Origin of the sequence: Butyrivibrio sp. LB2008 (assembly GCF_000621565.1) — a bacterium.
GTDB lineage: Bacteria > Bacillota > Clostridia > Lachnospirales > Lachnospiraceae > Butyrivibrio.
Window position 1 is genome coordinate 115,343 of record NZ_JHXZ01000014.1, and the last position, 57,671, is coordinate 173,013.

Annotated in this window: 51 protein-coding genes, 2 tRNA genes and 1 riboswitch (2 of these 54 running past the window's edge); of the genes, 41 read left to right on the top strand and 12 right to left on the bottom strand. The window is 41.1% G+C overall.

Translation table 11 applies throughout. From position 1 onward, the window contains the following. From T356_RS0104380 to T356_RS0104435, 12 genes are all read left to right on the top strand, one after another. Positions 1-470 carry the 3' end of an undecaprenyldiphospho-muramoylpentapeptide beta-N-acetylglucosaminyltransferase gene (locus T356_RS0104380; RefSeq protein ID WP_026513446.1) on the top strand. It extends 616 nt beyond the left edge of the window, so the window shows 470 of its 1,086 coding nt (coding positions 617-1,086); its start codon lies beyond the left edge, outside the window; it ends in the stop codon at positions 468-470. Positions 471-626: 156 nt separating this feature from the next. Beyond that, the gene (locus T356_RS0104385; RefSeq protein ID WP_197020872.1) at positions 627-2,489 is read left to right on the top strand and encodes an EAL domain-containing protein; all 1,863 of its coding nucleotides are present in this window, start codon (positions 627-629) and stop codon (positions 2,487-2,489) included. 77 nt (positions 2,490-2,566) lie between these two features. Beyond that, positions 2,567-3,433, top strand: coding sequence for a MurR/RpiR family transcriptional regulator (locus tag T356_RS0104390; protein WP_026513448.1), 867 nt, complete (start codon positions 2,567-2,569; stop codon positions 3,431-3,433). Positions 3,434-3,444: 11 nt separating this feature from the next. Beyond that, entirely contained in the window at positions 3,445-3,924 is a 480-nt protein-coding gene (locus tag T356_RS0104395) for an S-ribosylhomocysteine lyase (protein WP_026513449.1), read from the top strand. A 24-nt stretch (positions 3,925-3,948) separates the two neighbouring features. Beyond that, on the top strand, positions 3,949-4,644 hold the full coding sequence (locus T356_RS0104400) for a 5'-methylthioadenosine/adenosylhomocysteine nucleosidase (protein WP_026513450.1): 696 nt from the start codon (positions 3,949-3,951) through the stop codon (positions 4,642-4,644). A gap of 190 nt (positions 4,645-4,834) precedes the next feature. Then, complete coding sequence (locus T356_RS0104405; protein WP_026513451.1) at positions 4,835-6,415, top strand: glucose-6-phosphate isomerase; 1,581 nt, start codon at positions 4,835-4,837, stop codon at positions 6,413-6,415. 45 nt (positions 6,416-6,460) lie between these two features. Continuing rightward, positions 6,461-6,574: riboswitch (FMN riboswitch) on the top strand. Between the two features lie 104 nt (positions 6,575-6,678). Continuing rightward, entirely contained in the window at positions 6,679-7,782 is a 1,104-nt protein-coding gene (gene ribD, locus T356_RS0104410; RefSeq protein ID WP_026513452.1) for a bifunctional diaminohydroxyphosphoribosylaminopyrimidine deaminase/5-amino-6-(5-phosphoribosylamino)uracil reductase RibD, read from the top strand. Beyond that, entirely contained in the window at positions 7,767-8,405 is a 639-nt protein-coding gene (gene ribE / locus T356_RS0104415; RefSeq protein ID WP_026513453.1) for a riboflavin synthase, read from the top strand. Before ribD ends, ribE begins: the two co-directional genes overlap by 16 nt. A gap of 15 nt (positions 8,406-8,420) precedes the next feature. Next, positions 8,421-9,617: a bifunctional 3,4-dihydroxy-2-butanone-4-phosphate synthase/GTP cyclohydrolase II gene (locus T356_RS0104420; protein WP_026513454.1), complete on the top strand. Its 1,197-nt coding sequence runs from the start codon at positions 8,421-8,423 to the stop codon at positions 9,615-9,617. Between the two features lie 148 nt (positions 9,618-9,765). Further along, positions 9,766-10,230 (top strand): 6,7-dimethyl-8-ribityllumazine synthase, encoded by a 465-nt coding sequence (ribH, locus tag T356_RS0104425; protein ID WP_026513455.1) that lies wholly within the window; start codon positions 9,766-9,768, stop codon positions 10,228-10,230. Positions 10,231-10,396: 166 nt separating this feature from the next. Further along, positions 10,397-10,960, top strand: a complete 564-nt coding sequence (locus T356_RS18350) for a helix-turn-helix domain-containing protein (RefSeq protein ID WP_051563141.1) — start codon at positions 10,397-10,399, stop codon at positions 10,958-10,960. Beyond that, the gene (locus tag T356_RS0104435) at positions 10,953-11,669 is read left to right on the top strand and encodes a DUF6036 family nucleotidyltransferase (protein ID WP_026513456.1); all 717 of its coding nucleotides are present in this window, start codon (positions 10,953-10,955) and stop codon (positions 11,667-11,669) included. Before T356_RS18350 ends, T356_RS0104435 begins: the two co-directional genes overlap by 8 nt. Positions 11,670-11,680: 11 nt before the next feature. On the opposite strand, the gene T356_RS0104440 is transcribed toward T356_RS0104435, so the two are convergent. The 4 genes from T356_RS0104440 to T356_RS0104460 all read right to left on the bottom strand — a co-directional run bounded on the left by T356_RS0104440 (position 11,681) and on the right by T356_RS0104460 (position 14,656). Continuing rightward, on the bottom strand, positions 11,681-12,340 hold the full coding sequence (locus T356_RS0104440; protein WP_026513457.1) for a hypothetical protein: 660 nt from the start codon (positions 12,338-12,340) through the stop codon (positions 11,681-11,683). A gap of 270 nt (positions 12,341-12,610) precedes the next feature. Then, on the bottom strand, positions 12,611-13,141 hold the full coding sequence (locus T356_RS0104450; RefSeq protein WP_051563142.1) for a DUF3267 domain-containing protein: 531 nt from the start codon (positions 13,139-13,141) through the stop codon (positions 12,611-12,613). A 37-nt stretch (positions 13,142-13,178) separates the two neighbouring features. Next, positions 13,179-13,592 carry a GNAT family N-acetyltransferase gene (locus T356_RS0104455; RefSeq protein WP_034468655.1) on the bottom strand — a complete coding sequence of 138 codons (414 nt, stop codon included), beginning with the start codon at positions 13,590-13,592 and terminating at the stop codon, positions 13,179-13,181. A 20-nt stretch (positions 13,593-13,612) separates the two neighbouring features. Then, positions 13,613-14,656, bottom strand: coding sequence for a hypothetical protein (locus T356_RS0104460; protein ID WP_026513460.1), 1,044 nt, complete (start codon positions 14,654-14,656; stop codon positions 13,613-13,615). A gap of 177 nt (positions 14,657-14,833) precedes the next feature. On the opposite strand from T356_RS0104460, the gene T356_RS20165 reads away from it, so the two are divergent. Then, positions 14,834-16,027, top strand: coding sequence for an exonuclease domain-containing protein (locus T356_RS20165; RefSeq protein WP_051563143.1), 1,194 nt, complete (start codon positions 14,834-14,836; stop codon positions 16,025-16,027). Between the two features lie 76 nt (positions 16,028-16,103). On the opposite strand, the gene T356_RS0104470 is transcribed toward T356_RS20165, so the two are convergent. Continuing rightward, the gene (locus T356_RS0104470) at positions 16,104-16,886 is read right to left on the bottom strand and encodes a methyltransferase (RefSeq protein WP_026513461.1); all 783 of its coding nucleotides are present in this window, start codon (positions 16,884-16,886) and stop codon (positions 16,104-16,106) included. A gap of 461 nt (positions 16,887-17,347) precedes the next feature. Here T356_RS0104470 and T356_RS0104475 point away from each other — a divergent pair, with 461 nt between their 5' ends. The 6 genes from T356_RS0104475 to T356_RS0104500 all read left to right on the top strand — a co-directional run bounded on the left by T356_RS0104475 (position 17,348) and on the right by T356_RS0104500 (position 23,509). Then, the gene (locus tag T356_RS0104475; RefSeq protein ID WP_035780394.1) at positions 17,348-18,220 is read left to right on the top strand and encodes an amino acid ABC transporter substrate-binding protein; all 873 of its coding nucleotides are present in this window, start codon (positions 17,348-17,350) and stop codon (positions 18,218-18,220) included. A gap of 24 nt (positions 18,221-18,244) precedes the next feature. Then, positions 18,245-18,925, top strand: coding sequence for an amino acid ABC transporter permease (locus tag T356_RS0104480; RefSeq protein WP_026513463.1), 681 nt, complete (start codon positions 18,245-18,247; stop codon positions 18,923-18,925). A gap of 12 nt (positions 18,926-18,937) precedes the next feature. After that, positions 18,938-19,693: an amino acid ABC transporter ATP-binding protein gene (locus T356_RS18360; protein WP_035780396.1), complete on the top strand. Its 756-nt coding sequence runs from the start codon at positions 18,938-18,940 to the stop codon at positions 19,691-19,693. A gap of 129 nt (positions 19,694-19,822) precedes the next feature. After that, entirely contained in the window at positions 19,823-21,343 is a 1,521-nt protein-coding gene (locus T356_RS18365) for a sensor histidine kinase (RefSeq protein WP_035780399.1), read from the top strand. An 18-nt stretch (positions 21,344-21,361) separates the two neighbouring features. Continuing rightward, a complete protein-coding gene (locus T356_RS0104495; RefSeq protein WP_026513464.1) occupies positions 21,362-22,051 on the top strand; it encodes a response regulator transcription factor in 690 nt (229 codons plus the stop codon). 30 nt (positions 22,052-22,081) lie between these two features. Continuing rightward, on the top strand, positions 22,082-23,509 hold the full coding sequence (locus tag T356_RS0104500) for an O-antigen ligase family protein (RefSeq protein WP_197020873.1): 1,428 nt from the start codon (positions 22,082-22,084) through the stop codon (positions 23,507-23,509). Here T356_RS0104500 and T356_RS0104505 read toward each other — a convergent pair. Then, a complete protein-coding gene (locus T356_RS0104505; protein WP_026513466.1) occupies positions 23,504-23,986 on the bottom strand; it encodes a hypothetical protein in 483 nt (160 codons plus the stop codon). The two genes, T356_RS0104500 and T356_RS0104505, sit on opposite strands and share 6 nt — an antisense overlap. Positions 23,987-24,150: 164 nt before the next feature. Between T356_RS0104505 and T356_RS18370 the strand changes: the two genes are divergently transcribed. Both T356_RS18370 and T356_RS0104515 read left to right on the top strand, forming a co-directional pair. Beyond that, positions 24,151-24,927, top strand: a complete 777-nt coding sequence (locus T356_RS18370) for a polyphosphate polymerase domain-containing protein (RefSeq protein WP_081777741.1) — start codon at positions 24,151-24,153, stop codon at positions 24,925-24,927. 38 nt (positions 24,928-24,965) lie between these two features. Then, positions 24,966-25,655, top strand: coding sequence for a DUF4956 domain-containing protein (locus tag T356_RS0104515; protein WP_035780401.1), 690 nt, complete (start codon positions 24,966-24,968; stop codon positions 25,653-25,655). On the opposite strand, the gene T356_RS0104520 is transcribed toward T356_RS0104515, so the two are convergent. From T356_RS0104520 to T356_RS0104530, 3 genes are read right to left on the bottom strand one after another with little or no spacing between them, the layout of a single operon-like run. Next, the gene (locus T356_RS0104520) at positions 25,627-26,385 is read right to left on the bottom strand and encodes an RluA family pseudouridine synthase (protein WP_026513468.1); all 759 of its coding nucleotides are present in this window, start codon (positions 26,383-26,385) and stop codon (positions 25,627-25,629) included. The two genes, T356_RS0104515 and T356_RS0104520, sit on opposite strands and share 29 nt — an antisense overlap. A gap of 5 nt (positions 26,386-26,390) precedes the next feature. Beyond that, entirely contained in the window at positions 26,391-27,686 is a 1,296-nt protein-coding gene (locus T356_RS18375; protein ID WP_051563144.1) for a sensor histidine kinase, read from the bottom strand. Between the two features lie 4 nt (positions 27,687-27,690). Then, a complete protein-coding gene (locus T356_RS0104530) occupies positions 27,691-28,377 on the bottom strand; it encodes a response regulator transcription factor (protein WP_026513469.1) in 687 nt (228 codons plus the stop codon). A gap of 178 nt (positions 28,378-28,555) precedes the next feature. On the opposite strand from T356_RS0104530, the gene T356_RS18380 reads away from it, so the two are divergent. The 3 genes from T356_RS18380 to T356_RS0104545 all read left to right on the top strand — a co-directional run bounded on the left by T356_RS18380 (position 28,556) and on the right by T356_RS0104545 (position 30,868). Further along, positions 28,556-29,743 (top strand): DUF3810 domain-containing protein, encoded by a 1,188-nt coding sequence (locus T356_RS18380; protein WP_051563145.1) that lies wholly within the window; start codon positions 28,556-28,558, stop codon positions 29,741-29,743. Further along, the gene (locus T356_RS0104540) at positions 29,740-30,429 is read left to right on the top strand and encodes a hypothetical protein (RefSeq protein ID WP_026513470.1); all 690 of its coding nucleotides are present in this window, start codon (positions 29,740-29,742) and stop codon (positions 30,427-30,429) included. The genes T356_RS18380 and T356_RS0104540 overlap by 4 nt, the downstream gene beginning before the upstream one ends. Positions 30,430-30,592: 163 nt before the next feature. Beyond that, positions 30,593-30,868 (top strand): hypothetical protein, encoded by a 276-nt coding sequence (locus tag T356_RS0104545; protein WP_026513471.1) that lies wholly within the window; start codon positions 30,593-30,595, stop codon positions 30,866-30,868. Between the two features lie 150 nt (positions 30,869-31,018). On the opposite strand, the gene T356_RS0104550 is transcribed toward T356_RS0104545, so the two are convergent. Together T356_RS0104550 and T356_RS0104555 are read right to left on the bottom strand one after the other, a co-directional pair. Next, entirely contained in the window at positions 31,019-31,915 is an 897-nt protein-coding gene (locus tag T356_RS0104550; protein ID WP_026513472.1) for a putative manganese transporter, read from the bottom strand. Between the two features lie 52 nt (positions 31,916-31,967). After that, positions 31,968-32,038: transfer RNA gene (locus tag T356_RS0104555), tRNA-Gly, on the bottom strand. Between the two features lie 156 nt (positions 32,039-32,194). Here T356_RS0104555 and sufC point away from each other — a divergent pair. Genes sufC through sufU form a run of 5 tightly spaced genes read left to right on the top strand, consistent with a single transcriptional unit; the run spans position 32,195 to position 37,257 of the window. Further along, the gene (gene sufC / locus T356_RS0104560) at positions 32,195-32,953 is read left to right on the top strand and encodes a Fe-S cluster assembly ATPase SufC (protein ID WP_026513473.1); all 759 of its coding nucleotides are present in this window, start codon (positions 32,195-32,197) and stop codon (positions 32,951-32,953) included. Between the two features lie 26 nt (positions 32,954-32,979). Continuing rightward, complete coding sequence (gene sufB, locus T356_RS0104565; RefSeq protein WP_026513474.1) at positions 32,980-34,389, top strand: Fe-S cluster assembly protein SufB; 1,410 nt, start codon at positions 32,980-32,982, stop codon at positions 34,387-34,389. A gap of 13 nt (positions 34,390-34,402) precedes the next feature. Continuing rightward, on the top strand, positions 34,403-35,572 hold the full coding sequence (locus T356_RS0104570) for a SufB/SufD family protein (RefSeq protein ID WP_026513475.1): 1,170 nt from the start codon (positions 34,403-34,405) through the stop codon (positions 35,570-35,572). Positions 35,573-35,591: 19 nt separating this feature from the next. Next, on the top strand, positions 35,592-36,812 hold the full coding sequence (locus T356_RS0104575) for an aminotransferase class V-fold PLP-dependent enzyme (RefSeq protein WP_026513476.1): 1,221 nt from the start codon (positions 35,592-35,594) through the stop codon (positions 36,810-36,812). Next, entirely contained in the window at positions 36,802-37,257 is a 456-nt protein-coding gene (sufU, locus tag T356_RS0104580; protein WP_026513477.1) for a Fe-S cluster assembly sulfur transfer protein SufU, read from the top strand. The genes T356_RS0104575 and sufU overlap by 11 nt, the downstream gene beginning before the upstream one ends. 374 nt (positions 37,258-37,631) lie before the next feature. Here sufU and T356_RS0104585 read toward each other — a convergent pair. Beyond that, positions 37,632-37,704: transfer RNA gene (locus tag T356_RS0104585), tRNA-Lys, on the bottom strand. Positions 37,705-37,908: 204 nt separating this feature from the next. On the opposite strand from T356_RS0104585, the gene T356_RS0104590 reads away from it, so the two are divergent. The 12 genes from T356_RS0104590 to T356_RS0104645 all read left to right on the top strand — a co-directional run. Continuing rightward, positions 37,909-38,685, top strand: coding sequence for a TatD family hydrolase (locus T356_RS0104590; RefSeq protein ID WP_026513478.1), 777 nt, complete (start codon positions 37,909-37,911; stop codon positions 38,683-38,685). Continuing rightward, on the top strand, positions 38,686-39,546 hold the full coding sequence (rsmA, locus tag T356_RS0104595) for a 16S rRNA (adenine(1518)-N(6)/adenine(1519)-N(6))-dimethyltransferase RsmA (protein ID WP_026513479.1): 861 nt from the start codon (positions 38,686-38,688) through the stop codon (positions 39,544-39,546). A 55-nt stretch (positions 39,547-39,601) separates the two neighbouring features. Continuing rightward, positions 39,602-42,781, top strand: coding sequence for a tetratricopeptide repeat protein (locus T356_RS0104600; protein ID WP_026513480.1), 3,180 nt, complete (start codon positions 39,602-39,604; stop codon positions 42,779-42,781). A 19-nt stretch (positions 42,782-42,800) separates the two neighbouring features. Continuing rightward, complete coding sequence (gene glgB / locus T356_RS18385) at positions 42,801-44,756, top strand: 1,4-alpha-glucan branching protein GlgB (protein ID WP_051563146.1); 1,956 nt, start codon at positions 42,801-42,803, stop codon at positions 44,754-44,756. A gap of 129 nt (positions 44,757-44,885) precedes the next feature. Continuing rightward, positions 44,886-48,026, top strand: a complete 3,141-nt coding sequence (locus T356_RS0104610; protein ID WP_026513481.1) for a DUF6240 domain-containing protein — start codon at positions 44,886-44,888, stop codon at positions 48,024-48,026. A 28-nt stretch (positions 48,027-48,054) separates the two neighbouring features. Continuing rightward, positions 48,055-49,230, top strand: a complete 1,176-nt coding sequence (locus T356_RS0104615) for a flagellin N-terminal helical domain-containing protein (protein ID WP_026513482.1) — start codon at positions 48,055-48,057, stop codon at positions 49,228-49,230. Between the two features lie 15 nt (positions 49,231-49,245). Next, entirely contained in the window at positions 49,246-49,722 is a 477-nt protein-coding gene (locus T356_RS0104620) for a flagellar export chaperone FliS (protein WP_026513483.1), read from the top strand. 30 nt (positions 49,723-49,752) lie between these two features. Beyond that, positions 49,753-50,457: a LytR/AlgR family response regulator transcription factor gene (locus T356_RS0104625; RefSeq protein WP_026513484.1), complete on the top strand. Its 705-nt coding sequence runs from the start codon at positions 49,753-49,755 to the stop codon at positions 50,455-50,457. Positions 50,458-50,470: 13 nt separating this feature from the next. Next, positions 50,471-51,829 carry a sensor histidine kinase gene (locus tag T356_RS0104630; RefSeq protein WP_026513485.1) on the top strand — a complete coding sequence of 453 codons (1,359 nt, stop codon included), beginning with the start codon at positions 50,471-50,473 and terminating at the stop codon, positions 51,827-51,829. Positions 51,830-52,002: 173 nt separating this feature from the next. Next, positions 52,003-54,354, top strand: a complete 2,352-nt coding sequence (locus T356_RS0104635) for a glycoside hydrolase family 3 C-terminal domain-containing protein (protein WP_026513486.1) — start codon at positions 52,003-52,005, stop codon at positions 54,352-54,354. A gap of 14 nt (positions 54,355-54,368) precedes the next feature. Next, on the top strand, positions 54,369-54,920 hold the full coding sequence (locus tag T356_RS0104640) for a GtrA family protein (protein WP_026513487.1): 552 nt from the start codon (positions 54,369-54,371) through the stop codon (positions 54,918-54,920). A 76-nt stretch (positions 54,921-54,996) separates the two neighbouring features. Continuing rightward, positions 54,997-57,671, top strand: the 5' portion of a protein-coding gene (locus T356_RS0104645; protein WP_026513488.1) for a glycoside hydrolase family 3 protein. The gene runs 259 nt beyond the window's last position; only the first 2,675 of its 2,934 coding nucleotides appear in the window; it begins with the start codon at positions 54,997-54,999; its stop codon lies off the right edge, out of view.

Sequence of the window (57,671 nt, forward strand, 5' to 3'; positions counted from 1 at the left end):
ATGAGACTGTGAGATATGCTCTTCCCAGATTATTGCCCAACTTTAACATTGTTCATATCTGCGGAAAAGAGAAGATGGATAACTTAAAGCTCACTCTTCCCGGATACAAGCAGTTTGAATATGTAAAAAATGAACTTAAAGATATTTTTGCAATGGCAGATATTGTTGTTTCAAGAGCAGGTGCAAACTCAATCTGTGAGCTGCTTGCACTTAAAAAGCCCAATATTCTGATTCCTCTTTCAACAAAATCAAGCAGAGGAGATCAGATGCTCAATGCAAGATCTTTTGAACAGCAGGGATTCTCACTCGTTATCGACAATGACGATCTTGATGAAGACATTCTTGTTGAAACAATAGAAGATCTCTATGAGAATCGTGCAAAATTCATAGAGAACATGAGCAACAGTAATCTTCACAGTGCGACAGATACAATAGTCGGACTTATTGATAATGAATTAAAAATTCAGTGAATGAAATAATTTATCAAATATTAATACGCTTTTTATATGTATTTTTTCCATAAGGGGTATCATAAGATGGTAAGGATAGTTTTCGGTTGAGGTACGAAAATGATCGATATAACATCTTATGTTAATGGATATAGCTCTAGCGGAGATATTATTGTCATGGTGATTGTAATTGTCATGGCAATACTTATCCGTGTAACATATATAATACAAAGTAAAGAGTTTAAGGTATTTAAAGTGATACTGTTGTGTATATTAATAGCAGCAGTATCAAATATTTTATTTAATCAAAGCCTCAAAAATATTGATGAACATTCTGAAATAATTGTCTATTTACTTAAATATATAAATCATTTTTCTGTTTCTTTAGTGCTTGCACTATATCTTTTTTACATAAAAAGTCAAATGAAGCTCAGTGAGTCTGTTGGGCGGAAAATTGACTATCTTGCTGTTGGTTTTTTTTCCATTTTTGTATGTGTAGATCTGCTTGGAATGATATTTGGGTTCGGCTTTAATGTTATCAATCATGAGAATATACAGACAGGCCGGCTTATTACGTTAAGCGGGTATTTGTCTTTGGCTTCCATGATAGTGTATGTCCTTATTCGTTATGGTAAGCACATGTACAGACCTGTAGTGAAAGCTTTTTATGCCATTTTGCTAATATCTTTGGTAGTTACATTTAATCAGGTCAGATATTTTCAAAGATCGTTTACCATGGCAACACTGATTTTCCCTGCAATAGCGATAATGTATCTGGTACATTCCAACCCGTACGACCTGGAAACAGGCTCACTTCATGCGGACTCCTTCAATGAAAATATTGAAAGTGCAATAAAGAAAAAAGAAAAGCTCCTTGTCTTTTTCCTTCATCTGATAAATCTGGAAAATAAGCAGTATAAATATCCAAAGGAAATCAGGGATAAGATCAGAGAACATTGTACCTATACGTTTAAAGGTGCAAAACTGTTTCTTTTAGGAGAAGGAAAAATGGCGCTATCGGTACGTATTGATCTAAATCCCGACTATGAAGCAAAAGCCAACAAGCTTCTTGATGTCTTCCAAAAAGAGTATGAGACATACAGATATGATTACAAAATAGTGATATTAAAAGACTTTGAAGGTATCGACAAATACGAGGATTATATAAGACTTACCGAATATGTAGAAAACAGAATGTCCCATAATGAAATGCATTACATCAATGCAGATGATATTGAAAAATACAGTAGTCACAGATATATAGTCAAGCAACTTGAGGACATTAACAAAAGAAAAGACCTTCATGATCCCAGAGTACTGGTATATTGTCAGCCCATACTTAATTTGGAGACGGGGAAATATGATACAGCAGAAGCACTTATGAGATTAAGGCTTGATAAAGTTGGAATGGTATTTCCGGACAGATTCATCCCCATTGCTGAAAAACATAATTATATACATATGCTGAGTCTTATTATCTTTTCAAAGACTTGTAATGAGATAAGGAGACTTATGGATGACGGATATATATTCAAGCGAATATCAGTCAATTTCTCTATGCTGGACATAAAAGAAGAGAATTTCTGCGAGAGTATAACCAAGATAATACGCAATGAGCGGATTCCGTTTGATAAAGTGGCAATAGAGATAACGGAAAGTCAGAATGAAAAAGACTTTATAACTCTTAAAGAGAAATTGTTTGAGCTAAGGGAAAGCGGAATAACATTCTACCTTGACGATTTTGGAACAGGTTACTCAAATATGGAAAGGATAATGGAGCTTCCGTTTGACATAATCAAATTTGACCGTTCGCTTGTGATTGCCAGCGGTACAGACGATAAGTCAAAGACGATGGTTACTTACATGGCGCACATGTTTAAAGATATGAATTATGACATTTTGTATGAAGGCGTAGAAGATGATACGGATCAGATAAGATGCGAAGGCATGTATGCAAAATATCTGCAAGGTTATAAATATTCAAAACCCATTCCGATAGACCAGCTTTCAGAGTTTCTGGAAAAAGGAAAAAACGATTGAGTTTGTGAAAAATTATTTCAATATAACCTCAATTACGTTATACTTATAAAGTGCAATTAAAAATGGAGGCATTCTATATGAATATTGTCAGCGAGAGAATAAAAAGTTGTTACAATGCGCTACCTTCATCAGAAAAGAAAGTTGCGGATTATATTCTCGAGAGGAAGGATGATCTATTCCAGTATCCTATCAAAGATCTGGCGCGTTTGTCGGGTACTACGCAGGCTGCGTGGACACGCTTTGCACAGGCTATAGGTTATGATGGTCTGAAAGACCTCAAAAATGCATATTATACAGAGGCGAATTCGTCACTTACCGTAGCCGATAAAGGGCCTAAGATTTCATTTAAGGATGTCAATGAGTATACATCACTTCAGTCTATTGCAGATAACATCTGTGCTACAAGCGTACAGGCTGTGCAGACAACGTACAGATTGTTCGATGCAGGCACTTTTAATGATGCTGTAGATAAGATAATCAATGCCAAGCAGATACAGATATTTGGCGTAGGTACGGCAGGACTTGCTGCTTATGACCTTTATTGCAAGTTGCTCAGAATCCATTATAATGTTGTATTTAACCAGGATCAGCACCTTAGCCTGATGACCGTTTCACAGATAGGACCGGCGGATGTTGCTATATTTTTTAGTGACAATGCCAGAAATAAGCAGATCATGCAGCTTTTCACAGCCGCTAAGGACGCGGGTGCGACAACTGTTGCGATAACAAAGCTTGGCAACAATGCACTCACAACCAGATGCGACTATGTTCTTTTTGCAACTTCACCTGAGATTGATAAAAAGAGTGGAATAACAAGCTCGAGATTTGCTCAGCTTTTCCTTGTAGATACTTTATATACCGCGATTGCAAATCGTGATTATGATAATATAGAGAAGTATCTTGCATTGTCGTACGAGATATTTTCAGAACCACAGTGGGAGTGAGGAGAGAAAGAATGGAAAAAATAGCTAGTTTTACAGTCAATCACCTTGATCTTGAGCCGGGTATATACGTTTCAAGAAAAGACAAGGTTGGGCAGGAGACATTAACAACATTTGATCTTAGAATGACGGCCCCAAATAAAGAGCCTGTTATGAACACAGCAGAGATTCATACAATGGAGCATCTGGGAGCAACATTTTTAAGAAACGATCCGGAGTACAAAGATAAGACAATATACTTTGGACCTATGGGATGCAGAACAGGTTTTTATATTATTCTCGCAGGAGATCTGGAGTCCAAAGATATCGTTCCGCTCATCACAAAAATGTATGAGTTTATCCGTGACTTCAAGGGAGAAGTTCCGGGAGCAAGCCCGAGAGATTGCGGAAATTATCTTGATATGAATCTTGGAATGGCAAACTTCCTTGCAAAGAGATATCTTGATAACACACTTTATAACATCACGGATAAGCACCTTGTTTATCCCGAATAATTAAGACAGAAAGAGAACAAATATATGAAAATAGGAATTATAGGTGCCATGGAGGTTGAAGTTGCAACCTTAAAGAGCAACATGACGGTAAAGAACACCGTAAAGAAAGCTTCCATGGAGTTTTATGAAGGAACAATAGGAAACACAGAAGTTGTTGTAGTAAGAAGCGGAATCGGTAAAGTAAACGCAGGAATCTGTGTGCAGATCCTTATCGATCTGTTCAATGTAACACACGTGATCAACACAGGAATCGCAGGATCTCTTAATGCAGATATAAATATCGGAGATATAGTTCTTTCAACAGATGCTTGTTATCACGACGTTGATGTCACAGTATTCGGCTACAAGAAGGGTGAGATTCCCCAGATCGGCGCAGCTACATTCGAAGCAGACAAAGCGCTCAGAGAAAAGGCAAAGGCATCGATCAAAAAGGCAGCTCCCGATATCGGAGTTTTCGAAGGAAGAGTTTGCAGTGGTGATCAGTTTATCAGCAGCGCCGAAGTTAAGGATGCCATAATCAAAGAGCATGGCGGACTTTGCACAGAGATGGAAGGCGCAGCAATCGCACAGGCAAGCTACCTTAACAACACTCCTTTCCTTATCATCAGAGCAATTTCCGATAAGGCTGACGGAGGCGCAGAAGTTGATTATCCCACATTTGAAGCAAAGGCAGCAAAAGACTGCGCAGCTATCGTAATGGAGATAATCGCAGAGCTCTAAGAAATTGCAGATTTAATCAGCTTTTTTGACAGCTTATAGATTAAAACATAAAATGACTTGGATTTATGAGAAAATCGCTCATGATCCAAGTCATTTTTTTTTGTAATCGCTTGATTAGAAAAAATATCTTTGATAAACTTTAGACGAATGGCGAAACCCAATTTCACGCGCCAAACAGGAGGATTTTATAATGGTTAGTTGGAACAATCTTGATACAATTAAATCCTATAACGATCTTGAAGGTATCAAACACGTTAATTTAGTTGAAGCTATGTCAGGGGAAAGCGGAGCTAAGAGAGTAAAAGAGTATTCAGTGCCTATGGCAGCCGGCCTTGCATACAACTACGCAGCCAAGGAAGTTGATGATGATATTATCAATGCTCTTGATGCGCTTGCAAAAGAGACACAGCTTATCGAGAAGTTTGAGGCGCTTTATAACGGTGAAGTTATTAACACCGGGGAAAAGAGAATGGTTCTCCACCAGCTTACAAGGGGACAGCTTGGAAACAAGGTAGAAGCTGACGGAGTTGATAAAAGAGAATTCTATGTAAAAGAACAGAAGAGAATCGCAGATTTTGCAAATAAAGTTCACTCAGGTGAGATTGCAAACGCAAAGGGCGAGAAGTTCACAACTGTTGTACAGATTGGTATCGGCGGAAGTGATCTTGGTCCTCGCGCTATGTATCTTGCACTTGAGAACTGGGCACACAGAACAGGCAACTTCAAGATGGAAGCAAAATTCATCAGTAACGTTGATCCTGATGATGCATCTGCAGTACTTAACAGCATTGATGTTGCTCATTCAATCTTTATCCTGGTTTCAAAATCAGGAACAACACTTGAAACACTTACAAACGAGTCATTCGTTACAGATGCGCTAGGGAAGGCAGGACTTGATCCATCCAAGCACATGATCGCAGTTACATCAGAGACATCTCCTCTTGCAAAGAGTGAGAACTACCTTGAAGCATTCTTCATGGATGACTTCATCGGCGGACGTTACTCTTCAACATCAGGCGTTGGCGGAGCAGTTCTTTCACTTGCTTTCGGACCTGACGTATTCGCACAGTTCCTTGACGGTGCTGCAGAAGAAGACAAGCTTTCAGCAAATGCAGACCTTAAGAAAAACCCTGCAATGCTCGATGCACTTATCGGAGTTTATGAGCGCAACGTACTTGGTTACTCAAGCACAGCGGTTCTTCCTTACTCACAGGGACTTAGCCGTTTCCCCGCTCATCTTCAGCAGCTTGACATGGAGTCAAACGGAAAGAGCGTAAACCGTTTCGGTGAGCCTATTAACTATGTAACAGGCCCTATCATCTTCGGTGAACCCGGAACAAACGGACAGCATTCATTCTACCAGCTCCTTCACCAGGGAACAGATATCATTCCTCTTCAGTTCATCGGCTTCAAGAACAGCCAGCTTCAGAATGATGTTGATATCCAGGGAAGCTCAAGCCAGCAGAAACTCTGCGCTAACGTAGCAGCTCAGATCGTTGCATTTGCATGTGGCAAAAAAGATGAGAACCTTAACAAGAACTTCAAGGGCGGACGTCCTTCAAGTATCATCATCGGTGATGAGCTAAATCCTAAGTCACTCGGTGCACTCCTTGCTCACTTTGAGAACAAGGTTATGTTCCAGGGATTTGTATGGAACATCAACAGCTTCGATCAGGAAGGTGTTCAGCTTGGTAAGGTACTTGCAAAGAGAGTTCTTGCACACGAGACAGAAGGCGCTCTTACTGAGTATGCAAAGCTTTTGAACATTTGATCATTGACATGATGAATTAATCTGCTTACAATAGCAGTAACTTAATAAGATCTTCAGGGCAGGGTGTAAGTCCCTACCGGTGGTATAGCCCACGAGCCGCAAGGCAGAATCGGTGTGATTCCGATGCCGACAGTATAGTCTGGATGGAAGAAGATGAGCAGAGCACTTAGCGAGGTATTGATAAGCTTAGTGCGAGTCATGGGGATGTACTTAATGAGTTTTTTTTGAATTTAGTACATATCACATACAGCAGAGGACCACAAATGAACGACGAATTATACATGCAAAGAGCCATAGAGCTTGCAAAAAAGGGCACCGGTTTTGTTAATCCCAACCCACTTGTAGGTGCCGTAATAGTAAAAGATGACATCATCATCGGCGAAGGTTATCACGAAAAATACGGAGAACTTCACGCAGAGCGAAATGCGCTTAAGAACTGTAGCGAGTCTCCCGAAGGTGCGACTATATATGTGACACTTGAGCCATGTTGCCATCACGGAAAGACACCGCCTTGCACCGAGGCAATCATAGAAAAAGGCATAAAGAGAGTTGTTGTAGGAGCACTTGATGTGAATCCTCTTGTTGCCGGAAAAGGAGTACAGATACTTCGTAATCACGGAATAGAAGTTGTAACGGGAGTTCTTGCAGACGAGTGCACAGCATTAAACAAAGTCTTTAATAAATATATTTTGAAAAAGCGCCCTTACGTGATCATGAAATACGCCATGACAGCGGATGGAAAGATTGCGACGGACACAGGCAAATCAAAGTGGATAACCTGCGAAGAATCAAGGAAAGAAGTACATGTCTTGAGAAACAGACTTATGGGAATAATGGTCGGAGTATCTACCGTTATTGCCGACGATCCGATGCTAAACTGCCGTCTTGATACGCCGCACAGAGATCCCGTCAGGATAATTTGCGACACGAACCTTCGGACACCGCTTGATTCAAAGGTTGTCCGGACAGCAGATACAAATAAGACAATAATAGCTACCGCTTCAGAAGATAAAGAGAAACTTTCCCAATATGAACAAAAAGGCTGCAAGATAGTAAATGTTCCGAGAAACTCTGAGGGAATAGATTTAAAAATCCTGATGGAAAAGCTTGGAGAACTCGGAATTGACGGAATACTTCTTGAAGGCGGCGGAACACTTAATAACAGTGCGCTTAGAGCACACATAGTTGATGAAGTGCATACATATATGGCGCCAAAGATATTTGGAGGAATGGGAAAAAGCCCTGTAACAGGCATTTTAATAGATGAGCCGGATGAAGCTATAGAACTTAATGTCACCGATATCTCCCGAATCGGAGATGATCTGCTTATAGAAAGCGAGGTTAAGTATAAATGTTCACAGGAATAGTTGAGGAAATGGGAACAGTCAAGAGCATCTCAAAAGGCGCCAAGGAAAGCACCTTGTGCATATCCTGCAAAAAAGTCTTAGAGGATGTAAAGATAGGCGATAGCATTGCAGTAAACGGCATCTGTCTTACAGTTGTGACTTTTTCAGACAGCTTTTTTACCTGCGATGTAATGAATGAAACATTCTCAAGATCGAGCCTTATGAATCTAGGAAACAAAATCCCTGTTAATCTCGAGAGAGCCATGAGTGCTCAAGGGAGATTTGGCGGACACATGGTTTCAGGACACATAGACGGAACGGGTAAGATAGCTTCGATAAAAAATGACGGAAATGCTGTTTGGTTCGAGATAAAGGCATCTGCCGGCATTATTGACGGAATTGTTGAAAAAGGCTCGATAGCAATAGACGGCATAAGCCTCACGGTTGCAAAGCTTAGCACTTCATCTTTCAGCGTTTCCATAATTCCGCACACATTAAAAGAAACAGTCCTTGGTGTGAGGAAAGTAGGAGATGAAGTAAATCTTGAAACTGACATCATAGGTAAGTACGTAAAAAAATATTGCGAAAAGAACGATCGCGAAAGTATCACAAAGGAATTTCTAATGCAGAAGGGGTTCTGTTAAGGAGGATAATAGGAAATGGATAAGCAACTTTTAGAAAAAGCTCTTTCAGATCTGAGAGAAGGAAAGCTCATCGTAGTTGCAGATGATGAGAAAAGAGAGAATGAAGGGGATCTTATATGTGCATCTGAGAACGTGACCGGAGAAGTCGTAAACTTTATGGCTAAGTACGGACGCGGCCTCATCTGCATGCCGATCAGCGAAGAAATTGCAAACAGGCTCTGCCTTAATCCCATGGTCAATCACAACACAGATAACCATGAGACGGCATTTACTGTTTCAATCGATCACAAGGACACAACTACGGGAATATCTGCCGATGAAAGAGCGATGACAGCAAGGATGTGTGCGTCGGATGAGTGTAATCCGTATGACTTAAGAAGGCCGGGACATCTTTTTCCCCTTGTTGCCAAGAGCGGCGGTGTTATAGAGAGACAGGGGCATACAGAAGCAACTGTAGATCTTCTTAAACTTGCGGGGCTCAAAGAGTGCGGCCTTTGCTGTGAGATCATGAAAGAAGACGGCTCAATGATGCGTGAGGAGGACCTTAAGAATTTTGCAAAAGAGCATGACCTTACGTACATAACGGTCGCTGATATCGCTGAGTACAGAAAAATCTACGACAACCTTGTAGAGTGTGTTTCAATCGCAAATATGCCGACTAAATACGGTAAGTTCAAGGCGCATTGCTATATCAACAAGATAAACGGTGAGCATCATGTTGCACTTGTTATGGGAGATATCTCAGACGGAGAAGATGTTCTTTGCAGAGTGCATTCCGAGTGCCTCACAGGAGATGTGTTCGGTTCAATGCGCTGCGACTGTGGACAGCAGCTTGATAAGGCGATGAAGATGATCGCTGAAGAGGGACGTGGAGTTCTTTTGTACATGCGTCAGGAAGGACGTGGTATAGGACTTGTGAACAAGCTCAAAGCCTATAAATTGCAGGACGAAGGAGCAGATACCCTTGATGCAAACCTTGCTCTGGGCTTCCCCGGAGATATGCGCGAATACTACACAGGAGCGCAGATACTTAGAGACCTTGGAATTAAGTCGCTGGATCTTTTGACCAATAATCCCGATAAGGTTTATCAGCTTGAGGACTACGGTATGAAGATAGCAAAGCGCGTTTCGATAGAGATAGAGGCGAATCCGTTCGATAAGTTCTATCTTCAGACCAAGAAGATCCGCATGGGACATATCCTGAAGGTATGACGATTGCGAAAATATCAATCAAATAGGGATTTTATTAGATGGGACCACAATGAACTCAGGGACTAACATGGTTTTGGCAATTGATAGAGTTTAGTCCCTGATATCATTTAAATACAAGAACATAAATAATGTTAAGGAGAAAAAATATATGAGAGTTTTTGAAGGAAATCTGGTATCGGAAAAGATTAAAGTAGGAATTGTAGTTGCAAGATTCAATGAGTTCATCACATCCAAGCTCCTCGGCGGTGCCGTAGATGCGCTCAAAAGAGAGAACGTAAACGATGATGATATCGATGTTGCCTGGGTTCCCGGTGCATTCGAGATTCCTCTTATCGCTGACAAGATGGCAAAGAGCGGCAAGTACGACGCAGTTATCTGTCTCGGCGCCGTTATCAGAGGATCGACATCTCACTATGACTACGTTTGCGCCGAAGTATCAAAGGGTGTTGCTCAGGTCAGCTTAAACAGCGGCATTCCTGTCATGTTCGGTGTCCTCACAACAGACAATATTGAACAGGCAATCGAGAGAGCCGGCACAAAAGCAGGAAACAAAGGCTTTGAATGTGCACAGGGCGCTATTGAGATGGCTAATCTTATCAGAAATTTGGGGTAAAAAGATATACGCGAGAAAATCCGGGATGTAAAAGTCTCGGATTTTTTTGTTTTATCATATATACGTTGACGTATATAATTAATGTTGACTGCTATATACGTTAGCGTATATAATTTGGACAAGAGATATATACGACAACGTATATAATGAGTGCGAGGTAGAAGATATGCTTATAGACGAGTATATAAAAAATAAGAAAATTTCTTTATACAAGTTGGCAGAATTATCCGGAGTATCATATCCGACAGTATATAATTTGGTGAATGGCAAATCTGATATAAATAATTGTGCCTTGGGTAAAGTTTTGCCAATAGCAAAAGCGTTGGATCTGTCAGTGGAAGATTTGGTCTTTTTATGCAATCAGAAATATACATTCACATTATTTAAGAGTGAACAATGCCATTTGGTGAATCGTATGGGCCAGGTCGAGTATGTTATTGAGGTTCTGGAAGATAAGAAGATAGATCGCTTTTGGAGATTATGTTGCTACGCTGAGGCAATGTATATGGTTGCCATGGTTGATTATCTCAGCAGATTAAATGATATCCCAAAGTGTACAAACTACAACTACATCAGAAGTCAAAAATTAAAAGAAAAGATTTATCCTATTGATGCGGTTATAGAAAAAAAGTTGACCAATAAAAATTCGCTTCTGAAAAAAATGGAAAAAGATGCTATTCCTGAGTTTTTAGCATTCAACATTGTCGAGGGAGATGTGATACATGGCTGATAATGATATCTTTTATTCAAAAGAAAATTTGGATAATTATCTTAAACAAGTAGGTAAAGTGTTTAGAAAGCTTAATGGAAAATATACTGATGCGGAAATTATATTGATAGGCGGAGCAGCAATTGTATCAAGATTTGGTTTCCGTAATTCAACTACAGATATAGATGCATTTATAAGAGCATCTTCCGTTATGAAAGATGCCATAAATATTGTTGGTGATGAAAATGGATTAAAAAGCGGTTGGCTCAATGATGATTTTAAAAAGACTCGTTCATATTCTGATAAGATACCGCAATATTCAATTCCATATAAAACCTTTTCAAATATTCTTCATGTCAGAACTATGCCCGGACCATATATTATTGCAATGAAATTAGCTTCACTGCGTCCTTATAAATATGACAGATCTGATATTATAGGGGTTATTTCAGAAGAAAAAATAAGTAAAGAGGAAATCATTACCGCAGTGGAAAATCTTTACGGAAGTGTAGATTCTTTACAACATTCTAAAGAGGCAGTGGCTTTTTTAGATGAAATCTATGGTGCCATAGATTTAAAAAATCTCTATGATGAGGAACGAAGTAGCGAGAGGAAAAACTTTCAGCTCCTCAAAAACGCAGAAGCATATGGAGAACAATTATCTGCTGATAATTTATCAGATGTACTGGAAAGGGCAAAGAAGATAGCATCTGAGAGAAAGCAAAAATAATAATACTCGTATTACGTTCTGTTTTTTCTCATATCAATATCATCCATAACTATCTTGAATAGAGCAGGGTACAGATATCCCCAAGACAGGTCAATCTCGATAAGTGCTTTGCTCTTACTCTCAACTCTGTAGCCTATTATGTTTCCTTCTTCTCCGGCAATAATGAGATAATCTCCTTGACCACTGAGAATGAGTTTTGTAGATTCCTCATGGGCTATTTCACTTCCATAAAAGCCACCTACATATCTCATTTTCATGGATTTATCTTTATAAAAAAGATATGCGTGGAAGATATCTAATTTATCAAAGAACTGAAGCATTTCGCTAAGATCTGAATTAAGATTGGAACTGCTTACGTTTAAAAGATTTCCTGTGACTTTTTTTACTCCGGGATGAACATAATTATCAAGGTATTTCTTGTACTTCTTTTCTCTGGTCTTGGTAACCTTATGCCAATATCTCTGATTCCAATATGGATGATTTTCATTCTTTTCAAGTAATTTACAATTTTTCTGCAAGCATTGATGCTTCTTTAGCATATCTTTGGATAGTGCTCCAAGATGTCTGATATTATGACAATATGCTACGGTATTCTTGGGACTTGGCTGTCCCTTCATATAATCTTTATTTCTTCGTGTGGCAGGTGCTATATCACCCCAATTCGTTGGCATATGCTTCACTTCCTTCTCAATATTACGGTTGCAATAAACATGTATTTCTTGAACATCATTTCTTCCGAGAAGAAAGAAGCAAAATGATAAATATTATTATCAAAAAAGCATAAAACCCATATTGAAGTAGCATCATTACAGTTGCTACCAAAAGACAAGATATTCCAACCCAAAATAATCCCATATCATTACTCCAATAACTTAAACTTTCATTTAATCGTTTTGATGATAGAATTATCTCACTTGAGTTGTCCCATAATCCTCCCAGAATTATGCCAGGGTCTTAAAATATCCTCGATAAAAAAATGAATTTCGCGGCATCATCATAATAAGTGTTGAATTTATAATATCAGAGCCGGCAATTATCGAATTGATCCATGCAATATACTTAAGATATATGCCAACGTGTTCAGAAACCAGATAAGAGCTAAAACCCACAAGGCAAGTAAGCGCAAGAAACGGTAAAGTCATGAAAATCCAGAATTCTCGCTTGGATAAAATAAAATCCGGCGTTAACCACAAATATATACCGGAGCGATTTAAGTAAATATCGCCTTTTCGAAAAACAGTCGCAATATGTAGCAATTCATGTACCATATATGTTATTGCAAAAAGAACTAATCTGATCATGAAGTGTCCTGCACGTAGCCTTCCCAGAGATAAAGCCGTTATAAAAAGTAATATCATCAATCCATATGCAAACCACATATAATTTCTGCGGAACCATTCATGCCGGATAAAAGGTTTATACTCATTTTCATCAATATCCATTTGGGGTAATTCTTTGCCAATATAAAGCATGTTTATTTGCTCCTACTTATTGTAAGTCATATTGCATCTATATTTTCTTTATCATGATCATTTCCATAGGTTGCTCATATCCCGGAATATCTACGATAAATCCGCCACAATCCTTGTAACCAAGCTTGCGATAAAAATGTTGAGCATCCTCATCGACCTGCGTAGATGTCATGATCATTCCGTAGCCTTGTGATTTCATATCCTGTTCCCAGTATTCAATCATCTGCTTTCCGTAGCCTTTACTGCGATAAGTAGAATCAATAAAGAGCATTGTACAAAACGGCGTATTGTCCCAGAAAAGGTTATATCTAAGCACACCGATAACCTTTTCATCTTCAACATAAACATACCCCTGCTTGCATGCTACCTTTTCATCAAATACCGCTTCAGGTAGATGCTTATCGAGGGAGTACCATGATTCTTTATCTTTGAGTTCAACGAGTCTTATCATAGTTATCCTCCGGAAAAAAATTATCTCAATTCATTTTTTACGAACACATCAAATCTGGGCAAATTAAGTTTAATGATTCCTCTGCCGGAAACATCGATAAGTCCTTTGTCTCTAAGTCTTTCTCTGTACTGTGAAAACTCGTTTTTCTTTTGCTTAGTAAGTTCAAGCAGTTCGGAAACCGGCATGACATCCTTTTTTACTATGAAGGACATGAACCATTTATCTTTTTCAGACAGTTCGGACCACATCTTCTTATAAACGTAGTAGCTGAGCGCTTCATCAAATTTTATAAGAACAGATTCGGTTAATTCATGATTTTTTTCTTCCCAGATGTATTTACCCAAGGCCTGATAAGCAAAGGGATAGCCCTTTGTAATAAGCGCCATATCCATTGCTTTTTCTCTATCGATTCCGAATACCTTTGAATACTTCGCAGCAATTAAAGTAAGGTTGAGCGGCTCCATCTCATATTGCGGTGTTCTGTATAAAAAAGTGAGATTCTTTGCATTTTTTAAATTGCTGATGTTTTCATAGAGGCCTGCCATCAGCAGGAATATAGGTAATTCTTCCCTTATAAGAATCTGGAAACTGCTCACAAATTCTTTCATAAAAGCGGTATTGGATACTTCATCAACAGTTACGAGAACTTTTTTCTTTTTCTTTCGAACTTCTTTAAGCATTATTTCAAGCGCAGATTCAATATCAGCGACAGGAGACTTGGTCTTGATATTAAGGCCAATTCCGAACTTTGAAAGATTAAGATTTGCATCAACAAATTTTGTCACGAATTCTCTGCTGTCATATAGCTTGCCTACTAAGCTTTCGAGCATATTTCTCTCAGCGTTCAGCCTTATTACAATCCAGTCCTCTGACATGGAAATCTTTTTCTCAATTGCAGTCATGGTTACAGTCTTACCGCTTCCTCTGGTTCCCGTAAGCATGAAGCAAGTATTCTGCGAATCTTCGTCAGTCATCTCCTGAACAATCTCATCGATTATCAGCTCTCTGCTTATATATTGACTTGGTACTTTTCCGAAATTTATTACAAAAGGATTTCGTTCCATATGCGGCTCCTCCTATATACATTTATATACTTTGTGAATACTTATATACTTCTATATACTTTTGGTATCATTATATACTTTTATATACTTTGCATCAATTGACATATATTAGAAAAAAATATTATTATCTTGTAAAAGTATTTAACGATAATTCGTAATCGGTTAGAAAGGAAAATAATGAATTTTTTTGATGAATTACTTAAAAGTATTGGTGTAGCATCACGAATAGATGCTTTAAAGAAGGATATTGGGAAACAATCGAATAATATTTATATTTTTTTTGATATTGAAACAACAGGTACAAGTATCTATTATTCTGAACCGGTTCAAATCAGCGCGATAAAAGTATGTGATGGAAAGATAGTCGATAAGTTTGATACATTGGTAAAACCACATAGACCAAATCCAGATGAAGCAATAGCGGTAAATCACATTACAAATGATATGTTGAATTCAGCTCCAAGTTTTAGAGAAGTATATTATAAGTTCAAGCAGTATGTTGGAAATTTTATTTTAGTAGGATACAACATAAGAGGATTTGACTTACCATTATTAAACACAAGAGTAAATCTTTTAAATGGTGAAAAAATAAGTGTTCATTATATTGATTTATATCAACATGTAAGAGGCATATTTCCAGGACTTAAGGATTACAAGTTGACTACTGTTGCACAACAACTTGGTATTGATACTTCTGGAGCACATAATGCGTTAAGTGATTGTTTTATTACATACAATGTTTTTACCAAAATAAGAGAAAGTGGAAAAATACTTGAACCTAAGATATATCAAGGAACAGAGTTTGCTTATAAAACAAAGCTAAGCGAAGAAAGTCTTGCTATAAATATTTTAAGAAAAATCATGAATAAAATTGTTGAGGATAAAGAGATTAGCAATGCTGAATTTTATGAATTGCAAACGTGGATAAAAGAAAATTCTAATTTAAAGGGGAACTATCCTTTTAATGAGATTTCTAATGAATTAGAAAAGATATTATCTGATGGAGTAATTGAAGAATTAGAATTAAAAAGTTTGGAAGTACTAATTAATGAGTGGCTTGATCCGGTAAAGAATAGTAAGCATATTCCAATTACAACTATTTTAAATAAGCATTTTGTAATTACCGGTGACTTTGAGATGGGAGATAAAGAAGTAGTAATAAAGTTTATAGAAAGTAAAGGAGGAATAGTAGACGATAGAGTAGTTAAGAAAACGGAATATGTTATTGTAGGTGCATTAGGAAGTAGATTGTGGGTAGCAGGTAATTATGGAACCAAGATAAAGAAAGCACTTGAATATAAGGGAAAAGGCATAGATATTCAGATTGTAAGAGAAAAAGATTTCATAAAAGAAGCAAATGCTATTCAGTAGGAATGCAAAAATATTTACAGGAAAGGGGCTGTCGCATTTGCTTAGTGCGACAGCCCTCCGCAAACTTTGAGAATAATCATATGCAAAGGGAGTCTTTCTTCGCAACAATAAGATATCTATGAATTGTCCCCTCCACGAATCCGCGCTTATCAATCTCTTCCTGCATTTCCAGAAGTTTATCAAAACATTTATCCACCGAGAACCCCGGGAATTCCCAATCGATGATATGCGCGAACCAGACAAATGCGCCGACATCATAAAATCTTATAGGCCTAAAGGACTCGTCAGCTCTGACAATCTCAAATCCGGACTCTTCAAACCTTCTTTTTTGAATAGATAACTTAAGCTCAGGAAATGGCGCAGGTACATCAGGAAGCACCATCTTTACAAGATCCCTGTCATTCTCGCTGCCGACCTGCTCTGTAATAAATATTCCGTTCGGCCGAAGTAGCCTGAAGTTTTCCACAGGATCAAAATCACCATGTCTGTTTATTATCATGTCAAAAGAACTATTATCAAAAGGAATAAATGAAGCATCGTCACATTCTTTAAAATCAATTCCAAGCGGCAACAATTCTTTTTTGCACAACTCAACGTTCGGTGAATATCCTTCTGTAGCTGCGGTATTAGCATATGGGTGTCCAAGGGATAAAAGAAATTCTCCGCCGCCTGTATCAAAGTCAAGTAACTTCATGCTATCAACACGGCTTTCATCGATAACCTGCCTGTAATCCCAAGGAAGGTCATCTTCCTCTTCATATCTTCCATGAATATGAGAGAAATCCCATCCGTGAATATGCGCAATTTCTTCCTCTGCCATCCATTCTTTTTTCAATCTATCTATTCTATCTGTATTCATAACTGCTCCTTTTCAAATATTTACCCAATATAACTACCTATTGATCCAATTTGTCCGGTGCAGTATGTGACAGCATCTTACATCAATTAACCTCGGTACAACCTGCTGTCAGCATTAAAACTGCACCGAGTAATTGTCTCGTGTTCTCATGAGTACCTCCAAACAGAATTCGTTCAATAGAGTATACATTCTTGAACATAAAGTTCAAGAATGCATCAACCAAGCCAATTTGAATCGACTTTGTCGATGAGGCTTGGTTGACTCTTGAATCACTTTCTCACGAAATCCGCAGCTAGTGCGGATTTCTGTAATTTCATTTAAGATATCATACCATATCCCGCGATAATGAATCCTTATTGCCAGACATAAAATCAATTGAATTTTCAACAGACGCCTCCGATGATACTATGATTCCATCCCAAGGGGACAGAGAATTACAGAAGTATAGGAGAAAAGATATTATGAAAAAGTTAGCAGCAGCACTATTAACAGTCGGTGTTTTTGGAACAATACTTACAGGATGCGGAAGTGAGGAAGCATCGTCAACAGAAACAAATACAGCAGGAGAAGCATCAGCGGAGGCAGGAAGCGAAGCAGGACAGGCCAAAGAGGAATCCGGAGCAAAGACAACCTACGAGACAGCAAAAGAAAACGGATATATCACTTTTGCAACAGAAGGAACTTATGCACCGTATTCATTCCATGATGACAGCGACAAGCTCACAGGTTTTGATGTTGAAGTTGCACAGGCGATTGCAGACAAGCTCGGACTTGAAGCTAAGTTCACAGAGACACAGTGGGACGGAATCATCGCAGGACTTGATGCAGGAAAGTATGATGCCATCGCAAATCAGGTTTCCATCACAGATGAGAGAAAAGAGAAATATCTTTTCTCAGATCCATATACATACGTGTACGGCGTAGTCATAGTAAACGGTGACAACACAGATATAAACAGCTTTGAAGAACTCAAGGGAAAAGACGTTGCGCTCACAGTTACAAGTAACTGGGCAGAACTTGCAGAGAGCTACGGCGGCAAGATCGTTTCAACAAACGGATTTTCAGAGTCAATCCAGCTTGTTATTCAGGGACGTGCGGATGCGACAGTAAATGACAACGTTACTTTCCTTGATTACAAGGCAAACCAGCCTGACGCAAATGCAAAGGTTGTAGCTACTTCCGATGAAGCAACAGAGTCTGCAATCCTTATAAGAAAAGATGACAGCGATCTTCAGGAAGCAGTTAACTCAGTACTTAAGGAGCTTCGCGATGACGGAACACTTAAGAGCATTTCAGAGAAGTACTTCGGAGAGGATATAACAGTTGCACACTGACAGTGCAAAAAGACGGTGAATACTATGAGCGCAAGATTACTAAAAATAATAGCGGACGCACTTCCAAAAATTTTGCTAAGCGGGATTACAGTTACAGTTCCGCTGACACTTATTTCTTTTGCAATCGGAATGATACTGGCAATTGTGGTAGCGGTGGTCAGAGTGCTGAAAATAAAAGTACTCTCTGAATTCTTTAGATTTTATGTGTGGGTATTCAGAGGAACACCGCTTCTTGTACAGCTGTTTATCATCTTCTACGGCTTACCGGGCGTGGGGCTCAACATCCCCGCATTCCCGTCAGCGATCATAGCTTTTTCACTTAATGTCGGAGCGTATGCGTCGGAGACCATAAGAGGTGCGATAGTTTCGGTTCCCAAGAGCCAGACAGAAGGCGCGATTGCATGCGGGCTCACCTCATGGCAGGCGATATATTTCATAGTCCTTCCGCAAGCGATAAAGGCTTGCATACCGGCGCTTTTTAACACTTTTATTTCTCTGATAAAAGACACATCACTTGCAGCGAACATTACGATAACCGAGATGTTCATGAAGACACAGAGAATAGTTGCCACAACCTATGAGCCGCTTGCACTCTACATAGAGGTTGCGCTCATATACCTTCTGTTTAGTACAGGTCTGACTTATCTTCAAAAATACGCAGAGAAAAAACTTAGCTATAACTCGCGCAAAGTGCAGACCGCATAAGGAGAAACCAAGATGATAAAACTACAGGGCTTGCACAAGTCATACGGAGCAAAAGAAATACTAAGCGGAATAGACATTGAAGTTAATAAGGGAGAGACCGTAGCAATAATCGGACCTTCCGGCGCAGGCAAATCCACAGCCTTAAGGTGCATCAACCTACTTGAAACTCCCGATAAAGGGACACTTACAATCGCGGGAAAGAGCTATGACCTTGCCAAACTTACAAGCAAAGAGATTCTTGAGATCAGACAGTCTACAGCAATGGTCTTTCAGAACTTCAGTCTCTTCGAGAATAAGACTGCGCTTCAGAATATAACGCTTCCGCTTATCAAGGCAAAAAAGATAAATAAGGAAGAAGCAGAGAAAATCGCTATTGAGAATCTTACTCAGGTTGGCCTCCTTGACTGGAAAGACCACACCCCGTCTCAGCTTTCCGGCGGACAACAGCAAAGAGTCGGAATCGCACGCGCTCTTGCACTTAAGCCCGATGTCATTCTTTTTGACGAACCGACAAGTGCGCTTGATCCCGAGAAAGTACAGGACGTTCTCGAGATAATAAAAAGAATTTCAAAAGAACAGCATATAACTTCCGTGATCGTTACACACGAACTTGAATTTGCTCTTGATGTTGCGGACAAGATTGTATTCCTTGCAGACGGAAAAGTAGTTGAGGAGGGAACAGCGAAAGAAGTTCTTAAGAATCCAAAGGACGAGAGAACAATCAAATTCCTAGGACATTTTGCGGATAAACTTGAATATGTGATATAAGAATAATATAGATGCCCCAAAAGACTGGAAAATAGTTTTTTGGCCGGCATCTTATTTTTTTCACAATTATCTCCCATATATCCACATATTAACAAAATATGGTATACTAAAAAAGAGTAGGGGGTTATTATGCGATTCCGTACGAAACTCATTATTACTTCATTGGTAATTGTCATATTTCCGTTAGCCCTTGCATTTGGTACATTCCTTTTGTTTGGAAGGTATATTGCGCATGAGCAAAAAATGCAGGAACACTCAGGCTCTGTAGACTACAATATGGTTTCCGATCCGTATGAAACATTTGCGAAGGTAACAGACGAACTAATATTGGAATTTGATACAGAGCGATTCATTAATCCGGTTGTTCTTGAGGATTTTGAAGTTCTCCACGAATTAGATGAGAAACTTGCAACTATATATTCATATGTAGTTGTAATACAAGGCGATAAAATTTATTACGTTGATGCCGCAAATTTAGAAAGAGCTCAAAACGTAAGAGGCGATCTTTATAGGTACGGAACCGGTATTAACAGTGTTTATTTCACTAAGACAAGACATTTTTTTGTAAGACAGTACGACTTCATTTTTTCAACGGGTGAGCCCGGAAGTCTTTATATTATATCTGAAGGCAGCGCAACTTTTACCAAATCACTAATAATATTTATGACCGTTGCAATAGTATTTATTCTTTTGGTAACAAGTATTTTGCTGACTACATGGATGGGAAGAAGTTTCTTCAAACCTATTGATGAACTTAATGTTGCCATGCAGCACATTAAGGACGGTAACTTTGATTATATGCTTCCGACGGACATCAAGGAAAAGGGCGAGATTGGCGCTATTTACAGAAATTACGAAGACATGCGCCTAAGGCTCAAAGAATCTGCGGAAGAGAAGATAGAACGAGAACGGCAGAACAGAGAGCTTATCAGTAATATTTCTCACGATCTTAAGACCCCCATAACTGCCATAAGAGGATACTCTCAGGGACTTATGGAAGGCGTAGCCGCCAATCCCGAGATGCAGCGCAAGTATGTTAAGATTATTTACAACAAGGCAAATGACATGAATAATCTTATCAATGAGCTCACGCTATACTCGAGTATCGACAACAACAGAATTCCGTATAACTTTGTAAAACTTAATGTTGCGGAATATTTCGGTGATTGTATCGAGGAAATCGGTGCAGATCTTGAAAGTAAGTCAATAAAACTTAATTACTCGAATCTGACGGGGCCTGATACACAGATAGTTGCAGATCCCGAGCAGCTTAAGCGAGTGGTGAACAATATAGTCAGTAACAGTGTCAAATATCTCGACAGAGAAGACGGCACGGGGCAGATAGACATAAGGATATTGGATGAGGTCGATTCTATCCGCGTAGAACTTGAAGATAACGGAAAAGGTATCGCACAAAAAGACATTCCGAATATTTTCGACAGATTCTACAGAACGGATGCTTCCAGAAATTCCAAACAGGGCGGAAGCGGAATTGGTTTATCCATCGTAAAGAAGATCATAGAGGATCATGGCGGATATATATGGGCAACAAGCCATGAGGGAGAGGGAACGTGTATGCATTTTGTGCTCAGGAAATTCGTTGAGTATGCAAACAGTTCTGAAACAGTTACAGTTGACCATAATACTTAAAGAAAGGCAGAAGAGTGTATGAGCAGAATTCTTATTGTTGAGGATGAAGAGGCAATTGCTGACCTTGAGAAAGACTATTTAGAGCTTAGTGACTTCGAGGTAGCTATCGAGAACACGGGAGACGCAGGGCTGCGCACCGCACTTGCCGAAGAATTTGATCTTATCATCCTGGATCTTATGCTTCCGGGAATGGATGGATTTGAAGTATGTAAGCACATCAGAGAAAAAAAAGATGTGCCGATTCTCATGGTTTCCGCCAAGAAGGATGATATCGACAAAATACGAGGACTGGGACTTGGTGCAGATGATTACATCACTAAGCCTTTCAGCCCGTCAGAGCTTGTGGCCAGGGTTAAAGCGCACATGGCAAGATATTCAAGACTTGTGGGCTCAGGACACGAGACAAATGATTTTGTTGAGATAAGAGGCCTTAAGATAGACAAGACTGCAAGAAGAGTATATGTGGATGATGAGGAAAAGAGCTTTACAACAAAAGAGTTCGACCTGCTCACATTCCTTGCTGAGAACCCCAACCACGTATTTACCAAGGAAGAATTGTTCAGAAAGATCTGGAACATGGATTCCATCGGTGACATCGCAACGGTAACGGTTCATATTAAAAAAATTCGTGAGAAAATTGAATACGATACATCAAACCCTCAGTACATCGAGACAATCTGGGGCGTAGGATATCGATTCAAAGTTTGATTTTGTAATATGCAGTACAGAAGAATTCTTTTGACATTTTATATGATATTGCTCTCCGCTTTCCTTCCTGTATATATGAGAGACGGATACTATATGCTCGGGGAAGAAAAGGGAGTCATGTATATGATAATAAGCGCTGTTACGGCAGCTCTTATTATTTTGGCATACCTTCCCGACATTTTCGGAGAAAGAGAGAAAAAATCTGATACTGCAAGTATCGTTAAGGCATTTGTCTGCATTAACCTGATAAATCTTGTTTTTTCCCTGGATAAAAAAGTTAGTTTTTTCGGGCTTGAAGGATGGAGAACAGGTTTTGCGACAATGTTTCTTATGCTGTTTTTTTGCGCTGCTTTTTCAGAGGGCGCGATTTTAAACAGATATACTTTAGCCGCTGTCTTCGCGGTGCCTTTTATCATAGCAATTCTTGTAATAACGGAGAGATTTGGAATTAATCTTCTCAGAGTTTCAGGTACGGAACCCTCTTTTGTGGCATGTGTCGGTAATATTAACTGGTATGCGGGGTATCTGTCTGTTTTTGTCCCAATCGGAGTAGGATTTGCCGCAACGCGCGAGGTCTATGGAAAGCAGTTCTATCTGTGGAGTGTCTACAGCGTTGTAATGATAATGTCTCTTTTTGTACAGGGGAGCGAGAGCGCGATTTTGATCCTTGCCGGAACGTACGGACTTCTTATCTGGTATGCCCTTTATGAAAAAGAGAGATTACTGGCGCTGATCATCCAGTTCTTTTTACTCGGAATGGCAATGTTCGAGGTTAAGATTCTATTGGGGATATTTCCGGGAAAATATACATACACGGACAATATTCTTATCCATATCTGCGACATGAATGTTGGGATAGTTCTCATGGCAGCATCACTTTTTGTATACAGAATAGTAGCGCTCTTTAAAGAGAGCCCTGAGAAAAGCTGGAATGGTGAGAAATATAGGAAAAGATATATTGTTATTTCCGCTATCCTTGCGATTTCTGCGATTGCTTTCGTGGCCTACAGATTTGATGAGCTTGCGCAAAATGGCAGAGGAATAATCTGGCGCATGACTATAGATATGTATAACGGTCTTTCTCCTTTCCGAAAAGTTGTCGGGATAGGAAGAGACTGCTTTGGTTCTTATGTTTATTCGGATCCGAATAGGGCAGAGCTTTTAAAGGAAACGTTTGGAGCAGGGAACAGACTTACCAATGCTCACAGCATTATTCTTACGGAACTTATAGAAGGCGGTCTGTCCGGCGTTATGTGCATGATCTTTATTGCTTTTTATGTGCTTAACAGCCTTAGAAAATGTGATACAGAAAAGGAGCCCACAGCAATTATCTGCGCGCTCCCTATAGTTTCTTATTATCTTAACGGAATGATTTCTTTTTCCCAGATTCTTTCAACGCCGTATATGTTTATCTGCCTGGGACTTGGATTATATGTGGCAAACGGCGAACAATCATAGATCCGGAACAGGAATCGTTTCATCAAGTTCATGGAAAAATGTTCTTGTTTTTATTATTCCGCGAACTGCGTCATTATATTCATAAAGGAAATGTTCGTTGATATTTTCCTTTCCATACATCATTACACGGCCGGAATAAGCTTGAAGAATCGAGATATACCGCTTATCCTGATCGAACATGTTCAGAATTTCATCTTTTCTGCGGCGGGGATGTTTTGCTGCAAATTTTCTGATATCTATCTGCAGATCAACAGGAAGATCTTTTTCATTTTCATGAACTGCGTGGAGAATCTGGTCGTACTTCTTTTCATCGATCTTTTCAAATCTGTCGACAAATTCCATACAACAACCGTTGTCAGGTAAAAGTAGCCGTACTCTGTCATCTGCTATGACATCTTCTACGACTGCGACAACATTGGGAACAACGGGCTTTCCGCTGTAATCGAGAATAATGACTTTATCACCCTTTTTATACATAGCCACCTCATTTTTTCTGTGAAAATTGACAGCCGATGTTACACCTCCATTATAACATAATAATTAACATGATTGCGAACTATTTTTGTCATTTTTAAGTTATTTTTAGGTTGAGCTAATAAAATTTTTAAGGAGGTGAAAAACTCAGTCGGAAAGGAGAAGGAATGGCAGGGTTCAAAGATGTTTTTCAAAGAATTGAAGTTAAATATCTGCTTGATGATGAGCAATATACACAGCTCATGAAAAAGCTTGAAAATATGGCCAAAGTAGACAGCTACGGAAAAACTTCCATCCAAAACATTTATTTTGATACACCTGACTTTAAACTGGTCGAAAGATCTCTGGAGAAACCCGTTTATAAGGAAAAGCTTCGACTAAGAAGTTATGGAACGGCAAAAGATGACACAACATCTTTTATTGAGATCAAGAAAAAGTTTGAGGGAGTCGTCTACAAAAGAAGAATTTCCATGCCATATTCAGAAGCTGTTGACTACCTTATGAATCATAAGGAGCCAAAGGAAAAGTCGCAGATCTCAAATGAGATAGACTATTTCCTCAAGTATTACAAGGGGCTTGCCCCGGCAATGGTTATTTCGTATGACCGAATTGCAATGGTAGGAATAAACGATCCAGAACTTAGGATCACATTTGATACAAATATCAGATGGAGAACAGATAAACTTAGTCTCAAGGAAGGAAATGCGGGAAAGGAAATTTTGCTTCCGGGACAACACCTCATGGAACTCAAGATCGCGGGCGCTATGTCTCCTGAACTGGCGACCATCCTTGATGAATTGAATATCAGAAAGACATCTTTTTCCAAGTACGGAAGAGGATATCTTGAGTATATGTATGGCCAGACGCTTGAAATGGCGAATAAAGGTATCATACCTAAGAAAGAAGACAAATCTAAGATTGTTGCACTGCGTAGAGCGGTATGACAAAGACATAATGACAAGTTGAAGGGAGTATTGACAGCATGACAACGACAGACATAGTTTTCGGCACAATAATGCCTAATGGCACGATTACAGGTTTGACATTCATTATCTCTATTCTTTGTTCTTTGGCAATTGGCGTATATATAGCTTTTATGTACACCATAAAAAATGATTACACCGGTAGCTTTGTAATGGCACTTGCACTGATACCGGCAATCGTACAAGTCATCATCATGTTGGTAAACGGAAACATCGGAGCCGGAGTCGCGGTGGCCGGAGCATTCTCATTGGTTCGATTCAGATCGGCACCGGGATCGGGAAAAGAGATAACAAGTATATTCCTTTCAATGGCGGCAGGTTTGGCAACCGGAATGGGATACGTTGGTATAGCAGTTATCTTTGTAGTAGTTATTACACTCGCAAATCTGCTCTTATCGAACATTAGCATGTTTAGCGGTGCTAACGGAGAAAAATTTCTTAAGATCACAGTCCCTGAAGGACTTGATTTTGAAGGAATATTTGATGACATATTTGAAAGATATACAACAAAGGCTGAGTTGATGGACGTAAGGACCACAGCAATGGGAAGCCTTTACAGATTGAATTATAAAGTTGTAATAAGATCCAAGGTTTCAACAAAGAGTATGCTCGACGAGATGCGAGAAAGAAACGGAAACCTTGAAATTATCTGCTCGAGATCTATATCTTCAAAGACTGAGGAATTGTAATCTCGAAAAACACTTTTTTCTTGCTCGACGGATGAACGAAACCGAAATGGTAGCAGGCAAGACATACATTGTTCTTGTGAGTCTTTTCGGAATATTCAAGAGATTCTTTGGTTCCGTACTTACGGTCGCCGAGGATCGGATATCCCATGTGAGCAAGTTGCACCCTGATCTGGTGGAAACGCCCGGTCTGAAGCTTTATTTTCAAAAGCGATGAGTTTTCATCTCTTTGCATAACCTCATAGTCAAGGACAGCTTTCTTTATCTCTCCGGAAAAAATACGCTGTTCTTGGCCCTTACCCAGGATGATGGTCTGGTTCTTTAGTGAGTTTGCCTCCTTTCTACTTACTACAAGCGCCAGGCCATCATTCTGTTTTCTTACAAGAAGATTTTCAAGATGTCCTGTGTCATCTGCTACATTTCCGTAGCAAAGTGCGTAGTAATACTTATCTGTGGTGTGCTCTTTTATCTGTTTTGCTATAAAGGAAGCTGCCGATTTATTTTTGGCGATGACAACAACACCCTCTACCGGCTGATCAAGTCTGTAGAGAGTTCCGACGTACGGCGGTTTGCCGGTTTTACCTTGTGCTCTGTTCTTGCGCGCAAGGTAATTTCTTACGTTGCTAACAAGGTCCATCTTTCCGACTGTTGCGCCTTCTGTCGCCATGCCGGTGGGCTTGTGGCAAACGATTATATCATCATCTTCATATATTATCTTAAGTGTTGTATCCATAGTACCTACTTGTTTTTCTGATTATTTCTGGCCTGTTGTTTTGGAAGAGTAACGACAAATCTGATAATTTTGTCGCCGTCGCGAAGTGCTTCAATGGTTCCCCCGTGCGAAGTAACTATAGCTCTTGCCACGGAAAGACCAATCCCGTAGCCGCCTGTTTCTCTGCTTCGTGAGTAATCAGCTCTGTAAAACCTGTCAAAAAGCCTGTCCAGATTACCGTAAGGAATTGTATCACAGGTGTTTGAAACTTCAAATACAATATGCTTGTCTACAGATAAAAGAACGTGGATACTTCCGTTTTTGGAAGAATACTTGAATGCGTTGTCCAGCAGAAGGCAGGCAAGTTGATTGATGGAAGTTTTATTGCCTAAGATACGAATTCCGTCGGGAATATCAATTTTGTACAGTTTATCTTGTGATTCTGCGATGGGTTCAAAAGAAATTGCAGCATCTTTGAGTGTTTCGCTAAGATCAAACTCTGTGAAGACAACATGCATGCGCTCTTCATCCATTCTCGAAAGAGTCAGCATATTTTTTACCAGGCTGTTCATTCTTTTGAGCTGATTCCTTATACTTGCAGTCCATTCGTTCTTTCCCTGTTCAAGTTCCAAAACATCGATATCTGCTGAAATCACGGCAAGAGGAGTTTTTAGTTCGTGACCTGCATCGGTGATAAATCTTTTTTGCTTCTCCAGGGATTCAACAGCGGGAGCAACAGCTTGTCCTGAAAAAAGAAATACAAGGATGAACATTGCAATAAGAGCAAGCAGGCCGATTGCAACAGATTGTATCAGGAGCTGTTTGGAATTTATGATCGCAGTGCTGAGATCCAGAAATATTATCAGCTTGGAGCCTTCCGGTTCGTCTGCTATCAGATATCTGTAGGAATGATAAAAACCCATTTTTTTGGAAGCTTTGGAATACAGATCTTTAGCATATTCCTCGGCAGTTGTATATGAAACGGAAGCGATGTGAATAGTATTTATCTTGATTATATTTGCGGAAGAATCCATCCTTACCCAGAAATATCGCGATTGAAAAGGAGTCTCCGTTGAATGATTAAAATTTATATCATCCCAGTCAAATGCATTGGAATTATTTAAAGAAGGTCTTTTCTTAGGGGCAGCACTCTTTGTCGGAAAATATCCGTCGTTTGATGCAAGAGTTTCGAGAAGCGTATCTGCATCAGAAACAACCTGATGCATGTTAATGGCATTTATGATGCCTATCATCGTAACAAGAATCAGGAGCAGCGATAAAATTGCGGTTATAACAAATTTTTTTCTTAGTTTATCTACCATCTTATTACAGCTCCGGTTTATCCAGTTCGTTTATAGAATATCCGACTCCTCTGGAAGCCTTGATCTCACAGGTTGCGCCAAGTGACAGAATCTTTTTGCGCAGATTCGAGATATATACCCATACTACGTTTACGTCAGCCTCGCCGTCTGCCCATATATGTGACATAAAAGTGTCAACAGATATAATCCTTCCCGGAGAATCCATGAGCATTTCCATCATCTGGAATTCACGTCCGGCAAGGCGGATCTTATCGTGGTTTGGGGTAAAAAGTTCATATACATTTCTGTCTAAAGTCAGATTTCCGCAAGTGAGATTAACAGGCGAAAAATCTGATTTTCTGCGCAACATTGCACGAACTCTGGCAAGAAGTTCTCCCATGTCAAAGGGCTTGGTGAGATAGTCGTCTGCTCCAAGATCGAGTCCTTTGATACGATCGTCAATTTCAGATTTTGCGGTCAAAAAAAGAACGGGAGTTGATATTCCTTTGCTTCGCAGCCGTTTAAGGACTTCCGTTCCGTTAAGTCCGGGCATCATTATGTCTAAAATTATACCGTCGTAATTTCCCGTTATTGCATAGTCTAAAGCATCCGTCCCGTTGTATACGGCATCTACGGTGTAGCTGCTGTGTTTCAATATAGCTACGAGAGCGTTGGATAATTCTTTTTCGTCATCAGCAAGAAGCAGTCGCATGTTTGAACCTCCGCAAAAGAGCTTTCCTATTTAAGATAATTTTACCATAATGAGGCTATGTTTAAATACAAATATATGTATAAAATATGAACGATTTATCAATAGTTTAGTCATTTTCAGTCCATATTTTTAATGTAGAATATTTTTAAATGATTTTATGGGAACAGGGAGTCAGAAAATGCATAGAAAAAGAATATTCTCCTTAACAATAATCTTAATAATGGCATTTTGTATTATCTTTAATATGGCCGCATGGAAAAGTGCGGCCTTTTCTGACTTCTACGTCGCGAATATATATCCTAAGCTGACATCGGCATACGGATCGCTCACAAGTCGCGTAGGTTTTTCCGTTGGAGAATGCATGCTGGTGTTTCTGGTTATATTTATTGTTTTTGCGCTGGCATTTTTGATCGTACACACGGTCTTTTTGATATATTCAAAGAAGGTTACGGAGAAAGGGAAGGGCTTTCTTTCTGCAGAAAAAGTTTTCAGGAAGATCTCGGGAATTCTCTATAGAGTATCACCGGTACTTATGGCTGTTGTATGTACAATAATGTCGCTTAACTGCTTTATTCTGTATCATACATCAAAGCTTCAAGTGTCAGATGTGGGATTTACCAAGGAATATGATCTTGCGCAGCTTGCGGAGCTTAGAGATTCTGTGGTAAAAAAATGCAACGAATTGGCCAAAAAGGTTCCGCATGACGAATACGGAAATGTTATTTATGAAGGAAACATGCAGGAGACAGCTATTTTGGCAATGAAGAATCTGGAGGGTGAGTTTCCGAGACTTGGTGGATATTATGTAACACCCAAGCCGCTTCATTTCTCAGGATTTATGAGCCAGCAGTATATGCAGGGATACTATTTTCCGTTTTCAATGGAAGCAAACTATAATGATGCGATGTCTATAATGAATAAGCCTTTTACAATGTGCCATGAGCTTGCTCATACTCACGGATACATATATGAAGATGAGGCGAATTTCCTTGGATTCCTGGCTTGCATAAGATCCGATGATATTGTCTTTGAGTACAGCGGATATCTGGGAGTTCTTAATTATATAAACAACGATTTTTACAAAGCCGTGAGCAAGGAAGAATACAATAAACATGTGAAGATCTCTGACAGAGTAAAGTACGACAATCAGTTTTTGACAAAAGAGGCGTGGGTAAAAGTTGAGAAAAAAGCTGTAGTAAAGACGGAGACAGTAAAAAAGGCAGCGGAGAAATTTATAGATACAAATCTTAAGGTGAACGGAGTACTTTCAGGAAAGGTAAGTTATTGTCATGTGGTTGCACTAATCATGGATTACTATTACAATGAGCCCGAGTATGCAGAAAACGAATCGGGGGACAAGGTATGAAAAATAGTAAGATATTTTTTATGGCAGGAACGCTGATGACGGCGCTCCTGCTTGTTGCGTGTAAGCCTTCTGAGGAAAAGCTTAATGAGGCAGAAGCGACCAGGGGAGCATTAATAGAAGCCAAAAATAATGCCGAAAATACATATCTGGATATAACGGATTCGAGTCTTAGAGGATTGCTTGATCAGCTTGCCGAGAAGGAAGCTGATATTGAGAAGGCGAATTTCAATAAGATGAGTGACAGTATGATAGACATCTATCTTTTGAAAGTAAATGAACTTTCGGAAGAGTATGCTACCGTGCAGCAAGCTCTTGACGCCATACTCAGTGAAGAAAATGCCAAGAGAGAAGAAATGGCAAAGAATGCAATGATAAGTGCCTATATCTTAAATGATACAGAATATAATCTTACGGAGGTAGTACTTCACGATATTACAAGTGATGTATGTTCTGCAAATCTACTTGGAGAGGGAGTTGCGCTTAATTCCGGATATTCGCTCATGGGTGTCGACTTAGAGATAAACAATGAAAGTACAGAATGGGAAATGCTTCTAAAAGATGAGGATGGAAATACCTATGCGATTCCTTGCGGTGATTTTAAGCAAGTTTCACCGGAAGGTATTTGCATTACTTTAAAATATGATTCGGGAGCCGGAACCGGCTCTGCTGACCTCGAAAATTACTAGAATTTGTAAGAATTGCACAAAATATTAAGGAAATCTTAAGATATTATGCAACGTTTTGTCGGTGACATTCTTCTATTCACAATATATAATCTATAACTGTACTGAAGCAATTGTTTGCAATAATTCGTAATTGCAAAGTATGCAGAAAAGAGGAGAATATATTATGAAGAAGAATATCGTTACATTACTTTCAGTTTTAACACTTTCAGCAGCAGTTCTTGCTGGTTGCGGTGAGGCAGCTGACGCAGCTACAGAGGAGACATCAGTAGAGGCATCAGTAGAAGCTTTCTCAGTTGAAGAGGCAGCTACAGAAGAGACAACAGAAGAAGCTACAGACGCATCTTCAGACGCTTCATCAGACGCTTCATCTGAGGCATCTTCAGACGCTTCATCAGAGGCATCTTCAGACGCAGCAGCAGACGCTTCATCAGCAAAATAATAACTAATTCAATTAGATTTTTTAAACAACAGGTAACACTAGTTTAATCAATTGCTTTAGTCAGTACATAAAAAAGCCCCGGTGCAAATGCATCGGGGTATTTTTTATTGAATAAAGCAACTCTTTGTTCTATCATAGGAAGTTGCTTTTTTAATAAGAAATGCCTATGGCGTCTATAAGGGCACCGATAACAGTTCCTATAAGAAATAGAAGAATAGCAATTCTTATATTTTCTTTTTTATTGTCATTAACTCTGAACAGTATCAAAAGTCCGATTCCGGCTCCAACCAAAAGACCGGACATCATGGTTCCCAATGTGATCATCTTATCAAGATACAAAGTTGTGATGATAACAGATGCTGCACAGTTGGGGATAAGTCCTATAAGACCTGCAAGAATGTGGCTGATCACAGGACTTGTCTTAAGAAGTGCTGATAATTTGTCTTCACCTATAAGCTCAATCGCAAATCCCAATATCAAAGTAAGAACAAGAACAAAAGCAAAAATGTGGAACGTATGAACAAATGCAGATTTCACAATCCCGATAAAACCGCTGTGATCATCTTCCTCGCAGTGACAATGCTCTTTTTCGCACAGGGCATTTATCTGGACGGGATCGTCAAGCCTCTTATTATGAGTGAGATGATGCCAGTGAACAACGGCATCTATAACAAATCCGGCAATGATTCCGATGACTGCCTTGATTATCAGTATCTTTATCATAATTCCTACAGGAATCTGTTCAGATATGAAAAGCGGTATCATTTCGTCCGAAGTCGAAAGATAGATAGCGATAAGTGTTCCTAGCGTTATTACTCTGCCCGCATACAGGTTGGATGCCGCGGCAGAAAATCCGCACTGCGGAAATACACCGATAAGTCCGCCCCATAAAGGTCCGAAGTATTCTGTTTTTTGGACAATCGCAGACGTATATTCCTGAGTCTTGTGCTCCAGATATTCCATTAAAAGGTAAGTTATAAAAAGAAAGGGGAGTATCTTAAGAGAATCGATAAGCGCGTCCATGACAACATCAATGACAAGTTCCATGAATTAACTCCTTGCTGTTAAGAAAGAAAAAAGGGTAAAAAAAAATCAGTAAAGCGGGTGATGGGAATCGAACCCACGTATCTAGCTTGGAAGGCTAGTGTTCTACCATTGAACTACACCCGCACGGTACTGACAAGATTGTATTTTAATTACTTTTAAGTGGTATGTCAAGGGGTTTTATGATAAACTTTACATTGTTTTTAAAATTGACAATATAAATTTGCGGTGTTATCATATTTCCTACCAACTTAGTAGGAAAACACGGAAAGGAAAATTATCATGTCAGATGCGTCTTTATTACAGGTAAAAAACTTATCTGTATCAATAGATAACGAGTTGCCGATTCTGCACAAGATCAATTTAGATATAAAGCCCGGAGAGACTCATGTACTCATGGGACCAAACGGAGCAGGAAAGTCCACACTTGGATATTCCCTTATGGGTAATCCTCATTATTGTGTAACAGAGGGAAATATCCTTTTTGACGGACAGGATATTACAGATATTTCTGCAGATAAGAGAGCAAAGGCAGGAATGTTCCTGTCATTCCAGAATCCCTATGAGATTCCCGGAATTTCACTCAGCAGTTTTATAAGAAATTCTTTCCACGCCCAGACAGGTGCACCTGTTAAGCTTATGGCTTTTCAGAAGTCACTTAAGGCAGCAATGGAAGTCCTTTCCATGGATGAGGCTTATGCGGACAGAGACCTTAACGTTGGTTTCTCAGGTGGTGAGAAGAAGAAAGCAGAGATCCTTCAGCTTCTTATGCTTAATCCCAAACTTGCGATCCTTGATGAGACGGATTCGGGACTTGATGTTGATGCTGTAAGAACAGTATCCAAGGGCATTCAGGAGTATCAGAAGAAAAAGGACGGAGCACTTCTTATAATCACACACAGCACCAAGATTCTTGAGTCATTGCACGTTGATTATACACATGTGCTTGTTAAGGGCAAACTTGTTTGCACAGGAGACGGATCTCTTGTTGAGGAGATCAATGCTAACGGATTTGAGAAATTTATCTCAGAAGCTGAATAATATTGGCCGGATAACAGAGGATTGATATGAGCGAGAATAAACAGAAAGTGGTCGAGATAGACCGCAGCGCATATGAATTTAAAGATATAGAGACAGAAAAAGACTTCTACAGGATGGAGGAAGGTCTTGATGAAGAAACTGTATTAAAGGTTTCTGCGGAAAAGAACGATCCTGAATGGATGAGAGATTTCAGACTCAAGTGCTTGAAACTTTACAACGAGATGGAGATGCCCAAATGGGGCCCAAGTATTGAAGGCCTTGATATGGACAGGATCACATCGTATGTAAGACATAAGTCTGATATGAAGAATAACTGGGAAGATGTACCCGAGGATATTAAGAACACTTTTGAAAGACTCGGTATCCCTCAGGCAGAGAGAGAATCTCTTGCCGGTGTGGGCGCTCAGTACGATTCAGAGCTTGTATATCACAATGTAAAAGATGAGGTTGCGGCTCAGGGCGTTATATATACAGATCTTGAGAGTGCTATGAGGACAGAATACGCAGACATGATAAAGAGCCACTTTATGACTCTTATACCGCCTACGGATCACAAATTTGCAGCGCTCCACGGAGCGGTATGGTCCGGAGGCTCATTTGTATATGTGCCCAAGGGAGTCAAGGTAGATATCCCCCTTCAGTCATATTTCAGACTTAATGCGGCAGGAGCGGGACAGTTTGAACATACTCTCATAATTGTTGATGAAGGTGCAGACCTTCACTTCATAGAAGGATGTTCGGCGCCAAAGTACAACGTGGCCAATCTTCACGCGGGAGCAGTTGAGCTCTTTGTGGCAAAGAATGCGAGACTTCGCTATTCAACAATCGAGAACTGGTCCAAGAATATGTACAACCTTAATACCAAGAGAGCTCTTATCGAAGAGAATGGAATCATGGAGTGGGTATCGGGATCGTTTGGATCTCACACGGGATATCTTTATCCTATGACTATTCTTAAGGGCGATCATTCCAAGATGGAATTTACAGGAATTACTTTTGCCGGAAAGGGACAGAACCTTGATACGGGAGCAAAGGTAGTACATCAGGGAGTGGGAACTACATCCGTTATCAATTCCAAGTCTATTTCAAAGGACGGTGGAATAGGAACATACAGAAGCAGTGTTGTGATCCAGAGTTCAGCCAAAAAGGCAAAAGCTTCGGTTTCCTGTGATTCACTTATGGTTGACAGCATTTCAAGAGCAGATACCATTCCGGGAATGGACATCAGAACTGACGATGCTGATGTAGGACATGAGGCTAAGATCGGAAGAATCAGCGATGATGCTATTTTCTATCTTATGTCCAGAGGAATCAGCGAAGAAGAAGCTAAGGCTATGATCGTGAGCGGATTTGCCAATCCTGTTTCCAAGGAACTTCCGCTTGAGTATGCCGTTGAGATGAATAACCTTATTAAGCTTGAGATGAGCGGACATTGAGAAGGGACTTCACATGAACAAAGATTTGAACATGAAGGTTAATGTGCTGCCTGTTTTGACATACGGTTTTCTTAAGGTCAATGACAGTACAGTTTCCGAATCAGACATAAAAATAGATAGCTTTGAAACTCCGGATGCAAGTAAGATGCCGCAGGGCGTAAATGTAAAACGCGGAGTTGATTATGCGGAAGCAGGCGAGATCTTTATAAAGAATAAAGACAGGATCATGTATACCACAGGCGATTTTGCAGGCCCTAACGCCGATACGACAGGAAGAAATGAAGGTCAGGCAATCAGGACCGGAATGGGAATCGATGTGGACGAGCTCATGATCTCCGCAGGCGCTAAGTGCGATATTTATACGGTTGAGGAAAATGTTAAAGTTTCCGAGCCCGTTGTCATAGAGTACAAGATGAAAGACGGCGAGGGATGTATATCAGCGCAGGTCATTCATGCCAAGAAAGATTCTGAGATAAATGTCATCCTTGCATATGAATCGGAAAAGGATTTTGGCGGTTTCCACGGAATCAGCACAAGACTTCTTGCCGAAGAAGGCGCAAAGATTAATATTTATAAGATCCAGATGCTTGGCGATAAGTTCATTCATTTTGATGATATCGGCGGAGCATGTTTTAAGGGCGGATCAATCGGCGTTACGACTTTGGAACTTGGTGCCAAGAAGGCGTGGACCGGCTGTCTTGTAAATCTTGTTGAAAAAGAAGCTGAGCTCATATCAAATATGGGTTATCTCGTAAGATATGACAATTTCCTCGATGTGAATTATGTTGCAGATCAAAGAGGAAAAAATACAAACTCTGTAATGCATGCAAAAGGAGTTCTGATGGATTCCGCAACCAAGGTATTCAGAGGAACAATTGATTTTAAGAACGGAAGCTCGGGATCGGCAGGAGATGAGCAGGAAGATACACTTATGCTCAGTCCTGATGTAATAAACCGCAGCATGCCCGTAATCCTTTGTCAGGAAGAAGATGTTGACGGAAGGCACGGTGCAACAATAGGACAGCTTGGCGAAGACTTGTTGTTCTATATGCAGACAAGAGGAATCGATGAAGAAAATGCAAAGCGCATGATGATCAGGGCGAGACTCGACAGCGTTGCAAGAACGATTCCCGATAAGGAACTGGAACAGAGAGTTGTATTCTACATTCAGAATATCATTTAACAGTAGGTAGGAAAAAGAAATGGCTAACATCGGAGATTATCGAAAAGACTTCGATATTTTAAATTCAGGTGACTATGTATATTTTGATAATGCGGCTACTTCACAGAGACCCAATCAGGTTCTGGATGCAATATCAAACTTTTATCGCACGGCAAATGCCAATCCTTTAAGGGGCTTATATGATTGGAGTATGGCGGCAACAGAAATGTATGAGGATTCAAGGCGCGTTGTTGCTGATTTCATAGGTGCGAATTCTCCCGAAGAGATTATTTTTACAAGAAACACTTCTGAATCGCTCAACCTCGTGGCATACAGCTACGGTCTTGATAATGTATCTGAAGGTGATGAAGTTGTTATCTCTGTAATGGAGCATCACAGCAACATCTTGCCCTGGCAGATGGTATGCAGGAAGAAAAATGCAAAGCTTGTATATCTTGAGCCCGATGAAGAAGGCGTTATCTCCAAGGAAGAGTACGAGAGCAAGATTACAGACAAGACAAAGGTTGTTGCTATAGGTCATGTGTCCAATGTTATGGGCGTTACCAACCCTGTAAAAGAGATTGCGGCATATGCTAAGTCTAAGGGCGCAATCGTGGTTGTGGACGGCGCTCAGTCAACACCTCATATGAGAGTAAACGTACAGGAACTCGGTGCAGATTTCTTTGCATTCTCCGGACACAAGATGCTCGGACCTATGGGCATAGGCGTTCTTTACGGAAAAAAAGATCTTTTGGAAAAGATGTCTCCATTCCTTACAGGCGGAGAAATGATAGAGTATGTTACAAGAACAGATGCTACTTATGCAGAGCTTCCTCATAAGTTTGAGGCGGGTACTGTTAACGCATCCGGAGCGGTTGGCCTTGCAGAAGCAATCAGATACCTTCAAAATGTCGGTTTTGAGGCTATAGAGGCGCAGGAGCAGAAGCTTACCGCACTTCTTATGGATGGAATGTCAAAACTCCCTTATATCAAAATATACGGCTCAAAAGACCCTAAGAAGCATTGTGGTATCGTTACATTTACAATTGACGGTGTGCACCCTCATGATATTTCATCGGTGCTCAATGACGATCACGTATGCATAAGAGCGGGACACCACTGTGCTCAGCCACTTATGCAGTTTATCGGTGCCGGATCTACCGCACGTGCAAGTTTGTACTTCTATAATACAGAAGAAGAGGTTAAAATATTCCTGGAGAAACTTGCAAAGGTTAGGGAGGTCATGGGATATGGAGCTTAAGCAGTTATATCGAGAGATAGTAAATGAGCATAATCTGCGACCTGTACACAGGGGTAAATTGGAAAATCCGGATCTTGTAATGCGTGGAATAAATCCAAGCTGTGGCGATGATATCACATTGCAGCTCAAGGTTGAAAACGGTGTTATTACGGACGGTAAATATGTTGGAAGCGGATGTGCCATATCACAGGCATCTGTAGACATGATGGTTGACCAGATAATAGGTAAGAGCAAGGAAGAGGCAATTAAGCTTGCAGGAACCTTTATGGGCATGATAAAAGGCGAAATAACGGACGAGGAGAGCATAGAGTCTCTTGATGAAGCTGCTTCGCTTCAGGACGTAAGACACATGCCTGCAAGAGTCAAATGCGCCGTTCTTGGCTGGCATACCATGCAGGAGATGCTCGAGCACCCCGAAAAGGCAAATGACAAAGTAGAAGAGTGATACGGAGATTTACGGACGCCCGGCCACAAAGGTATATATTCGGAAATATGCTGTGTACGTCTGCGCAGTGATTTTCATTAATTTATAGAAACGGGATATTCTGACTTTCACGTTGTTCAGAGAAGTCAGAATATCCCGTTTCTATAAATTTTGAAAATCATCTTGCTCGTCCGAAGACAGCGTATTTCCGAATATATACCTTTGTGGCCGGGCTATCTACGAAAAGGTCGGTAGTCACAAAAACGAGCTTTGAAAAGCTCGATTTTTGTTGCGAAATATGTATATGCGACTAAATAATCTTTGTTCTAGTGGAAAAAAGACAAAGAAAAAAGTACCATCCCCATAGGATATACCTATGAAAACAGTACTCGGCGTGCGCTGCCAGGGTCTCGAACCCTGGACAACCTGATTAAGAGTCAGGTGCTCTACCAACTGAGCTAGCAGCGCATTTGTCATTTAGCGGCTGTGCCGTATCTCAACGACAAGTGATATGTTACTACGCTTAAAAAAGAATTGCAAGTGTTTTTTTCAAAAAATTTTAAAAAAATGTATTTTTTTTAAATTTGACATATCTGTGAGGATATATTTGTGGTAAATTAGATGTTATGAAAAAATTCAAGAATGCAAAATTGAAAAACGAAAGGTGTGTATATGATATTTGATACGCATGCTCATTACGATGACAGACAGTATGATGAGGACAGGGAGATACTCATTTCTTCTTTGAGTAAAGCCGGTATCGGCAAAGTCGTAAATATAGGTGCAGACATGGCATCAAGTGAAAGAGCACTTGGCCTTGCACATGAGTACGATTATATATATGCAGCGGTCGGGGTACATCCAAGCGAAGTGGAAGAGCTTAATGATGAAGCAATAGAGCGCTTGAAGTCATGGACGGCGGATGAGAAGTGTGTGGCTGTAGGAGAGATAGGACTCGACTATCACTGGCCGGATCCTTCTCCTGAAATTCAGAAGAAATGGTTTATTAGGCAGCTTGATCTTGCAAGAGAGGTACATCTTCCGGTGGTGATTCATTCAAGAGACGCTGCAAAGGATACGATGGATATAATGCATAGCGAGCACGCAGAAGAGATAGGCGGAGTGGTGCACTGCTTTTCTTATTCCAAAGAGCTTGCAAAAGAGTGTGTGGACATGGGCTTTTATATTGGAGTCGGAGGTGTTGTGACTTTCAAGAACGGACGTAAGCTCAGAGAAGTTGTGGAAGAGATTCCGATGGAAAAGATACTTCTTGAGACAGATTGCCCGTATCTTTCCCCTGAGCCACACAGAGGAGAGCGTAACAGCTCTTTAAACCTGCCCTATGTGGTAAAAGCTATAGCTGACATAAAAGGTATCAGCGAAGAAGAAGTTATACGTATAACAGAAGACAATGCAAAGCATATGTACGGAATTATTACGGAGGTATAAATGGCATATCTTGGAAACGCGGCACGCACAAAGGAAGTGCTGAGCAAATACAATATGAGCGCAAAAAAGAAATTCGGACAGAATTTCCTTATAGACAGCGGTGTACTTGACGGAATAGTAGAAGCTTCGGGAGTAACGAAGGAAGATTGCGTTCTTGAGATCGGCCCCGGTATAGGAAGCCTTACTCAGTATCTGGCTGAAGCTGCAAAGCGTGTTGTGTCCGTTGAGATAGACAAGACACTTATACCTGTTTTAAATGACACATTATCCGAGTATGACAACGTTACAGTGATCAACGAAGACATACTTAAGGTTGATATAGAGAACATAGTAAAAGAATACAATGATGGAAGAAAAATAAAGGTTGTTGCCAATCTACCCTATTACATTACAACACCGATAATCATGAAGCTCTTTGAGAGCAATGCACCCATAGATAGCGTTACAGTCATGGTACAGAAGGAAGTTGCGGACAGAATGGTCATGGGACCGGGAAACAAGGATTATGGTTCGCTTTCACTTGCTGTAGGTTATTACGCAAAGGCAACATCCGTTATGAACGTTGCGCCGGGAAGCTTTATCCCGCAGCCGAATGTAGGATCGGCGGTTGTGCATCTTAAGAGATATGAAGAGCCGGCAGTAGAAGTCGGTGATGAAAAGTATATGTTTGAGATTATAAGAACAGCGTTTAATCAGAGGAGAAAAACTCTTTCAAACGCTCTTTCAAATAATCCGTCGCTAAAGGTAACGAGACAACAGGTTCAAGATGCGTTAACCGAGATAAATATTGACGAAAAAGCAAGGGGAGAAGTGCTTTCTCTCACGCAATTTGCGCGACTTTCAGACATTTTACAAAGATAAGGTGCTTATGTTAAACTAACACTGGATATAGTTGGGGCACCAAAGAGGTGATATTTTGGATAAAGTTGAATACAAGATTCGAGCCGATGAGATCAAGGCTTTAATTGGGGAAGGCAGATTTGCCGAGGCTGTGAAAATTGCTGACACTATTGACTGGAAACGTGTAAAAAGTGTTGCAATGCTTTGTACGATAAGTGATTTATATAAGATAAACAGACGCTTTGAAGAGAGCAGAGATATTTTGCTCATGGCATACGACAGACACCCCACGGGTAGAGCGATTGTATACTCCCTATGTGAACTTGCAATAAAGATGGGAGAATTTGTTCAAGCTGTAGAATATTACAAAGAATTTGTCAGAATAGCGCCCAGAGATACAGGGCGATATATCTTGCAGTATAAACTCTATGAAGCTCAGGAAGTAAGTCTTGAAGAGAGAATCGCGGTTCTCGAAGAATTCAAAAAACATGATTATAGGGAAAAATGGGTATATGAGTTGGCGTATCTTTATCACAGGATAGGCCTTACTACTGAGTGCATTGAAACATGCGACGAGATGTTTTTGTGGCTTGGTGACGGCAACTATGTTATGAAGGCACTTGAACTTAAGGCTCTTCATGAACCCCTTTCGCCCGAACAGCAGGACAGATATGTCAGATATAAGCAGAAACACGGCGGATATATTGACAGATCGATCGTTGTAAATAATGAGAATCCTGTACAGAATCCGGCTGCTCAGAGCATGCCCGGAATGTCCCCCGTTACCCAGGATACCAGAGAGATGCCTCCGGTATCGAATGATGTTGAGATTAAGGCGCCATCTGTTGATGTAAGCGCATATAATACAATGAATCTGCAGGCTGCACTTGCAGAAGAATTAAAGCCATATATCGGAGGAGATGAGCAAGCACAGGCTGTTGCGGCGCAGTTTCAGGCGGGAATGGCGCAGCCACAGGGAAGTTTTTCACAGCAGGATAGCTTCTCGCAGTATCAGTCAGCTATGGCTCAGCCGCAGGATGGCTTTGCACAGCCACAGGCAAATGCTGTACAGCCACAGGCCGGAATGACACAGTCGCAGGGAAGTTTTGCGCAATATCAGGCTGAGATGGCCCAGCAGCAGGCTAATATTGCACAGCCACAGGGAAGCTTTTCGCAGTACCAGGCTGAGATGGCTCAGCAGGACAGTTTCGCACAGCAGGAAAGCTTTGCGCAGGCACAGAATACAGCTGCACAGGCTGAAGCTTATGGCGCTCAGCAGGCATATGGAAATACAGAGTACAATCAGGAACCGGTTAATGCTGCCGAGCCGGAGATATTTGACGAAGACGAAGCTATGCAGGAAGACAGCTCTTTTTCGCGTGTTTCTGGAACAATAGGAGAGCCTGCATCAGGTAGTATAGAAGAAGTATTTTTTGATACACATGAAATTCATCTGCCTGAGAAAGATCTTGAATTTAAGCCGGCTCCCGAGAACAGGGAGGAAGTTCCCGCAGCGGAGCAGGTTTCAGATATCGCAGAAGTTGCACAGGAAGAGCCTTCAGAGTTTTTTGATATGGAAGATGATTCTGATGGGCAGGGGTTTGAAGCACCTACAGAAGATATAGAAGACATAGCATATAAAGCACCGGTTTATGAGAACAGACCATTGGAAGATGAGGTACCCGGAGCAGTAATACATCCAAATGCAAGTTATAACATGTCCAGCGGATTTGATAAGATGCTTTCACAGGACTATGACGGGCAGATCAAGATGGCTGTCGAGCCTGAGCCTGAAGTTGAGAAGCAGATCACAGGTCAGATCAGCATTTCCGAGTATATTCAGAACTGGGAGCAGTTCAAGAAGGAACAGCAGGAGAGACAGTTAGAGAGCGTAAAGAAAAAAGTTTCCGATCAGACGGGAGATCTTTTTGCAGATTATGATGAGATAGCAAAGGCAGGACTTCAGGAGAAGATTGAGAAAGCAATCGCCGATGCCATCAAGAAAGAAAAACAAAAGCGCGCTTCGGGAAGAAGCGATTGGTCCAGAAACAGTGCGGACATTATAGATGAGGCTGTTGATGAAGTTATTAATGGCACAGAAGACGATGATTCTGATCACTCTTTTGCAGATGAGGAACAGACAGCTGTAGCAGAAACCGAAAAGAAAAAGAGTGGTTTTGCGCGCGAAGAGTTCGGTGATTCAAGGAATGACAGAAAAGAAGAAGTTGAGAAGGCAGAGGATGCCAAGAAGGCGGATGTGTCTGAAGAAGATCTGGAAGATTCGAGAAGAAATCCGAACAGAAACAGAACCAGAGCGGAAGGAAGGCCGGATCCGAGATCCAGAGAAAGAAACAGAGGCGAGGACAGAAACGCCGGAAGATCCGCAGACAGAAGACCTCAGGGACAGAGACCTGATAATCAGAGAAATGAGAATCAGGAGCCTTCAGACGCATTAAAGAAAAAGCTTAAGAAGCATCATTCCGGAAACAGAGAGATTGAAGAGAGATTAAGGAAGATGACTCCCGAAGAGAAGGAGTTGTTCGGACCTTACATTCATCATAAGAAATCGAGAAGACAGATTATCAAAGCAATTGATAACATGAGCATGGAAGCTTTTAGCGGAAATGTCATTGTTACCGGTGAAGAGGGCGCAGGAACAATCAATCTTGCGAAGGGACTTATCCGTGCCGTTCAGGCATCCAATTCGAACTTCAGCGGAAAAGTTGCGAAGATAACAGCGAATACGCTCAATAAGAAGAGGCCGGCGGCAATTTTTGAAAAGCTTGCGAACGGCGCACTTATAGTTCAGAGAGCGGCAGATATTATGCCTGAAACAGCTGCTGAACTTATAAAGATTCTCAAGGAAGAGAAAAAAGGTATAATAATAGTAATGGAAGATACCAAGGAAGATATGAACAAATTCCTTGATATGAATCCTGATTATAAAGAGAGTTTCAGCGTAAGAGTTGATATAGAAGCTCTCGATGACGAGTCACTTGTGGCATATGCCAAGCAGTATGCGCTTGAGAATGAATATGCGATCGACAATCTCGGTATTCTCGCACTTCATACCAAGATATCCGAGAGACAGACTCTCGACCATGATGTTACGGTATCAGAGGTCAGGGATATTGTGGATGACGCTATATATTATGCGGAGAAGAGATCGGTATCTCACTTTGTAGATATCATAGTAAACAAGCGATTTGATGAAAATGATATGGTAATCCTCAGAGAAAAAGATTTTATGCACTGAACATATACGAGGGGGACGCATGGACAAAACAGTGTTTATATCTGAAGCTGATGAGTATTTATTCGGGCAGGGAACGCACTACGAGATTTATGAGAAGCTCGGAGCGCATCCTGCAGAAGAAAACGGAAAGAAAGGTTACTTTTTTGCTGTATGGGCACCGAATGCAGCAGATGTCCATGTTGTTGGCTCTTTTAACAACTGGGCTGAAGATGCACATGCCTTAAAGCGAACTGAGATCGGAAATATATGGAAAGGTTTTATCCCGGGAGTAGGAGTGGGAGAACTGTACAAGTTCCTCATAACAACTCCTGAAGGGAAAAAACTCTATAAAGCTGATCCATATGCCAATTATTCCGAGCTTCGTCCCGGAAATGCGTCCAGAACTACGGATCTGTCCGGATTTAAATGGTCAGATTCCAAATGGTACGAGAAGATAAAGGGCAAAGATCCGAACAGACAGCCCATTGCGATCTACGAGTGCCACATTGGTTCCTGGATGAAACATCCCGACGGGACGGAAGACGGATTCTATACTTACAGACAATTTGCAGACAGAATTGTTGAGTATCTAAAAGAAATGCCTTATACCCACATAGAGCTCATAGGAATAGCTGAGCATCCTTTTGATGGGTCATGGGGTTATCAGGTTACGGGCTATTATGCTCCAACGTCAAGGTACGGTGAGCCCTCGGACTTTATGTATCTTGTCAACAAACTCCACAAGAATAATATAGGTGTAATACTTGACTGGGTTCCTGCGCATTTTGCGACGGATGAATTCGGGCTTTCATGTTTTGACGGAAAGTGTATCTATGAAGATCCGGACCCGAGGAAAGGCGAACATCCCGACTGGGGAACCAAGATCTTTAATCTGGCTAAACCCGAGGTAAAGAATTTCCTTATAGCGAATGCTCTTTTCTGGATAAGAAAGTTCCACATAGACGGAATACGAGTGGATGCGGTAGCTTCCATGCTTTATCTGGATTACGGCAAGAAAGACGGACAGTGGGTTCCCAATAAATATGGCAAAAAAGAGAATCTCGATGCGATAGAGTTCTTCAAGCACCTTAACAGCGTGGTCAGAGGGACATATCCCGAATTCCTTACGATTGCTGAAGAATCTACGGCATGGCCTAAAGTCACAGCGCCTCCGGAGGAGGACGGACTTGGATTTGCATTCAAGTGGAACATGGGATGGATGCATGATTTTTGTGAGTATATGAAACTTGATCCGTATTTTAGACAGGGCGCTCACAATATGATGACCTTTGCCATGAGTTACAACAGTTCCGAGAATTATATCCTGCCGCTTTCACACGATGAGGTCGTGCACCTGAAATGCTCGATGCTTGAGAAGATGCCGGGCTACAAGGTTGATAAGTATGCCAATCTCCGTGCAGGCTATACATTTATGTTTGGACATGCGGGCAAAAAACTTCTTTTCATGGGACAGGATTTTGCACAGGAAAGAGAATGGAGCGAAAAGCGTGAACTTGACTGGTTCCTTCTTGCAAATGACCTGAACAGAGGTATGAAGGACTATGTTTCTCAGCTTCTTAAGATATACAGAAAGTATCCGGCGATGTATGAGGTAGACAACGACTGGGGCGGATTCGAGTGGATAAATGCAGATGACAGAGAGTGCAGCACCTATAGCTTTTACAGACGTGCTATAGACGGCAAGGAGAATTTGCTGTTTGTCATCAACATGACTCCCGTTGAAAGAAAAGGTTATCAGGTCGGAGTTCCTTTTGCGGGAAAGTATACGCATATCCTGGATAGTGCCGCTGAGCAGTATGGCGGAAACGGAAGCAATATACCTCATGAGATCACAGCAAAAGAAGGCTTGTGCGATTATAAGGACTACAGTATAACCCTGGATCTTCCTGCGTACGGAGCAGAAATTTTCCTCTTTAAGGGTACGCCCAAGAAAAAGAAAACTACACGCAGTTCGGGAACGAAAAAGGAAAAATAAGATCGTTATATTAAGAAATAAAAAAATTCAGCCGAAATAGAAGGTGACAGAATGTACTCTGTCACCTTTTTGTATCATAGGAAATTGCTTTCCTATTTAGATCAGTTCATTTAATAAGATGAGGCGTATATGAACATTAATTTTCAGACTTTGACGGGAAAAAAGACAACTGAGGATTCGATGTACGTTGGCATGGATGCTGAGGACAGAATCAATAAGAGTGCAGTTAAGAGTACTTCAATGAGTGCTGTAGCGGTTAATCTTGATACAAGCTTATTCAGTAACGATGTATATGCAAGTCATACCAGAGGAACTGACGATATCAGTGAAATGGCCCAAAACACGGATGTTATGACTCAGCATAACTATATGGCATTACTATCAAACACTATGTCTGAAGAGGACTATAAAAAGGCTCTTGAGGACGGTTTTGATGTTAAAAATCTAAATAATTCAGAGACAGTGACTATTCTTGATAAGATCAAAGGTGTGCTTTTGGAGTCCGGAGTTGAAGTGGCAGGCTTTAACGACGATATGAGCGTTGAGAAACTCACAAAGATAACAGGAAGCAGGACACTGGCTGAAACAATCCAAAAGGAATTCTCCCGGAGCGATATTCCGATGACAGCTGAAAATGTGAGGAGTGCAAAGGGCGCTTACGAAGAGGCTTTGCAGATAAAAGAGCCTTCAGACGGTGCGGTCAAATATATGGTTCTTAACAACATGAAGCCCACCATAAGTAATTTTTACCTTGCTGCCCACAGTACAAACGGACAGAACCTTTCGGGAAGAGGATTCTATGCCCAGGAAGCGGGAGGATACTATGCGCAAAAGGCTGACAGCATAAACTGGGACAGCCTTGCACCTCAGATAGACAAAGTGCTTGCAGAAGTAGGTTATGATACGAACGATTCAGGTATAAGAGATGATGCAAAGTGGATGGTTGAACAGGGAATCCCGTTAACGTCCGAAAATTTAAGCACACTAACAGAAATAGCTAAGGTAGAGTTTCCGATATCGGAGGAGGCTGCGGTTAAAGCAGCAGCATCTGCAATACTTGACGGTAAGAGTGCTGTTCAGGGTAATCTTGCAGATTCGGAAAGTAATATTGAAAAGGCGGTAAGAATATATGAGAGTACTAAGATAATTACGGATGAAGCTGTAAAGAATGTTGTTGAGGAAGAAAAAGAGCTAAATATCAAGAATCTTGTCATGGCAAGCGGTGAAGGAGCGGGAGTTAACCCCGAGAATCCGACAGCTCTTTTGTCCGAAAACGATCCGAAGATTGTTGCGGCAAGACTCCAGCTTGAGGAAGTAAGACTTCGCATGAGTGTTGAAGCAAACAAAAATCTTCTGGACAGAGGGTTTGCGATAGATACAGCGCCTATGCAGAATCTTATCGAGGAGCTTTCAAACATGCTCAAAGATATAGAAGGCACGCAGACAGGCGAGATCATTGATGATATCACGGGAGCTAAGGCTACAACCCCCGCAAGAGTGTATGACCTTACTCTTGAAAAAGTTCAGATCATAAGTAAGGGACCTGTGGACATTTCGGGACTTATGGCGGGAAGATTGCAGACAGCAACGCTTTCACAGATAAGTGACGTTTCTGCGAGCCTTACAAGACAGTTCAAGGCGGCGGGAGAAGGCTATGAAGCCATGATGACCGCGCCGAGAGCAGATCTTGGAGACAGTATAAAGAAAGCGTTTAGAAATGTCGATGATATACTTCGGGATTTTGGTGAAGAAGCGAATGAGGAAAATCGCAGAGCAGTCAGAATTCTTGGATATAACAGCATGGAGATCAACGAGGAGAACTTTGAAAATGTAAGGGCATGGGACAGAAAGTTCGTGGCAACGCTTGAAAGACTCAAGCCCGGAGCGGTCTTAAATCTCATAAGAGAAGGAAACAATCCTCTCAATATGACGCTCGAACAGCTTTCTGACAGCCTAGATCAGGGAATGTTCAACGGAGGTGAAGGCGGAAAAAGAGATTCCGACAGATCGAAAGAAAAGTTTTCAAAGTTTATCTGCAAGCTTGAGCAGAAAAAAGATATCACGAAAGAGGAGAAGGCTTCTTTTATCGGAATATACAGACTGTTTCATACACTTAAGGCAAATGACTACAAAGCAATCGGTTCCGTATTAAAGACTGGAAAAGAGATGACTTTGGGAAATCTTTTGACCGAAACAAGGAGCGGAAGAACCGCAAAGAGCGGAATAGACTATTCTGTAGGTGATGACTTCGGCGGAGTTGATCTCAAAGAAGGAAATATTATAAAAATTGACGAACAAATAAATTCGGCCTTCAGATTTTATAGGTCACAAGCCGATATAGTATATGAGAATCTTGAGCCTGAAAAATTAAAGGCAGCAAAACCCACTACGGGAACGAAGCTTGAGGATTTTGCGAGGGCGCTTAAGGATGAAGAGATCGATCCTGAACTTGAAAAAGCATATATCAAAGATCAGGTACAGGAGATACGAAATGTAGCCGGTTCAAAGGCTGCACCGGGAGCAATCGAAGAGATGGAAACTTTCGGCGTTGAGATGAACTTCAGTAATCTTGAAGCGATGATAGGCTTAAGACGTGACAGAAGAAACGGAAATTTATGGAATAGGGCAGAGGAGCTTTCTAAGAGAGATGTATCACAGGATCTGGATACTCTTACGGATGCTCTTGACGGCGACAATTACGAAGAGACATACACAAAGACCCTTGAGAATATTTCCGACAAACTTACGGATGTACTTGTAGATCCGGAGACAGAGTATATTGACGTTAAGGCAATTACTCTTATGCAAAAGCAGATTTCCGTGATGGCACATACATCGGAGCGAGGAAGCTTCGAGGTGCCGGTGGAAATAGATGGAACAAAGGTATCAATGCACATCACTCTAAGGAGTGATAACAGCAGAATTTCAAGGATGGAAGCGAGTGTTCAGACCGTCGACTACGGACTTATCTCGGTAACTCTTTACCGGGAGGAAGGAAGTATAACGGGTATGCTTACGACAACGTATGCAGGTAATCCCGAAGAGGCTGAATATCTTGAAAGCGTTAAAACTAAGATGTGCGACAAATTAGCGGATAAGATAGAGGGCGCCGGTGTAGACCGAAAAAGGATTGCGATACTCTATAACGCACAGGCACAACCTACCAAAGTAGGCACGGTTAATGCACAAGCCATGGATGGCGACAGGACTTCGACAGAAGATACAGGCACACTTTTGAAAATGGCGAAAGCATTTATAGAGGCTCTTTAAGCTCTATACGTGTAGAAAAGAGGTTATCATGAAAGTTAATTACAACATGTCCGCAATGGTCGCAAACAATGCTTTACAGAGAAATGACAAGCTTCTTTCTGAGTCACTTGAGAGACTCTCAAGTGGTCTAAAGATTGCAAACGCCAAGGACAACCCTTCAGGCCTTGCAATGTCCAGAAGAATGAATTCACAGATAGAAGGATTGGGAGTTGCAGGTAACAGTGCAAACGACGGTATTTCAATCGTTCAGGTTGCAGACGGAACCCTTTCCGAGATTCATGATGTTCTCCAGAGACTCAACCAGCTTGCGATTCAGGCAAGTAACGGTACTCTTACAGAGAATGACAGAATGACGATCCAGGAAGAGGTTACACAGTTGAAGCAGGAAATAGAGAGAATGGCCAACACTACTCAGTTCAATGGCCAGAACATTCTCGACGGCTCTTTTGATCTCAAGGGATATGTTACCGATGAAAACGGTAAGACAAGTAATAACATCAAGATCACAAGCTACTCAGACAATATAGAGGAGGGTAGCTATGAGATAACAGGTGTTGATGTTGATTTTGTAACGCTTACGGGAAAGACCGGAGTTGAGAAAAAAGCCATTTTAAGCGATCCTGAAGCACTTGGAAAAATAAAGCTTTTTAGAATTAATGCGGACGGATCTCATCAAGAGTACATGACAAACAATATGATGGCAAGTATAGAGGAAGATGTACTTACACTTTCTGACAACACGGGAAAGAAGATCAGTTTAAAGATTGATGAGTCTTACACAGGAAAGCTTAACCTCGAGATCACTGCAAAAGGCTCAATGACTATGCAGGTTGGAGCAAATGAAGGCCAGACACTGGATATCAGGATTCCGCAGGTATCACTTACGACACTGGCACTTAACAACCTTGACATGTCCAACAGTAAAGGTGCAAATGAAGCAATCGACAGAATAAAGAGTGCAATTGAGGGCATCAACAGTATCAGAAGCAGACTTGGTGCATATCAGAACAGGTTGGAGCATACAGTAAGCGGCCTTGATATTACAGTTGAGAATATGACAGCGGCTTATTCAAGAATCATGGATGTTGATATGGCTGAGGAGATGACGGTTTATTCCACACAGCAGGTTCTTTCTCAGGCAGGTATATCAATGATGGCGCAGGCTAATGAAAGACCTTCACAGATCCTTCAGCTTCTTCAGTAATCAGTGAGGTGAATTATGACACAGGAAAAAAAGCAGGAATTTACCCTTAAGATAACACAGGCAAACAAAACTCAGCTCATTACTATTTTGTATGAGATGGTGATCGAATATTTAAATGATGCTATCGATGCAATTGGAATCGGCAGAAAAGAAGAGGCGGAAAAGAGCCTTGGATATGCGCAGAACTGCATCGACGAACTTTTAAGATCTCTCGATCTTCGCTATGAACTTGCAAGAAATCTTCATCCGCTCTATATTTTTTTCAAAAAAGAGCTTATGCTTGCGGGAGTAACATACAGCAGTCATAAGATCTGGAGAGTTGAGCAGAATTTTAAAACTCTGAAAGAAGCTTATGAGGAGCTTGAAAAGTATGATACAAGCAGCCCAATGATGGGAAACACGCAGAAGGTTTATGCAGGTCTTACTTACGGAAGACACAGCCTTAACGAGGGAATGGCCATGGCTTCAGCGAACAGAGGATATATGGCATAACGTACCAAAATTCTGTTATACTTAATTTATATGATAAACATTTGTATTGTAGAAGATGAGGTGGCTCAGGCCGACCTTCTTAGAAACTACATACAGACCTATGGGAATAAGACCGGAAAACAGTTTGCCATTACGCATTTCACTGACGGTATCGATCTGGTGGATGAATATCGGGCACAGTTTGATATTATCCTTCTTGATATCCAGATGAAACATCTTGATGGTATGGTTGCGGCGGAAAAAATTCGCAAGGTAGATGCAGACGTGGTAATTATTTTTATTACGTCGACGGTGAGATATGCGGTTCAGGGCTATGCGGTGGATGCCCTTGGATATGTACTCAAACCCGTTCCCTACCTGCAGTTTGAGCAGTTATTTGATAAGGCTATTTCGCGCGTCATGGCCAAGAAGCAGAAGCTTTATATCAAGGTATCTGTGGATGAAAAGCAGCTGAAGCTTGATTGCGACAATATTTATTACATTGAAAGCCAGCGAAACAATGTGCAGATACATTGCGCTGACGATGACTACGTTACTGCGGGGCCGCTCAAGAAGTTTGAGGAGATGCTTGGCAGTCACGGATTCAGTAAATGTCACAATGCATATATTGTGAATCTTTCATATGTGGAAGGCGTGAGAAAGGAAGAAGTTCTTTTGACAAACGGGATTGTTCTTCCTATCAGCCGTGCACGAAAGAAAGAATTTATGATGGCGCTTACGGAAGATATTTTGTAAAAGAGGAGAATCTATGGATTTTTCATCATTCTTAGACCCAAAGGCTTTACAGGATACCCCTAGGCTTTTTACCGCTATAGCTGAATGGCTGGCGGTTTTTGTTTATTTCAATATCTATAAAAGAGACAGCCACGGCAAAGTATATGTGCTTCAATGTGCGGGTACGCTCCTTTTGCTGATGGGATTTCAGTTTGTTGCCGGAATTCTGCCGATAGAATTCTGGATTCCCAGTATGGTCGGGGCCGTGGTGCTCATGTATCTGTCTTTGTATATAGTGCTTGATATCAAGCCGAAAGATTGCGGCGTTATAACTACGCATGCCTTTGTATTGGCGGAGTTTGCAGCCAGTTTATATAAGCAACTGGAAGTGTGGGCTGTGTATCTTAACGGCAATGAGAGCATTCTGCAGTCATTTATCATTATGTTCGTGGTATTTGCGCTGACGTATAACATCTATTACCGCTTTGAACGCGGGAATTTTCCGGAAAATCGAAATCTGAATATCAATGAGCGTGAGCTTATAAGCGTTATAGCTACAGGTATCGGAGCTTTTATCATGTCCAATATAAGTTTTGTAACTACAAGGACTCCGTTCTCCGCAACTGAGAATATGCTTTATGTCCGCACTCTGGTTGACTTTGGAGGCATGCTCATGCTGATGACGGAGATGGGACGAAGAAATGAGATGGCGGCAAAGAACGAAAACGATGCCATCAATCAGTTGTTCCTTAGGCAGTATGAGCAGTATAAGCTGGCACTCGATAATTCTGAGGCGCTTCGCAAAGAAATGCATGATATGAAGCATTATGTTCTTGCTCTTAAAAATGAGGACGATCCGGAGAAAAGAGCTGAAGTACTAAATGACATGGAACAGGCAATTGCCATTCAGGAATCATTCATGAATACAGGCAATCGTGTTCTTGATGTCATACTTACCACAAAGAGTCTTCAGTGTCAGAAGAAAAATATTACACTAAATGCAATGGTTGACGGAGACGTTCTCTCCGTAATTCATGTAAAGGATATCTGTTCTCTTTTTGGCAATATCATAGATAACGCCATTGAAGCGACGCAGATGCTTGCCGATAAGGACAAACGACTTATCACGCTTTCGGTTCGAAGCCGAAATCAGTTTATTATTATAGAATGTGAGAATTACACGGATGGATCTTCGGTGCGCCTTAAAAAGAAACAGGAGCGCAGGATCTTCCGCGGTGTAAGTCTGCCCAAGACCACCAAGGCGGACAATGTCAAACACGGCTATGGGCTTAAGTCCATAGCTCAGGTTGCAGAGAAATACGGTGGAAATATGAACTGTTCCTATGAGGACGAATGGTTCAAAGTAAAAGTAATATTGTCTTATAACGAGTAGTGGAAAAAACCTTGTGAATTGCAGGATTCATGAGGCTTTTTTGCTGTTTTGCCCCAAGGCGCATTTTCTTTTTTTGCAAGTTATCACGAATAAATGACAAGTTATCCTTAATGGAACTTTTTTTACAAAGAAGCGTGTTATAACAAAAATACAGAAAAAGGAGGTACGCTTTTTTGATTGCGAAAGAAATATTATCAAAGCTTACTTTGATGGAAAAAGCTGCATTACTTAGTGGCAAAAATGAATGGGAATCAAGAGACATACCGCGTCTTGGAATACAGTCGATATCATTTGCAGACGGACCTCACGGTGTAAGAAGACAGGAGGGCGCAGGTGATCACCTCGGATTAAACGCTTCACTTCCGGCGACTTGTTTTCCGACAGCGGCAACTGTGGCAAACAGCTGGGATCCGAGTCTTGGTGAAGAAATCGGACGGGCACTCGGAGAAGAGGCCGTAGCACAGAAGGTAGATGTGCTCCTGGGACCCGGACTTAATATGAAACGCTCTCCTCTCTGTGGAAGAAATTTTGAGTACTTTTCCGAGGATCCGATCCTGGCAGGTAAGATGGCAGCGGCGTATGTGCGAGGAATACAGAGCAAGAACATCTACGCTTGTCCCAAGCACTTCGCGGTGAACTCGAGAGAATACAGACGTATGGCGATGAACGCAGTAGTTGATGAGCGAACCTTACGTGAAATATATCTTACAGCATTTGAGATAGCTGTAAAGGAAGGCGGCGCCAAGACGATCATGTCGGCGTACAACGAAGTAAACGGCGAATACGCCAATGAGAACAAACATCTCCTGGTAGATATCCTTCGTGAAGAATGGGGATTCGACGGACTTGTCGTAACCGACTGGGGCGCAAGTAACGACCATGTAGAGGGCGTTAAGTGCAGATCAAATGTCGAGATGCCCAATCCCGGACTTGATTCGGCAAGAGAGCTGATAAAGGCGGTAGAGGAAGGCCGTATCACGGAAGAAGAGATTGATCTTGCAGTTCTTCCCGTTATCGAAGCTGCTTTATATGTAAAAGATAATGATCATACAAAGGGCTTTAATAAAGACGAACATCATGCGCTTGCAAGAAAGGCAGCTGTTAATTCGGCAGTTCTATTAAAAAATGACAATGATATTCTCCCGCTTAAGCCGGGGACAAAAGTTGCACTTCGCGGACCGTTTGTAAATAAGCCAAGATATCAGGGATCCGGAAGCTCGCAGGTTAACTCGACTAAAGTTGAGACAATCGCGGAAGTAATTGAAGAGTACGATCTTGAGGTGCTTGAGGATCCAAGAGATGCAGATGTGGTGCTTTTCTTCTTCGGACTTGATGAGATAGCCGAGAGTGAAGGCGGCGATCGTTTATCAATGGATATTCCGGAATATCAGGTCAAGGAACTCAAGAATCTGGCTGCTCTTAATAACAACGTTGTAGGCGTTATGAGCGCAGGATCGGCAGTTAAGACACCCTGGTTAGATGATCTGAAAGCTTTGCTTCACGGATATTTAAGCGGACAGGCCGGTGCAACCGCATTACTTGACATTATTACGGGAAAAAGAGTTCCTACAGGAAAGTTGTCTGAGTCCTATCCCTTCTCATATACGGATTGTCCAATCGTAAATTTTGCGGCACAGGATAAGAGGAACCTGCAGTACAGAGAGGGACCTTTCATAGGCTATCGCTACTATGACACGGTGGATGTGGAAGTACAATTCCCGTTTGGATTCGGACTTTCTTATACAACATTTGAATACAGCAATCTGAAAGTTACAGACGGCGGAGTATCTTTTACCGTTACAAATACAGGAAAAATAGACGGTGCCGAGATCGCACAGTTATATGTGGGAAGAAAGCACAGCGCAGTAATTCGTCCGAGAAAAGAATTGAAAGGATTTTCGAAAGTATGGCTTAAAGCCGGAGAATCCAAGGAAGTTTCAATTTCTTTTGACGATAAGACTTTCCGTTACTTCTCGACTGTATCAAACAAGTGGGAAGTAGAAGGCGGTGAGTATCAGATCTATGTTGGCGGCAACGTGCGTGATATCGCACTGGAGGGAGCTGTCACCAAAGAAGGTACTATCACAGAAGTTCCTTATGATATCAAATCACTTGCAAGATACAGGAGCGGACAGATAAGAAATCTCCACTACGACGAGTTTGAGAAGATTTACGGTAAGGCACTTCCTGAAGAAAAGGTTGGGCCGCTTGATATAAACGATGCGCTCTGTCAGATGGAGACGGCCAAGAGTGACCTGTGCAGGCTGGTATATAAGATCCTTAAGAAAAAGCTTGATAAGTCCTATGAAAAAGGAGTTCCGGATCTCAATATCATGTTTATCTACAACATGCCGTTCCGCGCAATATGCAAGATGTCCGGAGGCATGGTATCGCGCAGCATGGTTGAGAGCATAGTGACTATCGTAAACGGACACTTTTTCAGAGGCATTGGAGGAGTAATAGTAGGATTTTTCCGAAACATGAGTGCAAATAAGAAGTATGAAAAAGAGCTTTATAGAAAATAAACAGGAGCAGAGGAATGAATCTTTGGAAACAATTTGAAGAAAAATATCCAAAGGCAGCGAAGTGGGTGCGTGAAGGAGGATTATTCGTGATCGTAAGTAATCTGATCACGGTGTTTAAGTATCTTTTGCTGACTTTCCTTCCGGGAGCATTTGCTTTTCTGGGAGACAGAGCCTTTGGATGGCCGGGAATACCGCTAACGATCGCAGGAGAAACTTTTAGCTGGAATATTTTGGGATACGATCAGGCGCACGGAGGATTGGCTTATTTTACGGCCTACATGATAGCGATGATCGTAGGAGAATGTATCAACTTCCCTATACAGAAGATATTCGTTTTCCGCAATCACGATAAGCCGGGCAAGCAGATCGCATGGTACGTAATGGCATTTATAGTGATCACATGCATTGTAAATTCCATCAACTGCATCTGGGTTGCCGTTGCAGGTAAGTTTGTTGCCCCGTGGCTTTATAACATCGGAACCACAGTACTTAACGGCGGAGTATCAATGATCGTATTTTTCTTTGTGAATAAGATCATATTCCCTGAGACTGTAAAGGAATCATAATTTGTAACTGATTTAGAGGGCGTAGTGCCTTTTAGATATTTTCTTTCATCTATTTGTAAAGGAGGAGAAGAGAGAAATGTTAAATATCAACCCCGCGGACGTCATTGCCGTCCTAAAAACAATGATACCTCAGCTGGTTATTCTCGGCGTTGTATTATTGGCAGCAATTATCACAACTCTTTCGGTAATAAAGAAACCGGAGACATTGCGTAAATTTGTACGCAAGCAGGCATGGCTTGCATTTTTCCTTACAATTGTCATTGTAATTTCCAACATATTGCTTGTTCCCATGTACTCTATGGTAAACATGGCAATGGGAGGAGGAACAATTTCCGATGAGGCTATCGAAGAGGCTAAGGCTCTTTGTACTGAAATAGCTGAAGAAGGCATCGTTATGCTTAAGAACGATGATTCAGCACTTCCTCTTGCAGAAGGCAGTAAGGTAAATGTATTTGGATGGTCATCAACAAATCCTATCTATGGTGGTACAGGATCGGGAGCTCTTTCAGATGCTTATCCGACAGTAGATTTCCTTACAGGACTTACCGATGCAGGAATCGAGTACAATCAGAACCTTGTTGATTTCTACAAAGGATGGAGAGATTCAAGACCTGTAGTTGGAATGATGGGACAGGACTGGACTATTCCGGAACCCGCGGTTTCAGATTATGAGGACCTTATCACAAGTGCTAAGGATTATTCTGATACAGCTATCTTTTTCATAGCACGTTCAGGTGGTGAGGGCGCTGATCTTCCTACTTCTTATGACGGACAGGATACATTCTCGGCAGAGGGACCTTTTGGTGCACTTGGTGTTCGCTATTCAGATCAGAAGGACGATCTTGATGCTTCCAAGTCTTACCTTGAGATCTCAAACAGAGAGAAGGCACTTCTTGATAAAGTAACATCAACATTTGACAAAGTTATTGTGGTTGTAAATTCTGCAAATGCCATGGAGCTTGGATTTGTAAAAGATTATTCTCAGATTAAGTCTGTAATCTATTGCCCCGGCACAGGTCAGACAGGTTTTGATGGTCTTGGGGAGATCATCGCAGGTAAGGTTAATCCTTCAGGAAAGACTGCTGACATTTTCCTTGCAGATCTTATGAACACACCTACATCAAACAACTTTGGTGATTTTGATTACACAAATATGAGCGAATTTGGCGTTGATAACATGTTCGCTGAGGGAGGCAAGGCATTCCCTACATTCGTAAATTATGTAGAAGGTATCTACGTAGGATATAAATTTTATGAGACAGCAGCTGTTGAAGCAGCGGCAGGCAACTATGAATTCGATTATGACGCAAATGTAATCTATCCTTTTGGATACGGACTTTCTTACACAACATTCACTCAGGAAATGGGTGAGATAAACAACGACGGTACAACAGTATCATTTGATGTAACCGTAACCAATTCAGGCAGTGTTGCAGGTAAGGATGTAGTTGAAGTTTACTTCAATCCTCCTTATACAAACGGCGGAATCGAAAAGGCGGCAGCAAACTTAGTTGCTTTTGAAAAGACTGAGACTCTTGAGCCCGGTGCTTCAACAACAGTTTCAATTTCTTTCCCTGTGGAAGATATGGCTTCATATGACACATACGGACATGGCTGCTATGTGCTTGAGGCAGGAGACTATGAGATTTCCATTAACAAGGATTCTCACAACAAGATCGCAGCTAAGACTGTAAATATCGGAACTGAAGTAGTATACGATCAAAACAACAAGCGTTCAACAGACCAGGTAGCGGCAACAAATCAGTTTGGATTCGCAGAGGGCGGTGTTACATATCTTTCACGTGCCGACGGATTCAAGAACTATGCAGAAGCTACTGCAGCACCTTCTTCCTTCGAGATGGCAGAAGAGTACAAAAAAGATTATGTAAATAACACAAATTATAGTGAAGCTAATTACAACAACGATGCAGACGTTATGCCTACAACAGGCGCTAAGAACGGCGTGAAGCTTGAGCAGCTCCGTGGTCTTGATTATGACGATCCTATGTGGGATACACTCCTTGATGAGATGAGTGTTGCAGAGATGAACACATTGATCGAGCTCGGTGGATACGAGACATCAGCAGTTGAGTCTATCGGAAAAGTCATGACTTATGACTGCGACGGCCCTGCATCTATCAACAACAACTTTACAAAACAGGGATCGATCGGATTCCCTGCAGCTGTAATGATCGCATGCACATGGAATAAGGATATAGCTCATAGATTCGGTGCTTCTATCGGACGTATGGCTAATGATATGGATGTATCAGGTTGGTATGCACCTGCAACCAACACACACAGATCTGCTTTTGCAGGACGTAACTTTGAGTATTATTCAGAAGACGGTGTACTTGCCGGCTGGATGTGCGCAAATGCAGTACAGGGTGCACGTGAGTGGGGCGTATACTCATACGTTAAGCACTTTGCTACCAACGATCAGGAGACAAACCGCACCGGACTTCTCTGCACATGGCTCAACGAGCAGTCTCTTCGTGAGATCTATCTCAAGTCATTCGAGATTGCATTTAAGAACGGTAACCCCGGTGCAACAATGGTAGCGTTTAACAATATCGGTATTGTTCCCGCTGAGGCTTGCCCTGAACTTCTAAATACAGTACTTCGTGGTGAGTGGGGATTCCGTGGATTCGCTGAGACAGATTACTTCGGTGGATACGGATACCAGGATGCAGACCGCATGATCAGAAACGGCTGTGACCTTATGCTTGCTACATACTCAACACCTGAGTC

What these genes read in the sequence shown, in the direction of transcription:
- T356_RS0104385 (WP_197020872.1), top strand. Translation starts at nt 627, where the DNA reads ATGGTGATTGTAATTGTCATGGCAATACTTATCCGTGTAACATATATA.
- T356_RS0104390 (WP_026513448.1), top strand. Translation starts at nt 2,567, where the DNA reads ATGAATATTGTCAGCGAGAGAATAAAAAGTTGTTACAATGCGCTACCT.
- T356_RS0104395 (WP_026513449.1), top strand. Translation starts at nt 3,445, where the DNA reads ATGGAAAAAATAGCTAGTTTTACAGTCAATCACCTTGATCTTGAGCCG.
- T356_RS0104400 (WP_026513450.1), top strand. Translation starts at nt 3,949, where the DNA reads ATGAAAATAGGAATTATAGGTGCCATGGAGGTTGAAGTTGCAACCTTA.
- T356_RS0104405 (WP_026513451.1), top strand. Translation starts at nt 4,835, where the DNA reads ATGGTTAGTTGGAACAATCTTGATACAATTAAATCCTATAACGATCTT.
- ribD (WP_026513452.1), top strand. Translation starts at nt 6,679, where the DNA reads ATGAACGACGAATTATACATGCAAAGAGCCATAGAGCTTGCAAAAAAG.
- ribE (WP_026513453.1), top strand. Translation starts at nt 7,767, where the DNA reads ATGTTCACAGGAATAGTTGAGGAAATGGGAACAGTCAAGAGCATCTCA.
- T356_RS0104420 (WP_026513454.1), top strand. Translation starts at nt 8,421, where the DNA reads ATGGATAAGCAACTTTTAGAAAAAGCTCTTTCAGATCTGAGAGAAGGA.
- ribH (WP_026513455.1), top strand. Translation starts at nt 9,766, where the DNA reads ATGAGAGTTTTTGAAGGAAATCTGGTATCGGAAAAGATTAAAGTAGGA.
- T356_RS18350 (WP_051563141.1), top strand. Translation starts at nt 10,397, where the DNA reads ATGCTTATAGACGAGTATATAAAAAATAAGAAAATTTCTTTATACAAG.
- T356_RS0104435 (WP_026513456.1), top strand. Translation starts at nt 10,953, where the DNA reads ATGGCTGATAATGATATCTTTTATTCAAAAGAAAATTTGGATAATTAT.
- T356_RS0104440 (WP_026513457.1), bottom strand. Translation starts at nt 12,340, where the DNA reads ATGCCAACGAATTGGGGTGATATAGCACCTGCCACACGAAGAAATAAA.
- T356_RS0104450 (WP_051563142.1), bottom strand. Translation starts at nt 13,141, where the DNA reads ATGCTTTATATTGGCAAAGAATTACCCCAAATGGATATTGATGAAAAT.
- T356_RS0104455 (WP_034468655.1), bottom strand. Translation starts at nt 13,592, where the DNA reads ATGATAAGACTCGTTGAACTCAAAGATAAAGAATCATGGTACTCCCTC.
- T356_RS0104460 (WP_026513460.1), bottom strand. Translation starts at nt 14,656, where the DNA reads ATGGAACGAAATCCTTTTGTAATAAATTTCGGAAAAGTACCAAGTCAA.
- T356_RS20165 (WP_051563143.1), top strand. Translation starts at nt 14,834, where the DNA reads ATGAATTTTTTTGATGAATTACTTAAAAGTATTGGTGTAGCATCACGA.
- T356_RS0104470 (WP_026513461.1), bottom strand. Translation starts at nt 16,886, where the DNA reads ATGAATACAGATAGAATAGATAGATTGAAAAAAGAATGGATGGCAGAG.
- T356_RS0104475 (WP_035780394.1), top strand. Translation starts at nt 17,348, where the DNA reads ATGAAAAAGTTAGCAGCAGCACTATTAACAGTCGGTGTTTTTGGAACA.
- T356_RS0104480 (WP_026513463.1), top strand. Translation starts at nt 18,245, where the DNA reads ATGAGCGCAAGATTACTAAAAATAATAGCGGACGCACTTCCAAAAATT.
- T356_RS18360 (WP_035780396.1), top strand. Translation starts at nt 18,938, where the DNA reads ATGATAAAACTACAGGGCTTGCACAAGTCATACGGAGCAAAAGAAATA.
- T356_RS18365 (WP_035780399.1), top strand. Translation starts at nt 19,823, where the DNA reads ATGCGATTCCGTACGAAACTCATTATTACTTCATTGGTAATTGTCATA.
- T356_RS0104495 (WP_026513464.1), top strand. Translation starts at nt 21,362, where the DNA reads ATGAGCAGAATTCTTATTGTTGAGGATGAAGAGGCAATTGCTGACCTT.
- T356_RS0104505 (WP_026513466.1), bottom strand. Translation starts at nt 23,986, where the DNA reads ATGTATAAAAAGGGTGATAAAGTCATTATTCTCGATTACAGCGGAAAG.
- T356_RS18370 (WP_081777741.1), top strand. Translation starts at nt 24,151, where the DNA reads ATGGCAGGGTTCAAAGATGTTTTTCAAAGAATTGAAGTTAAATATCTG.
- T356_RS0104515 (WP_035780401.1), top strand. Translation starts at nt 24,966, where the DNA reads ATGACAACGACAGACATAGTTTTCGGCACAATAATGCCTAATGGCACG.
- T356_RS0104520 (WP_026513468.1), bottom strand. Translation starts at nt 26,385, where the DNA reads ATGGATACAACACTTAAGATAATATATGAAGATGATGATATAATCGTT.
- T356_RS18375 (WP_051563144.1), bottom strand. Translation starts at nt 27,686, where the DNA reads ATGGTAGATAAACTAAGAAAAAAATTTGTTATAACCGCAATTTTATCG.
- T356_RS0104530 (WP_026513469.1), bottom strand. Translation starts at nt 28,377, where the DNA reads ATGCGACTGCTTCTTGCTGATGACGAAAAAGAATTATCCAACGCTCTC.
- T356_RS18380 (WP_051563145.1), top strand. Translation starts at nt 28,556, where the DNA reads ATGCATAGAAAAAGAATATTCTCCTTAACAATAATCTTAATAATGGCA.
- T356_RS0104540 (WP_026513470.1), top strand. Translation starts at nt 29,740, where the DNA reads ATGAAAAATAGTAAGATATTTTTTATGGCAGGAACGCTGATGACGGCG.
- T356_RS0104545 (WP_026513471.1), top strand. Translation starts at nt 30,593, where the DNA reads ATGAAGAAGAATATCGTTACATTACTTTCAGTTTTAACACTTTCAGCA.
- T356_RS0104550 (WP_026513472.1), bottom strand. Translation starts at nt 31,915, where the DNA reads ATGGAACTTGTCATTGATGTTGTCATGGACGCGCTTATCGATTCTCTT.
- sufC (WP_026513473.1), top strand. Translation starts at nt 32,195, where the DNA reads ATGTCAGATGCGTCTTTATTACAGGTAAAAAACTTATCTGTATCAATA.
- sufB (WP_026513474.1), top strand. Translation starts at nt 32,980, where the DNA reads ATGAGCGAGAATAAACAGAAAGTGGTCGAGATAGACCGCAGCGCATAT.
- T356_RS0104570 (WP_026513475.1), top strand. Translation starts at nt 34,403, where the DNA reads ATGAACAAAGATTTGAACATGAAGGTTAATGTGCTGCCTGTTTTGACA.
- T356_RS0104575 (WP_026513476.1), top strand. Translation starts at nt 35,592, where the DNA reads ATGGCTAACATCGGAGATTATCGAAAAGACTTCGATATTTTAAATTCA.
- sufU (WP_026513477.1), top strand. Translation starts at nt 36,802, where the DNA reads ATGGAGCTTAAGCAGTTATATCGAGAGATAGTAAATGAGCATAATCTG.
- T356_RS0104590 (WP_026513478.1), top strand. Translation starts at nt 37,909, where the DNA reads ATGATATTTGATACGCATGCTCATTACGATGACAGACAGTATGATGAG.
- rsmA (WP_026513479.1), top strand. Translation starts at nt 38,686, where the DNA reads ATGGCATATCTTGGAAACGCGGCACGCACAAAGGAAGTGCTGAGCAAA.
- glgB (WP_051563146.1), top strand. Translation starts at nt 42,801, where the DNA reads ATGGACAAAACAGTGTTTATATCTGAAGCTGATGAGTATTTATTCGGG.
- T356_RS0104610 (WP_026513481.1), top strand. Translation starts at nt 44,886, where the DNA reads ATGAACATTAATTTTCAGACTTTGACGGGAAAAAAGACAACTGAGGAT.
- T356_RS0104615 (WP_026513482.1), top strand. Translation starts at nt 48,055, where the DNA reads ATGAAAGTTAATTACAACATGTCCGCAATGGTCGCAAACAATGCTTTA.
- T356_RS0104620 (WP_026513483.1), top strand. Translation starts at nt 49,246, where the DNA reads ATGACACAGGAAAAAAAGCAGGAATTTACCCTTAAGATAACACAGGCA.
- T356_RS0104625 (WP_026513484.1), top strand. Translation starts at nt 49,753, where the DNA reads ATGATAAACATTTGTATTGTAGAAGATGAGGTGGCTCAGGCCGACCTT.
- T356_RS0104630 (WP_026513485.1), top strand. Translation starts at nt 50,471, where the DNA reads ATGGATTTTTCATCATTCTTAGACCCAAAGGCTTTACAGGATACCCCT.
- T356_RS0104640 (WP_026513487.1), top strand. Translation starts at nt 54,369, where the DNA reads ATGAATCTTTGGAAACAATTTGAAGAAAAATATCCAAAGGCAGCGAAG.